Origin of the sequence: Salinicola sp. MIT1003, assembly GCF_001858555.1 — a bacterium.
Taxonomy (GTDB): Bacteria; Pseudomonadota; Gammaproteobacteria; order Pseudomonadales; family Halomonadaceae; genus Salinicola; species Salinicola salarius.
This window is the reverse complement of sequence record NZ_MCAP01000060.1, coordinates 1-57,671: the sequence shown is the minus strand read 5'-3', so window position 1 is coordinate 57,671 and position 57,671 is coordinate 1. Positions and strand designations below refer to the sequence as shown.

Below are 57,671 nucleotides of genomic sequence, written 5' to 3'. Positions count from 1 at the left end.
AAAACCAGGTAGCCGTAGGCCTGGTCGCCAGCGATGCCTTCATCGGCATAGAGCTGGTAGGCGATGATGCCCGGCAGCACCAGATAGAGTGGCCCGAGCAGCTTGAGGAAGCCGGTCAGCAGCACGCCTTTCTGACCCTCGGAAAGGCTCCTTGCCGCAAAGGTGCGCTGGATGATCTGCTGGTTGGTCGACCAGTAGAACAGGTTGATCAGGAAGACCCCGGTGAACAGTGTCGGCCAGGGCACTTGCTGGTCCGGGCGCCCTAGCGAGTTGAGACGCTCGGGCTGGGCCTCCTGGATTGCCTGCCAGCCGGCAGCGATGCCGTTGCCGTCTCCTACGGCATCGAGACCGAGATAGACGATGACGAACCCGCCGACCAGCAGCCCGATGGCGTTGATGCTGTCGGAAACCGCGACCGTGCGCAGCCCGCCGAACAGGGCATAGACAGCGCCGATGATGCCGACGCCCCAGACCGTCAGCCACAGCAGCGTCGTGCTGGAGTCGATGCCTGTCAGTACCGGCAAGTCCAGCATGCCCTGCAGGCCGACGGCGCCGGAGTAGAGGATGATCGGCAGCAGAATGACGGCGTAAGCGACCAGGAAGATGACGTTGCAGATCAATTGCGTCGTCGGGCCGAAGCGTTCCTGCAGCAGTTGCGGAACGGTGGCGATGCCGCTGCGCAGGAAACGCGGCAGGAAGAACAGCGCCAGCAATACCAGGGCGACGACGGCGACGACCTCCCAGGCCATGACGCTCAGCCCGTCCGAGAAGGCCGAGCCGTTCAATCCGACCATCTGCTCCGTCGAGAGGTTGGTCATCAGCAGGGAGCCGGCGATCAGCGGAAAACTGAGACTGCGTCCTGCGAGAAAGTAGCCGCGCGTGTTACTGAGATCGTCACGGTGAGTGATGCGCCAGGTAATCAAGGCGACCAACCCCGTGAAGAACAGAAACGAGATTAAAGTCCACGCATGCATAGGGTATCCTTGTTGAATGCATCCCGAGGGTCGCACCAACGTAATTAACGTTGAGTTGCGCCACGTTACCCTGCGAATTGTTGGTCAACTAGCTGTAAACCGCCATTCGCCATTTGTCTGACATAACCAGCCCAATGTGTAGGTGTTTGTTGAACGCCGGTTCACGAGGCAATGACAGAAAGCGTGGCAGAGCGCGGTCAGCAGCGGGAAGACGCATGCCGGATCGGCTCAGTCATCGATCGGAAGTTCGGTCGTGGTCAATGCGTGATGGCACTTGCGATCGAAAGACACCACGTAATGCCCCTCGAACTGGTAGAGCGTATACCAGGCGCGCTGGGATAGCGGTGTCAGATGGTGGCACTGCGCCTCGAAACGTCGGCGTAGCGGTGGGTCGTCACCGAGTTCGAAGGCCGAGGAAAGCCCGCGACGGTAGAGATCCTGATAGCCCCACCAGTAGCCATTGTCGAGATAGGGATGGATCAGCTCGCCAATCAAGGGATGCACGGCGATCGCGTTACGTGTCGCACGCGTGAAGGGCAGCGTTCCATCGATGACCAACGGCGCGGCTGATGGCTGTGTGGCGAGATCGTCGATCAGTTGTATCGACACCTCATCGGCGAAGAGCGCCTGTTGACGCTGTGCGTTGCCGTAGGCGTAAGCCAAGGTCAGTGGCGTGCCGAGTGCCAAGACGATCAGTGGCCAACCCAGCAGGGACCAGCCCTTGGACTGGCGTGGACGTCCCAGCCAATGAAGAACGCAGAACAGCAGGCCGGCATACAGCGCGCCGAAACCCATCATCACCCTGGGTTGCCAGATCGGATGGGCCAGGGCCGAGAGGAATCCCAGCCCGCCGAAGGGCAAGCAGACCAGCACCAGCACCATTACCGGCAGCCCGGGGACGCTGCGGCGACGACACGCGGCGACCAGCAAGCCTGTCGGTGTCACGATGGCCAGCGCCGTGAATAGCCACCAGGTGGGCGTGTCCACCATCGTTGCCGCGTAATGCCAGAATTGCCCGGTCTGGTCGAGCAGGTGGCCGGGCAACTGCCCGAGCGGCGCCAGCCTGCTGTGCTGCTCGCTGTAGTCGCCCTCGATCAATGCCGCGGAGACGAGCTTCGATATCACCAGTGCCAACACGCCCACCGCCAGTGCCCCCAGGTGCCGGTTCCAGTCCGGGCGGCCATGGTGCGAGATGGTCAAGGCAACATGAAATGCCAGCAGGATGAAGTAGACGTTGGCCGCCGGCTGGTAGAACAGCAGCGAAGCCAGTACGCCGGCCCCGCCTGTCAGCCAGCGAAACCGCGCTTTCCAGAGATGATTTTCGCGCGGGTCCAGGGCGCAGGCGATACCGGCAATGGCGCAGGCCAGGGCGAGCGCCATGGGCAACGCATCGAAGTGATAGGAGAGGTTTTGTAGGAAAAATGGCTGTACGACCAGTATCAGCATCGCGAGCCAGGCATAACCCGTGTCAAATGCAAGCAGGCGACGGCGCCACAGCAGAATCGCCGCGGTGATGGCAGCCAGCCCCAGCCATAGCGGCAGTGGCGCGAGATCGGCAAGACGCGGGCCACCATTGACAAGGAAGGCGATCAGGCTGGAGAGCGGACGCCCGTTGGAGACCCACCCCATTTCGCCATGGAAGCTGCGCCAGATATCGTCACGGTAGAGGTGGTCGGCGTGGACGAGGGGGTAGCTGAAAATGACCAGATACGCCATTATGCCCAGCCAGCGGCGTAATCCGGTTGTCATGTTCACCTGGTTGGGGTGCGAATCGATACGCATTCATCGGCCTCATCCGTCGGTGAACCGGGGCGCGGGCTAATAAAGTGTGTGTGAATAGAACATGAGTCAAATAGCGCGGTCGCAGACCGGTATCGAGGTCTTTCCGTGTCCGCAGTGTAGCGTATGCTAGACTTCGGCCATACGAAGCACGGAGGCTTCGCTATCTCGTCGTCCTTCATCGTGAGTTGCGTCCGCGTCCTGAATACCGGCAGTGCGGCTACCGGCTGAGCTGACCGTTTACGATATGGCTATGTGCGGTCTTGAACATTTCGAGCTCGTTGATATCGGCCAAGATAGTTATGACAGGAGTATGAGTGTGAGTGCATCGATCCGGCGGAGTAACCTTGAAAAACGCAAGGCGCTTCTTCCGGTGGTAGCCCTGACAGGGTTGCTACTCAGCGGTATCGCCCAAAATGTATTGGCTTTTGGTTTCGATGATGTCGCGAAGAAAGCCGAAGACCTCTCGAAGCAGGGTTATAGCGAACCTGAGAAAAATCTGCCGGAAGCGCTGCGTAATCTGGACTACGGCCAGTATGAGCAGATCCAGTACAAGCGTGACCGCGATGTCTGGAGTGGAGACGGGGTGCCTTTCACTCTGAGCTTCTTCCATGAGGGCATGCATTACGACAGTGCCATTCAGCTTCATAGTGTCGATGATCAGGGCGTTCAGGATTTCGCCTACAATCCCGATGACTTTACCTACGGCAATCTCGATTTGCCGGACAGCGCCAAGAACGACGATGACTTGGGCATCGCGGGCTTCAAGGTCAATTACGCCCTCAACCAGGCGGATCGCAAGGACGAGACGATGGTATTCCTCGGCGCGAGCTACTTTCGCGTCGTCGGCAAGAACCAGGTCTATGGCGTTTCCGGTCGCGGCCTCGCCGTGGACACGGGGTTGCCTTCCGGCGAAGAATTCCCTCGTTTCAAGGAGTTCTGGATCGTCAAGCCGAGCAAGACGAGCCAGTATCTGACCATCTTCGCGTTGCTGGATTCTCCCAGCCTGACGGGCGCCTATCGCTTCGTTCTTCGCCCGGGTGCCGACACCGTGGTCGACGTCAAGTCGCGGCTTTTCTTGCGTCGCGCGGTCGAGAAGCTGGGTGTGGCGCCGCTCACCAGCATGTATCTCTATGGTCCGGAGCAGCCCTCATCGACGCTGAACTACCGTCCGGCCATTCATGACTCCAACGGCCTGCTGATCAGCGACTCTCAGAACGGCTGGACCTGGCGGCCGCTGGCCAATCCGGCGAAGCTGATGATCAACGAGCATGCGACACCGCGCCTGCGTGGTTATGGCCTGATGCAGCGTGATCACGAGTTCGACAGCTACCAGGATCTGGACAGCCGTTACGACCTGCGGCCGAGCGCCTGGATCGAACCCCAGAACGAGTGGGGCGCGGGCAAGATCGAGCTGATCCAGATCCCGACCCCCAATGAAACCAACGACAACATCGTGTCGATGTGGCTGCCGGAAACCGCTCCGCAACCGGGCACGCCGCTGGATTACGACTATCGCTTCACCGTGACCAAGGACGAGAGCCGTTACGTCGACCCATCGCTGGCCTGGGTCGAGCAGACCCGCCGCTCGCGTGGCGAAGTGCGTAAGGACAATCTGGTGCGTGAAGCAGACGGCTCGCTTGCCTTCGTGCTGGATTTCGAAGGCCCTTCGCTCTCCGGCCTTGGCGATGATGCCAACCTGAGCGTTCAGGCCAGTGTCGGCGACAATGGCGAACTGGTCGACGCCTCTACCGAGCGTAACCCGGCGACCGGCGGCTGGCGTGTGTTCGTCAAGATCAAGCGCAGCGACAACGCCCAGCCGCTGGATATCCGCGCCTATCTGAATCAGGGCGACAAGCGGGTCTCCGAAACCTGGTACTACCGGCTGCCTGCCAATGGCTGAAGCGACGTCCAGCTCACGGATGACGTCAGCCGAGCAATACCTGGAGCGGTTGGCACTGGAAACCCAGGATCGTGACGAGCGGCGCAAGCTGCTCGCCAGCGATCTGAACACTCACGATATGGCATCGCTGCATGCGGCGTTGGGCGGGCGAGAGGTCGATAGCGATGATCCTGCCGCCACATCGGTGGGGCGTCGCCTGGCGCTGGCTTATGCCGAGCCGCCGCTGGCGCCGCCGGACGTTCTGAGCACCGACGAGCATGGGATCACCCGCCTGCAGACAGCGCCGCCCATGCGGCGGACGCCACTGGCACCGGAGGCGTGGTCCACCAATCCCTTCGTGCGGTTTGGCCAGCGTCTGAAGAACTGGGCAGATCGTGGCTATCGGCGCAGGCAGCGCGAGGCCAAGCCGACCCCGCGCTGGCAGTGGATCGCGAGCGCGCGGCGCTGGGTATTGCTGGTGCTGATTTTCGGCCAGAGCGTCGTAGCCGCCAACCAGATGCGAACGGTATTGCCCTATCAGGGCCAGCAATGGCTGGAAGTTGCCATTCTGGCGCTGTTCGTGCTGCTGTTTGCGTGGGTTTCCGCCGGCTTCTGGACCGCCCTGATGGGCTTCTTCCAGCTGCTGCGAGGCCGGGATCGCTACGCCATCGATTCCGAGGTCGGCGACGAGCCGATACCGGACGACGCGCGCACGGCATTGCTGGTGCCGATCTGCAACGAGGACGTCCCGCGAGTTTTCGCCGGCGTTCGCGCGACGATCGAGTCCCTGCGCCAGAGCGGCAACGGTCGCCATTTCGATGTCTTTATCCTGAGCGATACCTACGATCCCGACATCGCGATCCAGGAGACCCACGCCTGGCTGGCTCTGTGCCGCGATCTCGATGCCTTTGGCCAGGTGTTCTACCGTCGTCGTCAGCGCCGGGTGAAGCGCAAGAGCGGCAACCTCGATGACTTCTGTCGTCGCTGGGGCGCGCTCTATCGCTACATGCTGGTACTGGACGCCGACAGCGTGATGAGCGGGGCCTGTCTCACACGTCTGGTTCAGATGATGGAGGCGCACCCGGATGCCGGTATCGTCCAGACGGCGCCCAGGGCTTCCGGGCGATTGAATCTCTATGCCCGCATGCAGCAGTTCGCTACGCGGGTATATGGGCCGCTGTTTACTGCCGGACTTCACTTCTGGCAGCTGGGCGAATCGCATTACTGGGGGCACAACGCCATCATCCGCATGGCGCCATTCATGCAGCACTGCATGCTGGCACCGTTACCCGGCAAGGGCTCGATGTCCGGCGAGATACTGTCTCATGATTTCGTCGAGGCGGCGCTGATGCGGCGTGCCGGCTGGGGCGTCTGGATCGCCTACGAGCTGGAGGGAAGCTATGAGGAGATGCCGCCCAACCTGCTCGACGAGCTCAACCGGGATCGACGCTGGTGCCACGGCAATCTGATGAATTTCAGGCTGTTTCTCTCCAAGGGGATCCATCCCGTTCACCGCGCGGTGTTCCTGACCGGCCTGATGTCCTATATCTCTGCGCCGTTGTGGTGTCTTTTCCTGGTCCTGTCGACGGCGCTGCTTGCCGTTCATACGCTGAGTACGCCCAACTATTTCCCGGAGCCGGGGATGATGTTCCCGGTATGGCCGCAGTGGAACCCCACGCTTGCCGTCGGGCTGTTCGGTGCCACCGCAACGCTGCTGTTCCTGCCCAAGGTGTTGAGCGTGATTCTGGTGTGGGTTCAGGGAAGTCGCCAGTTCGGCGGGCCGCTCAAGGTACTGGCGAGCATGGTGCTGGAATCGCTGTTCTCGATGGCGCTGGCACCGGTACGGATGCTGTTTCACACGCGTTTCGTGCTGACCTCGATCATGGGCTGGGCCATCCAGTGGCGGTCGCCGTCTCGTGAAAACAGCGACACGACCTGGGGAGATGCGATTCGCAATCACTGGAGTCAAACCGTGATCGGGGCGGTCTGGGCCGTGGGGGTCTATCTCATGGAACCGACCTTCCTGTGGTGGCTGTCGCCGATCGTGGGGGCGATGATGATATCGATACCGGTCTCGACGCTATCCAGTCGGGTATCGCTGGGAAGCGCCTGCTTCCGCGCGCGGCTGTTCCGGATCCCTGAAGAGACTCATCCTCCGCGTGTACTGCGCCGGATGGTGCGTCATCTGGGCAGAATGAATGCCGCTGCGCCCACGCCGACTTTTGTTCAAGTGGTCATGGACCCGATATCGAATGCCTTGGCAACGGCGCTGGGGACGGCTCGCCATGCACATGCCGAGCCGCTGAAACGGAGACGCCATGAGCGCGTCAGCCAAGCCGTCAAGCAGGGGCCGATGTCGATGGGCAATCTCGAGCGCCTGGCGTTTCTGGATGATCCGGTGATGCTTTCCCAGTTGCACTGGCGAGTGTGGGAGGATCCCGAGGCTCACGCTGCCTGGCGTCATTACGGATTGCCGCCAAAAGTATCGCTACGGGTGCCGGCATTCCATTGAATTGCGGCTGCCATGCGCCTGTCGACGCGAAAGCGGTTCCACACATGTGGGCCCGTTTTGGTCTCGAACTTCGAACAATTCGAGAATGCTGTCTATGCTTGGACTAGGCAATGAGAAGTTGCCCGATGAGCTGTTCATGCTGAAGGGAATCAAGGAGTAACACTATGGGCTTCATCCTGTGGCTGATTATTGGTGGCATTGCGGGCTGGATTGCTGGAAAAGTCATGCGAGGCGGTGGGTTCGGTATTCTTGGGAATATCGTCGTCGGCATCGTTGGTGCCGTGATCGGCGGCTTCCTGTTCAGTCTCCTGGGGCTATCGTCGAACGGGCTGATCGGGTCCCTGGTCGTGGCGACCATTGGTGCGATCATCCTGTTGTGGATCGTCGCCAAGGTGAAGAAAGCCTAGGCGGACTCCGTACCGTTGGGTCCAGGAGAGAAAGCCGCGCGTTGCGCGGCTTTCTTGGTTCTGGCTGACCGTCGCGCTCGCGGAAAGCAATTCAGGCCAAGTGTTTGCTGACAGGAATCGGGTACACTAGCGCCTTTGACGGACAGAGATCTGCAAGGATGCCCGATTCAACGACCGGCACGCGTAAAGAGCGCTTCATTGGGCTCGAATGGCTGCGCTTTCTGCTCGGCCTCTACATCGTCATTTTTCATACGCTTCACAACTATCCTTCCATTCGCGATTGGTCGCACTACGTGACCGATATCGGTTTCTTCTCGACCAGCGCCTTTTTCGTGCTATCCGGCTTTCTGTTGACGCACGTCTATCTCGATTCGTCATACCAGATGCGCGAGCCACCCAGAAGCTTCTGGCTCAAGCGCTTCTCGAATCTCTACCCGATCCACATCGGATCACTGCTTCTCGCCATGGCGGTATCGGCATTGGTCGGCTACCTGGCAATCGCACCGGGGGATAGCGATATCTCGCTGCGGTTCGTCGTGTATGACGTCAATAACGATATCGGCCAGCTCGACTGGAAGAGCCTGAACCACACCATGGGGCCGCTGGAAACCGGCATCAATCTGCTGCTCAATTTCACCTTGCTGCATGCCTGGAATCCGCTATATCTGACCTTCAATCCGCCGTCCTGGTCGATCTCGGCGTTGTTCTTCTTTTACCTGACGTTTCCCTGGCTGGCGCCTCGACTGCGCCGCGTTCTGCACCCGCGTCGCGCCATGCTGCTGGTCAATCTGATCTACTTGATTCCGCCTTTGTATGTCATTCTGACGACCGATTACGGCGTGCCCGAAACCGGCATCCTGCACCGCAACCCGCTGATTCGTCTGCCTGAGTTCGCCGCCGGCATCTTGCTTTGCACGTTCTATGCGCAACGCAAGGCGCAGGGGCGGCTGATGACGCTTCCCCAGTGCTGTCTGACGCTGTTGCTCGTTGCCGTCAGCGTGGTCGTCGCAGTGACGCTCCTGGGGCTGGGACATGCCTGGTACTACGCCCTGCATAATGGTCTGCTGCTGCCAGCGCAACTGGCGCTGATCTACGTCGCCGCGCATTGGGGGGAGCCTCGCAATCGCCGTCTGATGCGCTGGGCAACCCGACTGGGCGGTGCATCGTTGCCGATGTTCGCGCTGCATGTGCCGCTTTATGCCGTGTTCTCGCGAGTCGAGCGTGTGCTCTCCGGTGATCCGGGCTTGTGCTTGACGGATTTTCAGGGCTGTCTGGCGGCGGCGGGTGAGTTGCACCTCTGGCTGTACCCGTTGTTTCTCGTTCTGACCGTGCTCTTCTGCGTGCTGTTCCAGGAGCAGTTCGTGGTGCGCGTCAGGAAGTTCCTGTTACGCCACCTGCTCGGCGAGTCCCCGCGCTCTCATACCGAGAAGCTGAACTAGGCCTCTGTCATGTCGTCGTGCGCCATGCCATCGGCGCGCGAGCACCTTTCCGGTATCGAGCACCTTTCCGGTATACTGTGCCGCCGCATGCGCCCTGTCGGAATCCATTCGGCGTCCGGCGCAAGCCGTTTCTCGTAGCATGAGGTCTCTCTTGAGCGAACTTCTCGTCCCATGGTGGGCCCAGCAACTGACGCTTTGCGGTTGGCCCCTTGTCAGCGATCCTCGACTGGCACTCAGCGCCGAGCAGGCGTTCGAGCGCCTGACGTTGCTCGGGATCGATAGTCGGGACGAGTTTGCGTGGCGACTCTGGGAGAACGCGTCCGACACAGGCGAGCTTTCAATCGCACGGCTGGCCGCTCTGGAGTTGCTGGCGCTGGGAAGTACCGTGGGCTGGACCCATCCTCGAACGGATGAGGCTTGGCTGCTTGCCCTGGCGCGCGACATCGTGACCAGCATGCCGACGCTCAAGGCCTGGTTGCAGGCATTGACACATCTGGGTGACCCGGCGCTGGATATGGCGGGGCAAGCGCTAGTGGCCCGGGAACGGCAGCAGCGAGGCGTTTCCTGGCTCAAGGTTCGACACAGCCTGAAATCGATCGATGCGCCAGCTCCGCTTTGGCCCGCCGATCTGTGGCGAGCCAGAGCCGCCATCGCGCCGGTTCTTGCCTGGCCAATCCAGTGCTCCGCGGAAGAACAGCGGCAGCAACAGGCGTTGCTGTGTGAGCAGGGCGAGGTCCGCGGTCCGGATGAGCTCAAGTCCCTGTTGTTCTGGCTTGCGGGTCAGGGGCATCGCTACGGTTGGGAGATGGACGCGGTTCGACTCGCGCGCCAAGGGGCGGAATCTCGCGTCGAGTGGTTATCCGGATTGGGCGACCAGCAGGATTACGGCCGGGTGCTGTTGCGGTTTCTGGCCGAAGAGGAGCCGCTGGACTGGGCCGCGTGGGACTGGCTGCGGCTCGTCGATCAGGCTTACCTTGGCTACTGCGCTGGCTGGCTTTCTGCCTCGGAGGCCGAAGTGTTCGCGGCCCATGCCATCGATCTCCTGCAGCAGCGCTACACCGACTGGGAAGCGGTTGCGCGTGCCTATCAACGAGGGCGCAGCCTGTTCGAAGGTCGGGATTTGCGGGAGACGTTCGACAGCGATTGGAGTGGGCTGCTGGTCGCCAGCCGAAGCCCGTGGGAGACGCCTCTTTCCCGCATTCTGGAAGAGGAACAGCGCCACCTGGCGCGAGCGTTCATCCAGCGCCAGCGTGGAGAAGCCGACAGCTGGGTGCTGGCCATTGCGGCGATACGGGACCCGGATCTGATTCATCGGCGGCATCTCGATGAGCCGCTGGGGCAGGCTCGGATTCAGGATGCCGAGCGCTACCTCGAAGAAGTTCTCGGCCTACGCCGGGAAGAGGGAACCGCTGGGCTGGCGAGGTTCTGGATGCCTGCGCAGGCGCATCATCTCAATCAGCTGGCGGCGGACTCTCGCCATCGCGTTGGTCGAAAATCGTCTCAGAAGGCATCGCGGCGTCTGGCTGCCTGTGCCGATCATGCAGCGACGATCGCCATGGCGGAAAAGTATGCGTTCTATCTGGTGATGGCCGCCGATAGCGGTCGCTATCCGACTTCCGAGATCAAGGCGCTGGCCCAGTCGCTATGTGATGTGTTGAGTCGGTTTTATAGCGACCCCTTGCGCATGCTCTCGGCCTGGCATGCCTGGGAGACCGTCCTGAGTCAGGATGAAGCGCCTGACGAAGTCTCGCTGGCGGATGATATTGCCTGGCATCGGCATGATCCGGGGTCGCCGTTTCACTGGCTGACACCGTCGCGGTCACTGACCTGGCTCGAGCCAGGCGTGCGACCAACATTGACGCGCTTCACGGCGATATCGCTCGCTGGGCCGCTCAATGAAGCACTGTGGCAGGCACCTCAGCCTCTGGCGCCACAGGATCGGCAGGCGTTGGGGGAGTGGATAGAGCACCAATATGCCTTGCAGGGTGCCTCCGGGCTCATCGACTTCCTGGATTTTCTGGTCGAAGCGGGTGACCGCCAGGATTACCAGGTCAATTATGCGCCCTACACGCTCAATCGGACTCGGCTCGAGGCGGAAATCGCGATTCTCGAGTCGGGAGAGTGTGCGGACGAGGAGCGAATTCATCTATTGCGTCTGAAGCACGTGCGGGACAATGCCTGCCATTGCAACGATCAGGACATGACCGCCTGGGATATCGCGCAGCTGGTGGATCTCGCCTTGGCGGGTAGGCAGCTCGATTGGCTCGACGAGGATCGGCTTTCCTACTATCTCGATGCCGCGATGCGCCTGGCAGGGCAGCATTACAGCAGTTGGCACGATTACGCCGAAGGGCTGTACAGCGGCTTCGGATTCTTCATGGACGACACGCCTGAACGCGAGGCCTTTCTGATGCGCTTTCGGGAGGCTCTCAACGCCTGGCTGGAAGCCAGGCCGCTGTTGGCCGGCGCCTGGGCGAGCCTCGATTTCCCCGGTAGCGCCATGACGCACTGGACATCGCTCCATGTCGATATCCTGCCGGGCGAGGCGCATCATCTGCATTGATGCCGTTCGTTGATCCGGAAGACTCGCCAAAGCGTTTTCAATGACATATGATCTCCGCTGTGCTACGCCCACTGGAAAGAGGGCGTGGCTTTTTTCTGTCCGATTGATCGATGATTCGAGCCGAATACAGGCCGTTTTGGCGGTGACACCTCGTCGAGGTGTGTCACCACCACAGCGACTCCATTTCGCCGGGCGACTCCTCACGAGTCGCCTATAGACAGGCGGTGCCCGTGACGGCTCACAGGCGAACGAGGTCGCGCTGAATGCTAAGACGCACAGCCATGGGGCTGGCACTGGTGATGGTCATGTCCGGTTGCTCGGCTCCTGTAAAACAACAACAGGTCAACGCGCAGTATTCACTTCCCCTGGTTAAATCCCCGACCGTTGCTGCCAGCGAAAACCGGAGTGTGGCACCTGCGCCTCGGACAATTCGGGACTTTCGTCCGCAGAATGTCTCTCCGGCAGTTATTCGCAAGGCGCTGCTGGACGAGCATGAGCGTTGGGTGGGAACACCTTACGTGCTCGGCGGGACGACGCGAAACGGTATCGATTGCTCCGCATTGATGCAGCACGTGTTCGTAGAAGCCTTCGCTCTCGAGCTGCCGCGTACGACAGAAGAACAGGTACTGGAAGGGAGTCGAGTGGCGGAGAGTAGCCTCAAGGCGGGGGATCTGGTCTTTTTCCGGCCGCCGGGACCCTACAACCATGTCGGCGTCTACGTGGGCGATGGTTATTTCCTCCACGCCTCGTCATCTCAGGGCGTGAAATTGTCTCGTCTCGATAACGTCTACTGGAAGCGCTACTACTGGCAGGCGCGGCGCCCCGTCGAGCGCACGCAACTGGCCCAGCGGGTCATGCTGGCCAGCGAAGGTTGAGATCGGTCGTGAGTGTCGGCGTCTCGATCGAGCATTCCGCGAGCATTAAAAAGGGCAGCCATGAGGCTGCCCTTTTACGTGGTGGCGGTGACACCGATAGCGGATCCCGTTAGGCGGGATCCGACACGATCAATGCTGGTGACCACCTTCGCCATGGACATGACCATGGGATACTTCTTCTTCGGTCGCTTCGCGAACTTCGGCGATCTCGACATCGAAGTTCAGCTTTTCACCGGCCAGCGGGTGATTGCCATCGACCGTCACGGTATCGCCTTCTACCTTGGTGACGGTGACCATCAGCGGGCCTTCCTGAGTCTGTGCCTGGAACTGCATGCCGGGCTCGACGTTATCGACACCCTGAAAGGCATCGCGCGGAACTTCCTGAACCAGTGCCGGCTGGACTTCGCCATAACCTTCGCTCGGTGCGACGGCGACCTGAAGCTTATCACCGCTGCCGTGACCCTCGAGTTCCTTCTCGAGGCCCGGAATGATGTTGCCCGCACCGTGAAGATAGGTCAGCGGCTCACGACCTTCGGAACTGTCCAGCACCTCTCCCGCATCATTGGTCAGTGTGTAGTGGAACGCGACCACGGAGTTCTGGGCAATCTGCATCTCGAAACCTTTGCGTTTGTGCATGTCTTTCCCATCCTAACGTGCCACGGCCTTTCTGTCAGGTCGCAATGACGTTGGATATTGGTCTAGCCGGCTCGATGCGGCCCTCGGACCACCTCCATAGCAGTTGCGCCGTTTCATGGGTGTGGTTACCCTGATTCGAGGATAAACCACCGTGATCCTGCGGTTGAGGAGAAGTTCGTCATGACCGTTTTCGTCGTTTGGCTCATTGCCTTCGCCGTTTTGCTTTTTCTATTGCTCAAGGCTTGGGATGGTGCGCTTGGAGGGGCGGTCAAGCGCCGGCTGCCGGCACAGCTACAGGGAGACCCCGCCCAGGATCGCTGGATGATGGCGATCGCCCTGGCCGTGCTTGGGGCAACCTTCATCGTGAATCCCGTCTCCATGCTGTTGACGCTGATCCTGCTGGCAATCGGTCTCTGGGTGGGCAAGCGCGTCGTCTGCTGGGGAATGCGTAAAGCCAGATTGCACTGAATGGCCGCTGGCCTGTCATCCGGGCCAAGGTCATCATGTACGACGGGCGATGCTTGAAGCATCGCCCGTCGTGCGTTTGAGATGTAGATGCTTGAGATGCGCTTGCGGTGACAAGCACCGACGACGTTACAACCAGGTCGACAGCGTGATCGAGCCAAACTGATCGCCGCTGTCCTGTGTTTCGAACTCGTGGGTACGCCAGACGGAGCTGTAGGTCAGCTGCCAGCGATTCCAGGAGAGCGCCAAGCCGGCCTGAGCATCGCCGACCCAGGGGCGTCGGTCGACGGAGTGACTGTCCTCGAACGTATTGCCGTCGAGCAGCATGTTATAGGCCATGAACCGACCTTCGACATTGGCAAAGACGTACCAGTTGAAGCCACTGTTGGCTTCGAAAAAGATCTGGCTGCCTTGGGCGGGTGCCACGGCCGGAACGCCGAAACTCTTGTCCAATCCTTGACCCAGGCGCAGCCCGAGCCCCGTTGCGGCATAGGTATAGAGATTGCCGGCCGCGAATCCGACCGAAGGGCCGTATTCGGCTTCCAGTGCGCCCAGTTGGCTTTGCTTCCACCAGGCGGTGTTGTAGGCCACGTTGACGAACGGCTCGTTATGAAGCTGGTTGTGCCAGCCCTTGGGTTCATCGCTATTGATGAGATGGTGGAAATTCTGCTGTACGGTATGGCCGCCGGAGCCTGGTCCGACGAGGCCGACATCGAAATACAGGCCGCTGGTGTGACGCCATCCGACGAGCTGTTCGTCATCGAACAGGGAAAGCCCGGCATAGAGGACGCCAGCATAGGGGCGGTCGTCTTCGATCAAACGTCTCTCGTCGATATCTTCGGGAGTATAGATCTGTTGTCCGAAACGATAAGCGGCTCCATCGAGCGAGGCTGCGCTCCAGCCGGGCAGGGCCTCGGCAAGAGCGCGAGTCCAGTGATCCCGGTCGGGTTTGAAAGACCAGTCGATCTCCAGCCCGTTGGTATAGTGGCCGTCGTCACCACTGGCAAAAATATCGTTTTCCGATTTCAGTGTCAGGATGCCATCAGCCCAAACCGAGCCGGATATTCCAGCCAGGACGATGGCAAAGCCGGTTCTTGTCCACGTGAGTCCCTTCATGAATCGTATTATTCCCTTGAACGAATGTGACCTACACAACATACAACAGTGTAGGTAAAGCGTCGATAATCTTTGGAATTAATACTACGCTAACGAAAACGGCGCCCCAAGGGCGCCGTTGACGTCTGCTATAGACGGCTTTCTACACCGGACACGCTTTTAGCCGTCCTGGTTGCCTGGATCCGTCGTTGCCTGGATCAATAGGGGGCCACGCTTACGCTCGAGCCGCTGGCAACCAGCTTGACGCGCTGACCCACCTGCCAGTTGCGGTCGGCCTTCTGAACGACCACGACGTTCTGACCGCTGTCCTGACGAATTTCGAGCTCGTAACCGTCGACACGGTCCGTTGCCTGCTGAATCTTGCTGCCGGCGACGGTGCCACCGATGGCGCCAGCGGCGGTCGCAATGGTACGCCCAGAGCCGCCACCGACCTGGTTGCCCAGCAGGCCACCGATCACGGCGCCGCCGAGGCTGCCGAGAACGCTTTCGCCGTTGCCGCCCTGGATCTGTACCGGACGAACCGACTGAATGGTGCCGTAGCTGACGGATTGTGCGGTACCCGCCTGATCGCCGCGGTAGACGTCACCTGAATATGTCGAGTTGTTGGTACAGCCAGCCAGGGCTAGCAGGCTCATGACCAGCGCGGGGGCGATGAGTCGTTTCATGATCGATTCTCCTTAACATCCAGATTTGGCTTCGTGCCGGGTACACTGAATCAATACATTAAAACAGTGTTCTAAAATGCGTCCAGTACAGAATGTCTTCCACGACACTACGTCTCTCTACTCGGAGTGTAGGCATCGCTGCCACTGCCTCTGATGATCCTGATCACTGATCATCTTCCTCGGGTACGCTCAAGCTACCGCTATCGACGAGAGCGGCGAGCAAGGATTCGCTGCCCGGAAACTCGAGCACCTTCGCGTCGAGGCGAGGGTTCGCCGACAGATACTGCGCCAGCTCGAGATCGCAGACGATGGCGTCTCCGTCGGCGAACAGCGTGGCTTGGGCGTCATCCAGCCGGCGCCAGGCAAAGCGCGAGCCGAGACTGTGGGCCAACTCGCTGCCGCTCTCCAGGGCGGCTCGAAGATCGTTCGGATCGCTCGGGGACTCGGGCGGGATCAACTGATCCAGGTACTTGGGCTGGGTCATGGCGCGACCGAACCATTGCGCCATCTGTTCCGGCCTGTCGATGGCATCCAGCAGCAAGGCGCGGACACGGGCGATCGCCTGATCGTCCAGTTCGCCGATGGCGGCCGGCGGCTGCAGATCGGAATCGCCATAGCGCTGACTGTCGCCGAGTTGCTCGCCGATATAGTCGGCAAACGAGGTCACGACCTCGTCGCTGGAGGGCGCCCGGAAGCCGATCGAGAAGGTCAGGCAGTCGTCGGCGTCGCTGATGCCATGATGAGCGACGCCGGGGGGCAGATAGAGCATGTCGCCCGGCTCCAGCACCCAGTCCTGGTCGGCTTCGACGGTGAAGTCTTCCAGAATCCGCAGATCGATACCGGGAATCAGCCTGGCGTCGTTACCGGGCGTGCCGCCCAGTTGCCAGCGACGCCGGCCGCTGGCCTGCAGCAGGAAGACATCGTACTGATCGACGTGCGCGCCCACGCTGCCGCCAGGCGGGGCGTAGCTGACCATGATGTCGTCGAGGCGCCAGCGCGGTATGAAGTCGAACGCTTCCAGCAGCTCGGCGACTTCGGGCACATAGTGATCGACAGCCTGCACCAGCAGCGACCAGCCGCTGACCGGCAGGCGCGAGAAAGTCTCCTCGTCGAACGGGCCATGGCTGACCTGCCACGCCTTGTCGGGGCCATGCTCCTCGACCAGCCTGGCTTCGATGCCTTCCTCGCAGGCCAGGCCCGCCAGATCGTCCGGCTCCAGTGGCGAGACGAAGCCGGGCAGTGCGCCGCGGATCAGCAGCGGCGATTTCTGCCAGTGCTGGCTGAGAAACTGGGCGGGCGTGAGGCCGCCGAGCAGGGTGCGGGGCGAGTTGGCCGACGTCATATCGATCTCCAGTTGGGTATCGTTGAGGGCTTAAAGCGCTTTGGCCTGATCGATGGCGTTACCGATGTAGCTTGCCGGTGATAGCGCCTTGAGCTCGATCTTGACTTCGTCCGGCAGGGCGAGCGTGTCGATGAAGGCGGCAAAACCGGCCTGGTCGATGCGCTTGCCGCGGGTCAGTTCCTTGAGTTTCTCGTAGGGCTTTTCGATCCCGTAGCGGCGCATGACAGTCTGGATCGGCTCGGCCAGCACTTCCCAGCTCTGGTCCAGGTCGTCGTCGAGACGCTGCGGATTGGCCTCGAGCTTGCCGATACCCTTGAGCGAGGCTTCGTAGGCAATCAGCCCATAGGCCAGGCCGACGCCGAGATTGCGCAGCACGGTGGAGTCGGTCAGATCACGCTGCCAGCGGGAGATCGGCAACTTGCGGGCCAGGTGATCGAGCAGCGCGTTGGCCAGCCCCAGATTGCCTTCGGAGTTCTCGAAGTCGATCGGGTTGACTTTGTGCGGCATCGTGGAGGAGCCGATCTCCCCGGCAACGGTGCGTTGCTTGAAGTAGCCCAGCGAGATGTAGCCCCACACGTCGCGATCGAAGTCGATCAGGATGGTGTTGAAGCGGCTGATGGCATCGAACAGCTCCGCGATGTAGTCGTGGGGTTCGATCTGGGTGGTATAGGGGTTGAACGTGAGCCCGAGCGATTCGACGAACATGCGGGCGTTGTCGGCCCAGTCGATCTCCGGATAGGTCGCCAGGTGAGCGTTGTAGTTGCCCACGGCGCCGTTGATCTTGCCCAGCAGTTCCACCGACTCGATCTGCTTGAGCTGGCGCTGCAGGCGGTAGGCGACATTGGCCATCTCCTTGCCCAGCGTCGTGGGGCTGGCGGTCTGGCCATGGGTACGCGACAGCATCGGCTGTTCGGCATGCTCGTGCGCCAGCTTGGCGATGGCATCGTGAACCTGATGCATCGTCGGCAGCAGCGTGGCCAGGCCGTCGCGCATCATCAGGGCATAGGAAAGGTTGTTGATGTCCTCGCTGGTACACGCGAAGTGAACGAATTCGGTGATGGCGTGCAGCTCGGGCTGGTCGGCAATCGCTTCCTTGAGGAAGTACTCGACGGCCTTGACGTCGTGGTTGGTCGTGCGTTCGATGGTCTTGATGCGTTCGGCATCGGCGATGGAAAATTCCTTCACCAGCTTGTCCAGAAACGCCTGTGCCCCTGCGGAAAGTGGCGGCACTTCGGCGATACCGGGATGGGCCGCCAATCGTTCGAGCCAGCGCACCTCGACGGTGACGCGAGCCCGGATCAGGCCGAACTCGCTGAAATGTTCGCGTAGCGGCGCGGCTTTGGCTGCGTAGCGGCCATCGACGGGGGAGAGGGCGGTCAATGCGGAAAGTTCGATCATCTTGGGTTCCCGAAGGCTCGCACGAGCTCGAAGCTCGCGGTTAACGAATTCATGGGGCTCGACATCAGTGGGCGTCGAGCTCGCGCAGCGTGCGCCTGATGGCGCCGCGCTGGAAAATCAGACGCCAGCGGCGGCCGCCCTGCTGATGCCATAGCAGGGCGAAGCGCACGCCGGCGAGAAGGGCGGTGCGGATACGTTCCGGCATCATTCGGCTCTGCAGCAGGCTGGGCTCGCCCTGCACCACGATCCGGTAGCGAAAGGTGGAAAGCGTCTCCTGATACAGCTCGCCGAGACTGGCGATGACGTTCTCGTGCGTCTCGCCGAAATGTTCCGCCTGGCCCTGGATTCGGCCGAGACGCTGGCCGAGGGTGCTCATCATGGCATCGTCCTTGCGTAGCCGTTGCATCAGCAACACCATCGAGAAGCCGTAGCGCATCACCGCAGGCTGGGCATGCTGGCGGGACATCACCGCGAGCAGGGTATCGATGCCCAGGCGCAGGTTGTTGTGATGGCCGCCGTAGATCGATTCGAAACTCGGCGGGTTGGTATCCAGCGTCGCGCGGAGCAGCGTGTTCCAGGCGCGTTCGTCGCACTGGCCGGTACGGGCGAGCTGATCGACCACGGAAGCCGCCTGAAAGACACCGGCCAGGGCCAGCGCCTGCCGGCCATTGCTGTCGAGCGGTGCCGATTGAATGGGCGTTGGATTCATGCCGAACGCTGGCTCCCCGTCGTTGCGGTAAGGTTGGTGTCGGGCCGCGCTGCGCCGGTCAATTCGGCGACGGCCGCCGTATCGGCGGTCTCGGTGGCGCGGATGACAGCGCCACCGAGACACACGTCGCCATCGTAGAGCACCAGCGATTGGCCGGGCGTGACCGCCCGCTGAGGCTCATCGAAGCGAACCTCGATCTCGCCATCGGCCAGCAGTGTCACCTCGCAGGCGACGTCCTGCTGGCGATAGCGGGTCTTTGCACTGAGACGCGACTTCGCCGGCGGTTCGCCCGCCACCCAGGCTGCCGGCTCGCAGTACACGACATCGCTGTAAAGCAGCGGATGTTCGCCCTGGACGACGATCAGGACGTTGCGCTCGAGATCCTTGGCGGCGACGAACCACGGTTCTTCACTGTGATCCTTGAGACCACCGATACCCAGGCCGCGTCGCTGCCCCAGGGTGTAATACATCAGCCCCATGTGCTCGCCGACTAGATCGCCTTCCGGCGTCTCGATGCGGCCGGGCTGGGCGGGCAGGTACTGCTTGAGGAAGTCGCTGAAGCGGCGTTCACCGATGAAGCAGATGCCGGTGGAATCCTTCTTGCGCGCCGTGGCCAGGCCGTGACGTTCGGCCAGCGCCCTGACCTCGGGCTTTTCCAGTTCGCCTACGGGGAACAGCGTGCGTGCGATGGCATCGCCGGGAACGGCATGCAGGAAATAGCTCTGGTCCTTGTTGCCATCGAGACCCTTGAGCAGTTGCGCCCGGCCATCGGCATCGTCGGCACCTCGGCGAACGTAGTGGCCGGTGGCGATCAGATCCGCGCCGAGCATCTCGGCGTAGTCGAGGAAGACCTTGAACTTGATCTCGCGGTTGCAAAGGATATCCGGATTCGGCGTGCGGCCTGCCTGATACTCCGCCAGGAAGTGCTCGAAGACGTTATCCCAGTATTCGGCGGCGAAATTGGCCGTGTGCAGCTTGATGCCTAGCGTATCGCTGACCGCCTGTGCATCGGCCAGATCCGCCATCGCCGTACAGTACTCGGTGCCGTCGTCCTCGTCCCAGTTCTTCATGAACAGGCCTTCGACGTGATAGCCCTGCTGGATCAGCAGCAACGCAGTCACGGAGGAATCGACGCCCCCCGACATGCCGACGATGACCTTCTTGGCCTTCTCGTGGGACGGCAAGTCGCCTGCGTTGGGTGAGCGCACGCTATCGCTGGGCAAGCTGTCAGTGGTCATGGCGATTCCCGAGGACAGGTGAAGGCGGGCGATGACATCGGATGCGCCGACGGCTGGGCGCGACGAAACGGGCGCCGCCCTGAATAAATGACCCGGGATTATAGCCGAAAGCGGGTCTGGGCATCGAGCCTGACAGTATTCCCCGCCACGCGAGCGGCTCTCGACCGCACTTGGACGCGGGACCGGTCTCAGCGCTCGCGAATGAGATCGAGCGGGTAGCGGCGGCCGTCACGCGCGTCACGCAATCGCTGCATCACCACCGGGCTGCGCAGGCGGCGGCTGCGATCGAGATCGTCGATTTCGTCGTAGGTCAGCCAGTGAGCGCCGATGATCCCCTTGTCGAGCGGATTGCCCAGATGCGCCAGCGGCAGGCTGATGAAGGCGTGGCTATGGAACGTGAGGCCATCCGAAGTCTGGTGAACGTAGAGTCCCAGGTAATCGGTGATGGCGATCTGCCAGGCGGACTCTTCGCGAACTTCGCGTTCGGCCGCGGCGATCAGGCGCTCGCCGCGCTCCAGATGACCGGCAGGCTGGTTGAACAGACTGAACGGCCCGCCGCGATCCTCTTCCACCATCAGGTAACGACCGGCCCGTTCCACGATCACGGCAACGGTCACGCGGGGTGTCCAGCGATTCATTTCTTCATTCTCCCAACTCGGTGCGCGGCCCTCGACACCGGGCCACGGGGTTCAGCCGATCATACCCGGTCTGGGGCAATTCGAAAGCCCGCGGTCGGAAGAAGGGCTGCGGCGCGAGGGCCGGAACGGGAACGGCATGGCGGTCATCGAGTGCGCCGTGGCTTCGATCGCGGGTTCCGGTCCTGTCGCGGTGAGCGCTTGCGGGGGGCGTTCACGGTCTCGCTGCGCCAGTCTCCGGGCTGCAGATCGCCCAGTCGCCATGGACCGATGGCGGCGCGAATCAGGCGTAGCGTCGGGTGGCCGACATGCGCCGTCATGCGACGTACCTGTCGATTGCGCCCTTCGCGCAGCTCGATTTCCAGCCAGGTCGTGGGGATGGACTCCCGATAGCGAACCGGCGGGACCCGTGGAGCGGGCTCTGGCCGGGTCAATCGTCGAACCCTGGCGGGCCGGGTCGGGCCGTCTTTCAGTGTGACGCCCTGTCGTAACGCCTCGAGCGCAGCGTCGTCAGGCGCTCCCTCGACCTGCACCCAGTACTGCTTCGGTAATTTGTGACGGGGGTCGCTGATATGGTGGATCAGGGCGCCATCGTCGGTCAGCAGCAGCAGGCCTTCGGAGTCGTAATCGAGGCGTCCGGCTGGATAGACGTCGGGAACCTGCAGATAGTCGGCCAGGGTGGAACGCCCTTGATCATCGGTAAACTGACAGAGCACATGATAGGGCTTGTGCAATAGATAGATTCGACTCATGCCGGGTCGCCAACGCTCCTCTTGAATAGCCGCGACGGTGATATCGCGGCCACGATGCCATGGCGGTAGCGGCCTGTCGCGACTATTTTCAGTGAAGGCTTGCATACGGGCTCTATCGGCCGCATCTTCAGGGAACCTCGGGCCTTCGATGGTATCCAATACCTGACCCAGTCCCACTTGATGTACCCGACCCACTTGATGTACCCGAGCCGATGCATCCAGGGACTCATCCAGATCGTGCCAACAACCGTATGTCAGAGATCGTAGATAGAGTGTCGTTGTACCTTTCCAGGGAGCCGGCGCGCATGGGTATGACACGCCCTCCCGACCCTGATCACGAAGAGCAGGGCGATGTCGCCGAGCAGGTGTCCGACCCGCAACTGGCGCCGCCGCCGATGTACAAGGTCGTGCTGTACAACGATGACTACACGCCGATGGAGTTCGTTGTCGAGGTGCTGCAGCGGTTCTTCGCCATGGATAGCGAGAAGGCGGTTCAGATCATGCTGGCCGTCCATACCCAGGGAAAGGCGACCTGCGGCATCTTTACCCGCGATATCGCGGAGACCAAGTGCCATCAGGTCAATGAATATGCAAGAGAGTGCGAGCATCCTCTCATGTGTGACGTGGATGCCGCAGAGTAGGACGCGGACACACATCGTCGACGCTTTTGTCTTCGAAGACTTGCGAAACCGCTGTTTGTGCCCGATTGTGAAAGTGCCGACCGACGCCCTCAGTGGCTAAAAGGGGACTGCCATGTTGAGTAAAGAACTTGAACTCACCCTGAACACGGCCTTCACCGTGGCGCGCTCCAAGCGACACGAGTTTATGACCGTGGAGCACCTGCTGCTGGCGCTTCTCGATAATGCCTCGGCAGCCGATGTGCTGAATGCCTGTGGGGCGAATCTGGAAAAGCTTCGTGCCGATCTGCAGGATTTCATCAATTCCACGACGCCGCTGATTCCCGAAGAGCAGGACGATCGGGAAACGCAGCCGACGCTGGGCTTTCAGCGCGTGCTTCAGCGTGCCGTTTTCCACGTCCAGTCTTCCGGCAAGAGCGAGGTGACCGGCGCCAATGTGCTGGTGGCGATCTTCTCCGAGCAGGAGAGTCAGGCCGTCTATTTCCTCAAGCAGCAGAGCGTGGCCCGGGTCGATGCGGTGAACTACATCGCCCACGGCATTTCCAAGGTGGCCGGTCATGGCCAGGCCCAGCAGCCTTCCCAGGAGTCCGAGGAGGGCGAAGAGGCGGCCACCGAAAACGGCCAGAGCCCGCTGAGCAACTACGCCACCAACCTCAACGATCAGGCCCGTCTGGGCAAGATCGATCCGTTGATCGGACGTGACCACGAACTCGAGCGTGTGGTGCAGATCCTGGCACGCCGACGCAAGAACAACCCGCTGCTGGTGGGTGAAGCGGGTGTCGGCAAGACCGCCATCGCCGAGGGGCTGGCCAAGCGTATCGTCGAGGAGGACGTGCCGGACGTCATTGCGGATGCGGTGGTCTATTCGCTCGACATGGGCGCATTGCTGGCCGGCACCAAGTATCGGGGCGACTTCGAGAAGCGCCTGAAAGGGCTGCTGGCCGAGCTTCGCAAGCAGGACAACTCGATCCTGTTCATCGACGAGATCCATACGGTGATCGGCGCGGGCGCCGCTTCCGGCGGGGTCATGGATGCGTCCAACCTGCTCAAGCCGCTGCTCTCTTCCGGTGAGCTGCGCTGCATCGGTTCGACCACGTTCCAGGAATTCCGCGGCATCTTCGAGAAGGATCGGGCACTGGCGCGTCGTTTCCAGAAGGTAGACGTGCCGGAACCGACCGTCGAGGACACCATCCGCATCCTCAAGGGGCTGCGCGGCCGCTTCGAAGAACATCATCAGTTGAAATACACCGACGGTGCGCTGGAAAGTGCCGCGCGGCTGGCTGACCGGTATATCAACGATCGTCATCTCCCCGACAAGGCGATCGACGTCATCGACGAAGCCGGCGCGCATCAGCGTCTGCTGCCGCCGGAGGCGCGGATTGCCACGATCGATGTCGATCAGGTCGAGGCCGTGGTGGCTTCCATCGCGCGGATTCCGCCCAAGAGCGTGTCCAGCTCGGATCGCAAGCTGCTCTCCAACCTGGAGCGCGATCTGAAGATGCTGGTCTTCGGCCAGGATGAGGCGATCACCAGCCTGTCCGCCGCGATCAAGCTGTCCCGTGCCGGGCTCAAGTCGCCGGACAAACCGGTGGGCAGTTTCCTGTTCGCCGGGCCGACCGGCGTCGGCAAGACCGAAGTGGCACGGCAGCTGTCCCATCTGATGGGCATCGAGCTGGTTCGCTTCGACATGTCGGAGTACATGGAGCGTCACACGGTATCGCGCCTGATCGGCGCCCCGCCGGGATACGTGGGCTACGATCAGGGCGGTCTGTTGACCGAGGCGATCAACAAGCAGCCGCATTGCGTGCTGTTGCTCGACGAGATCGAGAAGGCGCACCCCGAGGTCTTCAATCTGCTGCTGCAGGTCATGGACCACGGTCGCCTGACCGACAACAACGGCCGCGAGGCGGACTTCCGCCATGTGATCATCATCATGACGTCCAACGCCGGAGCCGAGCAGATCTCGCGTCGTTCGATCGGGTTCCAGACGCAGGATCACTCTACCGATGGCATGGAAGTGATTCGCCGAACGTTTACGCCGGAGTTCCGTAACCGTCTCGATGGGATCATTCAGTTCCACGGCCTCGAGCCTTCCATCGTCCGCAACGTGGTCGACAAGTTCCTGGTCGAACTGCAGGCCCAACTGGACGAGAAGCGCGTGCAACTCGACGTCGACGAAGACGCTCGTGTCTGGCTTGCCCAGAAGGGTTACGATCCGGAGATGGGGGCGCGGCCGATGGCGCGCGTCATTCAGGAAAAGCTCAAGAAGCCATTGGCAGAGATGATCCTGTTCGGCGATCTGGCCGACAACGGCGGCATCGTGCACGTGCGGGTCGAAAACGACGAGCTGCAGCTGGAGACCGAGGCCGAAGTCGCCTGACGGCGCAACGTCTCGATCCCGCGGAAACGATAACGCCTCGCCATGGCAACATGGCGAGGCGTTTTTCGATTCGTGTCATCTCATCTCACCCGTCTGACGCAAGACTACGATGTCAGATGTTTTTTCAGGATGACGGGCAAGGCCGCCAAAGCAGGGCGGGAAGCGCGAGATGGGCTCGCGAATTAGCGCGAACGGTAGACGATGCGGCCTTTGGAGAGGTCGTAGGGAGTCAGCTCTACCTTGACCTTGTCACCGGTCAGGATGCGGATGTAGTTCTTGCGCATCTTGCCGGAAATGTGGGCGGTCACGACGTGGCCGTTTTCCAGTTCAACGCGGAACATGGTGTTGGGAAGCGTGTCGACGACCACGCCTTCCATTTCGATATGATCTTCTCGTGCCATATAGGCGATCCCTCTTGAACGTTGTGAGCATGGGCTTGGTATGAGGGCCTGGCATGGCGCCGCACGGTCGTCAATCGACGTGAGATAACGCGAATGGCAGTGTTGCCATCCACGTCGTCATCTATCAGCCGCGCTTGGGCCTCTGAAGTGCGCGATATTATGGGCCATCTCGTCAGGGAAGGCAAAAATCCCGCTTGAAATCGCGCTAAAAGGCCATTCGGGGAATGACGCTGTCGTTCGTCGACATGCAAAGTTGCCCGCGCCGGGTTCCCTGCGCTTCTAGGAAAATGCTGTTGCCGGGATCACGCGTTGCCAGCGGCCGCCGCTGAGATACTCGAGTGGCTGGTAATCCTGCTTGTAACGCATTTTTTGGCACGCCTGGATCCAGTAACCCAGGTAGACGTGGGGGAGGTGGCGCTTACGTGCCAGCTCGATCTGGCTGAGGATGGCAAAGCTGCCCAGCGAGCGCCGCTCGAAAAGCGGATCGGGATCGAAGAAGGTGTAGATCGCCGACAGGCCATGGCTGAGCATGTCCGTGGCAGCGACTGCCATCAGATGATCACCCAGTCGACATTCCAGCAGCTTGGCGAACGGATGGGTCTGGGCCAGAAACATCCGGTACTGCTCCCGGCTCGGCGGGAACATGTCGCCATCCGCATGCCGGGCGCGAATATAACGAGCGTAGAGAGCATAGTGCTGCTCGTCGAATTCGGCCGGTCGCAGCCTGAGTGTCAGATCCTGGTTGCGATTGATCAGCTTGCGCTGCGTCCGCGATGGGGTGAAGTCGTCGACCGGGATTCTGACCGAAGTGCACGCGCTGCAGCTCTCGCAGTGGGGGCGATAAAGGTTGCTGCCGCTGCGCCGAAAGCCCAGTAGCGTGAGCGCATCGTAAACCTCCGGGGCGACCGTCTCCTGAGGATCGAGAAATAGGGTCGTTGCCTCCCGCCCCTCCAGGTAGCTACAGGGGTGGGGAACCGTCAGGAAGAAACGAAGATCGCGTGCCTGACGCTGCGGGTTGCTCGCATTGTCGCTGCTCACGTTGACTCCGTCGGCCAGAGGCTGGCCGGGTTGGGTGCGTTGACGTTCTTCTCAAGGTAGTCGAGGAATGTCTCCCGGGCGATGTCTCTGGCACCCATGCTGGCCAGATGGGGCGTATGCATCTGGCAGTCGATCAACGCGAAGTCGTGACGCTGAAGGTGTCGCGCCAAATGCACCAGCGCTACCTTCGAAGCATCGGCAACCTGGCTGAACATCGATTCGCCGAAAAAGACGCGCCCGATCGACAGCCCGTACAACCCGCCGACCAGCGTCTGCGCCTGCCAGACTTCGACGCTGTGCGCATGCCCCAGGCGGTGAAGATCCACGTAGGCTTTCCGCATGGCGTCGTCGATCCAGGTGCCTTCGGCATCGGCGCGGGTTTCGGCGCAAGCGGCGATGACACGCGGGAAGGCACGGTCGAAGCTGACTTCGAAGCCACCGTTGCGCAGTCGTTTGTCCAGGCTTCGGCGGACGCGTATCTCCTCAGGGAACAGCACCATACGTGGATTTGGCGACCACCACAGAACTGGCTGGCCCTCGGCATACCAGGGGAAGATGCCCTGTCGATAGGCACACAACAGCCAGTCGGAGCTCAGCGCGCCTCCTGCGGCTAGCAGACCGTCGGGTTCATCGAGCGCCTGGGAGACTGGCGGGAAGGCGACGATATGTGGCGATAACCAGGGCAGCATGCGTTTGGCCGGACAAGAGAGCGGCCAACAGCATAGCAAACCTCGAAAGGTGTGATGCCTTTTGCATCTTTCGTCGCGAGTGTCATCAAGATTGTCTTCGCCGCCGCCGATAAGGGCCTTGATTCCTTCAATCTCGGAAACCACCATGGCTGCATTTCGACAGCGCCTTCGCCGTGCCGGCATCGGTACCAAACTGGCCCTTATCGTTGCCTTTCTTCAAGCCGCCGTGCTCATGGGGCTGGCCTTCGCCATGGCCCAGGCGAGTACGACGCAACTGCGCGAAGCCACGACGCATGAATTGAAAACCCAGCAGGATTCCATCGGCGGCATGTTGTCGCTTTTCAATTACAGCCTGCAGCAACAGGCAGATCGGTTCCTGAAGATTCTGTCGGATCAGTATTCGGGGCGCTTCGCATTGAGCCCTGACCAGCTCATCGAGGTCGCGGGGCGTCAGACGCCGACGCTCAAGGATGGTCTCGAAGTTCTCAACGACAACACCTGGAAGCTCGATCGCTTCAACAATCAGACGGGTACGCCAGCGACGATCTTCGCGCGCGACGGGGACGATTTCGTGCGCATTTCCACGTCTCTCAAGAACGAGAACGGCGAGAGAGCGATGGGAACGTTGCTCAGTCGAGACTCTAAGAGCTACGCCAGGCTGATGGCGAATCAGCCTTACACGGGTTTGACCACGCTTTTCGGCACCGACTACATCACCAAGTATCAGCCCATTCAGGATAAAGATGGCAAGGTCGTCGGTGCGATGTTCGTGGGCGTGGATGTCAGTGCCGAGATGGCTCAGGTCCAGGATCGCATTCGTAAAACGGGCATCGGTGATGCTGGCTACACCATGCTGATCTCAGCAGCCGGTGACCAGCAGGGAGAGGTCATCGCCGGTGGGCCCTACGAGGGGCAGAACGTGTTGAATGGCGAGATGGGAGATCTTTTCGCACCGCTGTTCGAGGCGTCATCCGGCGAGGTCGAGTATACCGCCAGTAGTGGCGAAGGGCGGCTAGTGCTCTACTCGCGCTATCCCGAGTGGCAATGGGTCGTGGCCGGTTCGGTCTCGGTCGATGAAATGCAGGCAGGAGTGATGGCGGCGCGGGATCGCTTCCTGCTGATTTCGCTTGCGCTGGCCGCGGCGCTGAGTCTGGCGCTTTACTGGATCGTCAAGCGGCTGGTGACTCGGCCCATGAATCGTGCTGTCGGCCTGGCCCGGGCGCTGGCGGAGGGAGATCTGTCACGGCGTATCGAGACGCGACGGCATGATGAAATCGGACAACTGGTCGCTGCCATGAATGGCATCGGTGATGGACTCGAGCGCATCGTGGGGCAAGTACGTACTGCGGTTGCGCAGACCGAGAGCCATACCCGGGAGCTGACCTCCGGCAACACCGAGCTGGCGTCGCGCACCGAATCCCAGGCGGCGAGCCTCGAGCAGACCGCCGCCAGTACCGAAGAGATCAACGCGACGGTTCGTCAGAATGCGCAACGGGCGCAGGAAGGCGATGAACAGGCACAGCGAACCGTGGCGGCAGCGGGTGAGGCGCAGAGCACCGTCGAGGCAACGGCAGAGGCAATGCAGCGCATCGTCGGCATGGCGACGCAGATATCCGAAGTGGTGGGCGTGATCGATGGCATCGCCTTCCAGACCAACCTGCTGGCGTTGAACGCCTCCGTCGAAGCCGCTCGGGCCGGCGAGCATGGCCGCGGTTTCGCCGTGGTGGCTCAGGAAGTCCGGAGTCTGGCGGAACGCTGCACGACCTCGGCGCAGGAGATCAAGGCGCTGATCGGCAAGACTGTCAGCGAGGTCGACAGTGGCAACCTGCGCGCCGCCGAGGCGGGGCAGCGGGTCACCGAGATCGTGTCCCAGGTCGAGCGCATCAGCACGTTGATTTCGGAGATCCGGCTGGCATCCGAAGAGCAATCCCACGGTATCGAACAGATCAATGTGGCGATTTCGCAGATCGACGAGACCACTCAGAGCAATGCCGCGCTGGTGCGCCAGTCCAGCGTATCGACCCGACAATTGAACGAGCAGAGTCGGCAGTTGGCAGAGACCGTTTCGCTGTTCCGGTTGCGTAGCACACCGCAGAGCCAGACAGAAACGCCTGCGGCTGTCTCGCGTTCGGCCGAGACAGGGCGGCGATTGACGGCCGACGAGCCTCTGCCGAGTTGATCTGGCGCCACGCAGATCATGAGTCCCATGACCTGCGTGCGCCCCCTGTGATGTCGGCGCGGCCCCCGGTATGATGGCGGGTTGAAGAGGTCGGGCCCATCAGCGGTTCGGCCGTTGATCGTCAATGCCGCGAGCGGAATGGAATGCCGCCAGCGGCGTGGCTGCCGATCGTGTTACGCCACGCCGGATCGGGCGCGAGGGGGTTGATCATTTGAGTGCCAAAAGTTCGGCCAAGAGTTCGGCCAAGAAAGGCCGTCGTCCACTAACGCAAGCGCAAGCCAAGGAGCAGGCCCGCCACGTGATCATGCGCCTACAGGGCGTGACTCGCGAAGGTGCCGTGATTCTGTTGCTTGCCATCTGCGTGTTCCTGCTGTTGGCGCTGTTCAGCTACACGCCGACGGACCCGGGCTGGTCCCATAGCGGGCCGGATCAGTCGGTTTCCAACTGGATGGGCAGGATCGGTGCCTGGCTATCCGATGTGCTCTATTCGCTGTTCGGCGCCAGTGCGCTGTGGTGGCCAGGCATGTTTGGCCTGGGCGCCTGGCGACTGATGCGCCAGACCCAGGTGCAGATCGCCTGGGACCCCATGGCGCTCGCCGTTCATACCGGCGGGCTCGTGCTGCTGTTGATGAGCACGACCACGCTGGGCGACCTGCATTTCTACAACGCTGCCAGCGATCTTCCCAACCAGGCGGGCGGCATTCTCGGCCGTGGTATCGCCGGTTCTCTCGGCTCGCTGGTCGGTGTGCGAGGCACCACGCTGATCGCCATCGCGGCATTCATGTGCGGCTTCACGCTGTTTTCCGGCATGTCCTGGTTGACGGTGATGGATGAGCTTGGTAGCTCGCTCAATCGGCTGTTCCATTGGATGAAAGCTCGCGCTGGCGAGCGTCGCGAGGCTCGGGAAACCCGTCGCCTCGACAAGGCCGAGGCACGCAGTGCGGCCGCCGATGATGCGGCAGCGGCGGACGATGCCCTGGACGAAGAAGACGCGCCGCGCCGGAGCGCGTGGTGGGCCAGGGTGCTGCCCTGGAGCTGGCTGCCCTGGAACAGGGCGCCGGATCTGGAACAGTGGGAAGACGAAGACGCGTACGCCGATCGACCAGTCCGGCAGGAGCCTGCCTGGGAAAGCGCCGTTGGGGCGGCCACCGACGGAGGCGAGCGTCGCGACACCTCGATGTGGCGTCATGACGGTCGTACGGATATTCCGTGGGATGTTCCGGCGCGAACGCCGTCTGCCAAACGGCCTGAAGCTTCCTATACCGCTCGCCAGCAGCGTGACGAAGCCCGCGAGCCCACGCTGGGGCGGCTACCGGGCGAGGAGCCCGACGTACCGCAGCGAACGGCGCCGGCCCCTCGCCTTGGAGGCGAGGTCTCGGCACGGCAGCCATCTTTCGCCGAGCCAGGGCCGGGCAGAATATCGGCAACCGATGATTCGACGAGTGCCGTCGCTGCCTCGTCGGCGATCTCGGCCGCCGAGGCTCGGGACAAGCCGGATGCCGGGGAGGAATTCCGGCCGGAAAGCGCGCCGTTCCGTGCCGATGTCACCCGGCGACGCATTCCCGATGCCTTTCAAGCGCCAGCAGGCGAGCCTTCGCCCATGTCTCCGACTCTCCGGGACGACACCGACGAGCGCCAGCACGGTGAGGAATTCCGGCACGGCGAAGCGTTCCGGTACGGAGAAGAGCCCCGAGTTGACGACGAGAGCCGCCAGCCGCAGGAACCCGCGCAGAGCGAGCCTTCGCTCTCCGCAAGCGACGAGGACGCGCCGACCCAGCAGTGGGGAATTCGCGCGGAACGCCAGGAGCCGATGTCGAATTGGGGGTCCGTAACCGCCTCCCAGGTCGACGAACCGGCAATGGATACTGAAGCACCGGTCATCGACACCGAAAAACCGATAACCGATATCGAAGGATCGGCAATGGCATCGGACGAGGCGTTCTCGTCCGAGCCGGCAGACGTTCAGCCCCGACATTCGGGCATCAACTGGCGGGAAGTCGAAGCGGACAGCGGCGAGATACCCTCGGAGCCGATGATCTCTTCATCGCCATCGCCATCGCCATCGCCATCGCCATCGCCATCACCATCATCAGTGCCAGCGCAGGAACCTAGCCGTTCAGTTGCCGAGCGAACACCGCAGCGCCAGGAACCGCGCTTCGATATCGACGACGATCAGGCATCCGTGAGCGGCGGCGACAGGCGCGAGAGCAGAGGCGAGAGAGGCGAAAGCATGGCCGCCGGGCTCTCGGCGGCGCCGCAGCCTTCGCCAGCGCCGACGTCGACGCCCCCGAGCGAGGGGCGGCTGGCGACGGCGGCCCAAGCCAGGGCTGCCGCCGATGACCAGCCGACACTGTGGACCGTCGAGCACCTGCAGAGCCAGCGCCCGGTCATGGACGATCTGCCGGAGCCGAGCGGCGATCTGCCATCGATCCGCCTGACCACGCCCGCCGATCCGGAGCAGCCCAACTATACGCCGGAGCAGCTGGCCGACATGGCCGATCTGCTCGAGATGCGGCTGCGCGAATACGGCGTCAAGGCGGAAGTGGTCGAGACCTGGCCGGGGCCGGTCATCACCCGCTTCGAGATCCGCCCGGCGGCCGGCGTGAAGGTTTCCAAGATCAGCAACCTGGCCAAGGATCTGGCACGCTCGCTGATGGTGAAGAGCGTGCGCGTGGTCGAGATCATTCCCGGCAAGCCGACGGTGGGGATCGAGATTCCCAACCCCAACCGGGCCATGATTCGCATTCGCCAGGTGCTGGATTCCGACGTCTACCAGAACGCTGAGTCGCCGGTCACGCTGGCGCTGGGGCAGGACATCGGCGGCAAGCCGGTAGTCGCCAACCTCAACAAGATGCCTCACCTGCTGGTCGCCGGCACCACCGGCTCCGGTAAATCGGTGGGGATCAATACCATGCTCGTGTCGATGTTGCTCAAGGCAACGCCGGACGAGGTGCGCATGATCATGGTCGATCCCAAGATGCTCGAGCTGTCCGTCTATGACGGTATTCCGCATCTGCTGGCGCCCGTCGTCACCGACATGAAGGAGGCAGCCAACGCCTTGCGCTGGTGCGTTGCCGAAATGGAGCGGCGCTACAAGCTGATGGCGGCCATGGGCGTGCGCAACATCGCCGGCTTCAATGCCAAGCTCGACGAAGCCGAAAGTCACGGCGCCCAGGTGCAGGACCCGTTGTGGGAGCCGCAGCCCTGGGAAATGCACGAGCAGCCGCCGGTGCTCGACAAGCTGCCGTACATCGTGGTGGTAATCGACGAATTCGCCGACATGTTCATGATCGTCGGCAAGAAGGTCGAAGAGTTGATCGCGCGCCTGGCCCAGAAGGCGCGTGCGGCCGGTATCCACCTGATCCTGGCTACACAGCGGCCTTCGGTCGACGTGGTGACGGGGCTGATCAAGGCCAATATCCCGACGCGCATGGCGTTCCAGGTATCGTCCAAGATCGATTCGCGCACCATCCTCGATCAGGGCGGGGCCGAGAATCTGCTGGGCCACGGCGACATGCTCTACCTGCCGGCCGGCGCTGGCATGCCGCAGCGTGTGCATGGCGCCTTCGTCGATGACGACGAGGTGCATCGCATCGTCGAGGACTGGAAACGTCGTGGCGAGCCCGAGTACATCGAGGAGATCCTGTCCGGCGGTGTCTCCGCCGACGCCCTGGCCGGGCTCGAGGCCGATGGCGGCGGCGATGGCGAAGACGCCGAGCAGGATGCGCTCTACGACGAAGCCGTGCAGTTCGTCACCGAGACGCGCCGCGCCTCCATCTCCGCCGTCCAGCGTCGCTTCAAGATCGGCTACAACCGCGCCGCCCGACTGGTGGAAGCGATGGAGCAGGCCGGTGTCGTCTCCTCGATGGGCACCAATGGCTCGCGGGAGGTTCTCGCGCCACCGCCGGTCGGCCATTGATCGAGAGCTGACGGCCACGGGGTGAGGTAAACCCTGTGGCCGTTTTGCTGTCTCAGCAATGACCACGATGTTTTCACGTCATTACCACAATGATTCCACGCCATTGATCCACGATCGTCGATGAGAGTTCGACGATTCACGATAAGGAATGCCCATGCGCAAGATGAAGAGGTTGGCTTTCGCCGGATCGCTGTTGCTGGCGCCGGTGTTGATGACGCAGACCGCGCTGGCGGACCAGGCTTCCGCCGACCGCCTGACCCATCTGCTGGAGCCACTGAAGACCTACTCCGCGGACTTCGAACAGCAGATCCTGGATGCCTCGGGTTCGAGCCTGCAGGACACCAGCGGGCACATGTGGTTGTCGCGTCCCGGGCATTTCCGCTGGGAAGTGAACGAGCCGTACCGCCAGTTGGTGGTCTCCGACGGCAACGAAGTCTCGCTCTACGACCCGGATCTCGAGCAGGTCACCATTCAGCCGCTGGACGATCGCGTCACGCATACGCCTGCGCTGCTGCTCTCCGGAAGTGCCTCGGAGCTCTCCGACAATTATGACGTGTCCCGTCAGCAGCAGGGCGCCAGCGAGACCTTTACCCTGGTCCCGCAGGCCAACGATACCCTGTTCGAACAGCTCAAGCTGACCTTCTACAGCGAGAAGCTCGATGCGTTGCAGATGACCGACAGCACCGGCCAGCGCACGGCCATCGACTTCGACAACGCGCAGACCAATATCGATATCGATCCCGCCCAGTTCCAGTTCCAGGCGCCCGAAGATGCCGACGTGATCCGCGAGCAGGCGCCCGCGACGCCCTGACCCTATCGCTTTTCGGTCGACTCGCCCCCGTCGTGTCCGTCACGGCGGGGGCGAATGCGTTCGGGGAAGCGTCTGATTTGCCAATCAGGACTCGTTGTCCGCCTGCCGATCCAGTTCGGCACGCCATGCCTGCATCTGCTGGAAGCGCTTTTCCTGGCCGTAGTCGCTGGGATCGTAGAAACGCACGCGAGGCAGGTTCGACGGCCAGCAGTCATGTTCGGTGCCGGCGGGGTAACCATTGGGTTCGTTGTGGGCATATCGATAGCCGTCGCCGTAACCGAGCGACGACATCAGTTGGGTAGGCGCATTGCGCAGGTAGACCGGCACTTCCAGGTCGGGATGCTCGGCGACGAACGCCTTGGCCTGGCTCCAGGCCTGGTCGATCCGATTGCTCTTGGGGGCGATCGCCAGGTGGATCGCGGCATGGGCGATGGCGCGCTGCCCTTCGTAGTCGCCCAGTCGCAGATAGGCGTCCCATGCCGCCATGACCAGCGGTAGCGCGCGGGGATCGGCGTTGCCCACATCTTCCGAAGCAATCGCGGCCAGGCGCCGGACGATGTCCAGCGGATCGCCGCCGCCGCTGATGAACTGGGCGATGTACAGCAATGCCGAATCGGGGCGCGAAGAGCGCACCGACTTGTGAACGGCCGAGAGCAGGTCGTAATAGTGCTCCCCCTGCTTGTCGAAGGCCGCGCCCTGATGGCCGATCACTTCGATCACGGCATCCCGATCGAGATGTTCGCCATGCTCGTCGGCCTTGGCGAAATCGCAGGCGGTTTCCAGCAGGCCCAGGGCGCGGCGGGCATCCCCGGACGCTGCGCGGGCGAGAATCGAGAGCGTCTCGTCGCTGGCGCGGATGTTGCGCGCACCCAGGCCCAGCGTCTCGTTGCCGAGTGCGCGCTTCAGGACCGTGATCAGCTCGCTCTCGTCGAGTGTCTTCAACACGTAGACCCGGGCGCGGGAGAGTAGCGCCGAATTGACCTCGAACGACGGATTCTCGGTAGTGGCGCCGATCAGCGTGAGCAGGCCGGATTCGACATGGGGCAGCAGGGCGTCCTGTTGGCTCTTGTTGAGACGGTGGATCTCGTCGAGAAAGAGCAGGGTCTGGCGTTCGCGCATCTGGCCTTCCCGCGCCCGCTCGACCGCTGCACGGATGTCCTTGACGCCGGCCATGACGGCAGACAACTGCTCGAGCCGGGCGCCGGAGGCTTCCGCCAGGATTTCGGCCAGCGTCGTCTTGCCGACGCCCGGCGGCCCCCACAGGATCATCGAGCGCACGCTGGCGGTTTCCGCCATGCGCCGCAGCGGCTTGCCGGGCCCGACCAGGGCCTGCTGCCCGACGTAATCCTCCAGCCGGCGCGGCCGCATGCGGTAGGCGAGAGGGGCGTTGTCGGTGCGGGAGGCACCTCGAGAGGTGTCGTCGGCAAAAAGGTCCATGGCATCTTCCAGGCTGGCTGACGGCAGCGAAACGGTACATTTCGCTACAGCGATTCAGACGTTAGGCGTAGAGCGTTTATCGTAAAAACCGCTAGGGTATGAAATTCTAGCGTGTCGTCGATTGCCGACCCAACCGATCCTTGGCAGGCACAGGCGGCACGCTGACACTTGGACATTGGCACTTGGTGGCGAAGTCCAGGACAGTATGCGTTCCAGCGCAACCATGGCAACAAGCACTACACTAGGCTGACAAGGCGGTGTTAACCGACATCGCGCTTCACGGACAGGAGACACACCATGCCCATGCTGACCCAATTGCGTCAGGACCATGCCAACATGGCGCGCCTGCTGCATGTGTTGCAACTCAAGCACAAGACGCTGGCTGACGGTGATCGCCCCGACTTTCGTCTGATTCGGGAAGTCGTGGATTATATCCTCGACTACATGAACGGCTTCACGATCCCGCTGGAGCGTATCTGCAGCGATCGACTGGTGGCCCGGGAATCCCGGATCAACGAACTGACCGAGCGCCTGGCCAGCGATTATCAGCACCTTCATCAGCAGTTGATGCGGCTCTCCCAGGACATCGACATGATTCTCATGGACGGGGTAATGCCGATGGACAAGTTCGCCGACGATCTCAAGGTCTATCTCGAAGCGCACCGGGCCTACCTGCGGGCCGAACGTGAAGAGCTGTTCCCGCTGATCCGGGAGCATCTCGACGAAGACGACCTGGCACGGCTCGCCGCCGAACTGCCTGCACAGGCCGGCGCCGAACTAGCGCGGTTGCAGGAAGCCTACCCGGAGCTGTACACCGAATTTCGCGAGGCACCTTCGCCACTGTAGCCCCGGCGTGGCTCGATTTCGCCGATTCCCCGTCCTGCCTGCCCTGTCTTGCTCCCGACGACGATCGCCACTGCGCGATCGTCGTCGCTTGCGTAGAATGATCCCCTGAAAACGGTGGCAGGGGGCAGGATGGATCGGCTGCAAGCGATGCAGGTTTTCCGTGCGGTGATCGAGGCCGGCAGCTTCGCTGGCGGTGCCCGGCGCCTGGGTGTTTCCAATGCCATGGTCAGCAAGCAGGTCTCGCGGCTCGAGGAGGCCCTTGGTGTCCGCCTGCTGGTACGGACCACGCGCCGCCTGCAATTGACCGCGGAAGGAGAGCGCTACCTGACGACAGCGACCCGCCTGCTCGACGAGTTGCAGGAGCTGGAGGCGGGAATCGGGGAGCAGCGCGGCGAGGTGCGTGGCCGCTTGCGTCTTTCGGCGCCGGTGGACTTCGGCGCCCGCTCGCTGATGCCGGCGCTGCAGGCTTTCGAGGCGGCGCATCCTGCGGTGTCGCTGGATCTGGTGCTGGAAGACAGGCGCGTCGACCCGCTGGCCGAGGATATCGATCTGGTGGTGCGTATCGGCGAGCTGGAGGATTCCGGTCTGATCGCCCGTCCGCTGATGCGGATGCCGTTGCACCTCTACGCGTCGCCGGCCTATCTCCGCCGTCACGGGACACCGCAGCATCCCCGCGATCTCAAGAATCACCGGTGCCTGCACTACACCTTGTCGCGGCATGGGCTCTACTGGCCGTTCTGGGTCGATGGCGAGATCTATCGCTGGCGATTGCAGCCGGCGTTGTCCTGCAACAACGGGCGGGCGCTGGTGGAAGCCGCGGTGCTGGGCATGGGGCTGACATTGAAGCCGGCCTCCCTGGCGGCGTCGGAAGAGCGTACCGGCCAGCTGGTTCGTGTGCTCGAGGCGTTCGAGATGCCGCCGCTCAATGTCCATCTGCTGTATGCCGAGCGCGACTACATGCCGGCCCGGTTGCGGGCCCTGATCGATGCCTTGCTCGACTACTTCGGAGACGATCGGCAACATGATTGATGCGCTGATTTTCGACTCGGGCGTCGGTGGCCTCTCGGTCAGCGCCGACATTCGGCGGCGGATGCCGTGGCTTTCGCTGGGCTACGTCTGTGACAATGCCGCATTGCCTTACGGCACCAAGGATGACGCCTGGCTGGTGGCTCGAATCGTCGCCGTGTGCGAAAGCGCCTGCCGGCAAGCCCGCCCTCGCGCGCTGGTGATCGCGTGTAATACCGCCAGCACCCTGGCGCTGGAGGCGCTGAGAGCGCGGCTATCGATGCCGGTCATCGGTACGGTCCCGGCGATCAAGCCGGCAGCCGAGACGACGCGAAGCCGCACGATCGGTCTGCTCGCCACCCGCGCCACCGTCCGCCGCCCTTATCTGGATCGACTGATCGACGACCATGCGCGGGGCTGTCGTGTCATACGGGTGGCGGCGGACACGCTGGTCATCGAAGCCGAACATCTGCTCAAGGGGCAGGCGGTCGATCCAGCCAGGGTTCGCGAGGCCATCGCACCGCTCAGGGCGGTGGAGAATATCGACGTCGTCGTGCTGGGCTGTACCCATTTTCCCCTGCTGCGCGATTATCTCGAGCCCTTGCTGCCGTCGGGCGTTCGCTGGATCGATTCCGGGGCAGCCATCGCCAGGCGTCTCGAGTCCGTGCTCTCGGAGGCTCCGGCGCGAGCTGATCGATCGACGCCGGCCGCCGCTGTCGAGGCGGGAAGGGGCGCCACCCCTTCGCCGGATGCCAGCAGCTGGGCGACGGCCGCCTCGGCGCCGGGACTGGCACCGGCGCTGATGCGTTTCGGTCACGCGCCGCCCGCGATGCTCGAGATCGCCTCGCCAGCCGTTGCCGTTCACGTTTCATGAGTCATTGCGCTATTTCTGCCTGAGGATTTCTGGTTTGGTGATTTTCGATATCGACCCTTCCCGCTACGACGCTCAGCTCGAGGCCAAGCGCGAGCGCATCGAGCGCCAGTTCGCCCGCTTCTCGCCACCGCCGCTGGAGGTGTTCGCGTCGCCGCCGTCGCACTACCGCATGCGCGCCGAGTTCCGGGTCTGGCACGAGGGCGACGATCTCTACTACGCGATGTTCGAACCCGATCCGGAGGCGCCGCGTCATCGGGGCCGGGTCGCGCAGCGTGTCGTCCGGGTCGATCGCTTCCCGGTCGCCAGCGAGCGCATCAACGAACTGATGCCGCAGTTGCTGGACGCGATTCGCGACGAGCCATTGATGCGGCGCAAGCTGTTCCAGGTCGAGTTCCTCACCACTCTGAGCGGCGAGGCTCTGGTCACGATGATCTACCACAAGGCGCTGAACGATGACTGGGAGGCACGCGCTCGCGAGCTTCAGGCGCAGCTCGGCGTGTCGTTGATCGGGCGCTCCCGCAAGCAGCGGCTGGTGCTGGATCGCGACCACGTCTGGGAACGGCTCGAAGTGGACGGCCGGGAACTTCGCTATCAGCAGGTCGAGAACAGCTTCACCCAGCCCAATGCCCAAATCTGCCGCTCGATGCTGCACTGGGCGCGCGACGTGACGTCGGACAGCCAGGGGGATCTGGTCGAGCTCTACTGCGGCAACGGCAACTTCACGGTGGCGCTGGCGGAGAACTTCCGCCGCGTGGTGGCCACCGAAATTTCCCGGACATCGGTCGCCTCCGCGCAGGCCAATCTCGAAGCCAACGGCATCGACAACGTGCACGTGGCGCGGATGTCGGCCGAGGAGTTCGCTCAGGCGCTGACCGGGGAAAAGCAGGGCCGTCGCGTCGCCGCCATGCAGCTCGACGAGTGCGAGTTCTCCACCGTGCTGGTGGACCCGCCGCGGGCCGGGCTGGATGCCGAGAGTTGCACGCCGCTGATGCGCTATCCCCGCATCGTCTATATTTCGTGCAACCCCGACACCTTGGCCGTCAACCTGGAACAGCTGAGCCAGACCCATCGCGTGGTTCGCATGGCGCTGTTTGACCAATTCCCCTGGACGGACCACTGTGAGTGCGGGGTTCTGCTGGAGCGTCTGCCGGCAGCGTGATTCGAGCCACCGTTTGCCAGTGATCTGGCTGTAACGGCGAGCGTTGTCAACTGCCGGGGTGCGCATAGTAGTGCCGCCGATGATGCATAACCGACATGCGTCATGACGAAGCTTCACTTGTGTAGGGCGCCATGCGGCACTGGCGTAAGCTTCCAGTCTATTGAATGTGGCCGCCATGTTGACGGTCGATGCCAGCCGAGGTGATAGATGCAACACGTCGCGATCGAGGGAAAAACGGAATTCCTGGAACAGCTGCAGGAAAAGCTTTCCAAGCGTCTCCCCGAGGATAAGGTCAAGCGGATAACGGCGTTCGCCGAAGATCTCTACGCTACCGCGCCGTTCGAAGAGGCCGCGGATCGACAGCTGGACGATATCTATGGCGCGACATTGGCGGCATGGCATTTCATGCGCACCTTCGATCCCGACGAAGCCAAGGTGCGTGTTTTCAACCCCAACTTCGAAACCCACGGCTGGCAGTCTCCGCATACGGTGGTTGCCGTATTGCACGAGGACATGCCGTTTCTGGTCGATTCGGTCCGCATGGAGCTCAACCGCCGGGGGCTGACTCTGCACGCGATCCATAACGCCGTGCTGGCGGTCGAGCGCGATGCTCGCCACCATGCCACGCGAATTACCGGGACGCGCGCCCAGCAGGCGCCGGAAGCGCGCGAGTCGATCATTCTGATCGAGGTGGATCGTCATACCGATGGCGAGACGCTGTCCGACCTCGAGCAGGGGTTGCGCGACGTGCTGCTCGACGTGCGCACCGCCGTGGCCGATTTCGACCCGATGTGCGACAAGGTTCGCGACGTCATCGAGGCGCTGGAGAGCCAGCAGGCGGGCAGCGTCACGGCGGCGGATCGCAAAGAGACCGTGGCCTTTCTCAAGTGGCTGCTGGACGAGCATTTCACGTTTCTCGGCTACGCCGAAAGCCGCTTCGTCGGCAGCGGCAAGAACGTCCACAGCGAGCGGGTGGAAGGCAGTGCCCTCGGCGTGCTGAAGCTGGACCAGCCGCGCTACCAGGAGCCCGTGCGATTCGAGAAGGACGAAGAGTCGGCGCTGCTGCATTTTGCCAAGAGCGCCTACCATGCGCGCGTGCATCGCCCTACCTACCCCGATTACATCGCCATCACGCGCCACGACGGCAAGGGCAAGGCGATCGGTGAATGGCGCTTCTTTGGCCTGTTCACCTCGCTGGTCTACAACGAGTCGCCGCGAACCGTGCCGATCCTGCGGCGCAAGGTTCAGGCGGTGATCGACGCCGCCGGGGTCAATCCGAAAGGGCACAATGGCAAGCTGCTGTTGCAGGTGCTGGAAGTACACCCGCGGGACGATCTCTTCCAGAGCTCCACCGAAGAACTCAGCCGGACCGCGTTCGGCATTCTCAATATCCGCGAGCGTCGCCGGGTGCGCCTGTTCATCCGCGAGGACCGCGCCGGGCAGTTCTACTCCTGCCTGGTGTTCGTGCCGCGGGACATCTTCTCGACGGATCTGCGCCTGCGCATCCAGAAGCTGCTGTGCGAGGAGCTCGACGCGACTTTCGCCGACTTCAACCCGTATCTGTCCGAGTCGATTCTGGCGCGTATCCAGTTCACGCTGCGCTTCAACGGCGACAAGCCGGTGAACTTCGACAGCCGCGCACTGGAGAAAAAGGTCATCAATCTGGCGCGCAACTGGCGCGAGGACCTGCATGCGGCGCTGATCGAAAGTTTCGGAGAGGAAGCGGGCAATCGTCGGGCACAGGCTTTTCGCGATGCCTTCCCCAGCAGCTACCGGGACGACTTCTCGGCGCGTACCGCCGCCAACGACATTCGCCATCTCGAAGCGCTCGATGACGGTGCCCCGATCGGTGTCAGTCTCTATCATCTGGCCGAGAGCGCGGCGGAGAGCGTCAATCTCAAGCTCTACCACCAGGATACGCCGGTTCCGCTCTCCGACATGCTGCCGGTGCTGGAAAATCTGGGCTTGCGTGTCATCAGCGAGCGGCCCTACCGCATCGCGAGCGGGCAGCAGACCTACTGGATCCATGATTTCACCTTCGAATATCACGGCCAGGGCGAAGTCGATCTCGGCAAGATGCGCGACAACTTCATCGATGCCTTCACCAAGATCTGGGTGGGCGATGCGGAGAACGACAGCTACAACCGCCTGATCATCGGTGCCGATCTGGATTGGCGTCAGGTGGCGGTCCTGCGGGCGTATGCGCGCTACATGAAGCAGTTGCGCATCGGGCTTTCCCAGGCTTACATCGCCAACACCCTGGCGGCCCATGCCGATATCACCCGGGGGCTCTCGCGGCTGTTCACGCTGCGTTTCTCGCCGGAGGGCGATAAGCGCGACGAGCAGTGCCAGCAATGCATCGACGAGCTCAATGCGATGCTCGATCAGGTCGCGAGTCTCAACGACGATCTGCTGCTGCGCCGCTATGTCGATCTGATCCAGGCGACCGTTCGCACCAACTATTTCCAGCCGCGCGAGGATGGCAGCGTCAAGGAGTACATCTCGTTCAAGCTGGAGCCCAGCAAGGTGCCGGGCATGCCCAAGCCGCGGCCGATGTTCGAGGTCTTCGTCTATTCGCCGCGGATGGAAGGCGTTCACCTGCGCGGCGGCAAGGTGGCCCGTGGCGGCCTGCGCTGGTCGGACCGCAACGAGGATTTCCGCACCGAGATCCTGGGCTTGATGAAGGCGCAGCAGGTCAAGAACTCGGTCATCGTCCCGGTCGGGGCCAAAGGCGGCTTCATCTGCAAGCGGATGCCGGAAAACGCCGATCGCGATGCGATCCAGGCCGAAGGGATCGAGTGCTACCGTACCCTGATCCGCGGCTTGCTGGACATCACCGACAATCTCGACGGCACCACCGTCGTGCCGCCGCGCTCGGTCGTGCGCCACGATCCGGACGATCCGTACCTGGTGGTCGCCGCCGACAAGGGCACGGCCACCTTCTCCGACTACGCCAACGCGATCTCGATCGAATACGACTTCTGGCTGCGGGATGCCTTCGCCTCCGGCGGTGCCCAGGGCTATGACCACAAGGGCATGGCGATCACCGCCCGTGGTGCCTGGGAATCGGTCAAGCGCCATTTCCGCGAGATGGGGCTGAATACCCAGAAGGACACGTTCAGCGTGCTGGGTATCGGCGACATGGCCGGCGATGTCTTCGGCAACGGTATGCTGCTCTCCGACAGGATTCTGCTGGTGGGCGCGTTCAACCACCGCCATATCTTCGTCGACCCCAGTCCCGATGCCGCGAAGTCGTTTGCCGAGCGGAAGCGTCTGTTCGCGTTGCCGCGTTCGAGCTGGTCGGACTACGACGAGAAGCTGATCTCGGAGGGCGGCGGCGTGTTCTCCCGGGATGCCAAGTCGATACCCATATCCGCAGCGATGAAGAAGGTCTTCGGCATCAAGGCGGACAAGCTCTCGCCCAACGACCTGATCAACGCGATGCTCAAGTCGCAGGTCGATCTGATCTGGAACGGCGGCATCGGCACCTACGTCAAGGCCTCCAGCGAGAGCCACGCGGATGTCGGCGACAAGGCCAACGATGGCCTTCGCATCGATGGCCGCGAACTCAACTGCCGCGTGGTGGGCGAGGGCGGCAACCTGGGGCTCACCCAGCGGGGCCGAATGGAAGCCGCGGAGAAGGGCATCCGGGTCAATACCGATTTCATCGACAATGCCGGCGGGGTCAACTGCTCGGATCACGAGGTCAACATCAAGATCCTGCTGGACGGTATCGTTCAGCGTGGCGACATGACCGAGAAGCAGCGCAATCAGCTGCTGGTCGAGATGACCGAGGAGGTCGGCGAGCTGGTGGTGCGTGACAACTACCGCCAGACCCAGGCGCTGTCGCTCTCCGAGTTGCAGTCGAAGGAGGGGCTCGGCCCGTACCGCCGATTCATCAACGAGCTGGAAGCGGCCGGCAGCCTCGACCGCGAGCTCGAGTTCCTGCCCACCGACGAACAGCTGATCGAACGCAGCAATGCCGACGGCGGCCTGACGCTGCCGGAGCTGAGCGTGTTGATCTCCTACGCCAAGAGCACGCTCAAGAGCGATCTGATCGCGGCCGGTCTGCCGGCGGACGGGCAACTGCAGCAGCATGTGACCAAGGCGTTCCCGACGACGCTGGCCGAACGGTATCCGGACGATCTTCATGAGCACCGTCTCAAGCGGGAGATCGTGGCGACCCAGATCGCCAACGATCTGGTCGACCACATGGGCATCACTTTCGTGCGCCAGTTGCGCGATTCCACCGGTGCTTCGCGAGTCGAGATCGCCCAGGCGTACGTCATCGCCCGTGACAGCTTCGGTCTCAACCCGCTGTGGGAGCAGATCGAGGCACTGGATTATCATGTCGACAGCCAGACGCAGTACGCGATGATGCTGGATCTGATGCGGCTGTTGCGTCGTGCGACGCGCTGGTTCCTGCGTCATCGCGGGTCGCTCGGGGTCAAGGAGTGCGTCGAGCAGTACGCGCCGCAGCTGGCGCAGTTGAAGGAGGATATTGGCAACCGTCTCAGCGGCGACGAGCGCGAGGCATGGAGTGCGCGGCGCGATGAGCTGGTCAAGGCGAAGGTGCCGGAAGCGCTGGCATCGGTCGTTGCGGCGGCCTCGAGCCTCTACGCCGGGCTGGGCATCATCCAGGCGGCGCGAACCAGCGGTGAAAAGATCCAGCGGGTCGCCGAGACCTACTATGCCATCGGTCAGCGTCTGGAACTGCCGCGGATGATGCAGCAGATCAATAGTCTGGAAGTCCGCGACAGCTGGCAGGCGCAGGCGCGGGAAACGTTCCGCGACGATCTCGATCGCCAGCAGCTGGCGCTGACGGTCAAGGTGCTGGGGATGACGGACGCCCCGCGCGAGATCGAGCCCAGAGTGGCGCATTGGCAGGAGCAGCACGCGCCGCTGTTCGAACGCTGGAATGCGCTGCTGGCGGAAATCGGAACGGGAACGCAGATCAGCTTTCCGCTGGTCGCCGTCGCGATCCGCGAACTGGTCGATCTTGCCGAGAGCGAAAGCGAGGGCTAAGGTGGCCTGCAGGCCGGGCGGCAGCCATGTCGCCCATGCCGGATGGAGGCGACCTGTCTGCCCGTAGCACCTTCGAGCGCAGATTCGCGTTCCATCGAGTCATGATTTATCTAGCTCGAGTCATGATTATCTAGCGCAAAGATGCTCTCCGGCAGCCTTTAAGGTGCGTCGGGGGGTGTCTCTGTTATGCTTGGCTCCGATTCGGTCGCAGAACGCAGAGAGGCCCCATGAAGTATCGCGTATTTTCCACCTTGTTCGTGGCATTGAGCCTAGCCGGTGCCAGTACTCAGGTCCTGGCACAGAGCGAGGCGCTGAAGGATGCCCAGGAAGCGGCCAGCAAGGTCGACCTGACCAAGTTCTTCAAGTCCAGTTCGGATGCACATAGCCGCAGCTTCTTCTTCGGCGGTCTCCATCAGCACCCGTTCACCGTCGACGAAGCGGGCCGTTACCAGTTCACCAGCTCGATCCTCCCGGGCGAGTCGGATGACTACAAGATTTCCGCCAAGCTGGTGGACAGCAACGGCAACGTGTTGGCCAGCGGTTCCGGACTGGGTAATACCGGTGGTCTCGAGATGACGGAAACGTTAGAGCCGGGCGATTACTCCCTGCAGGTCTCGGGCCAGAAGTTCGGCACCACCAAGACCGGTGGCAACAGCTTCAATATCGATGTCGCGCGACTCGATGCCAGCGGTAGGGTGGTGGCCAGCGACGCAGGTGGTATGGATGACGGCGGCGGCATCATGTTCGGCGGCCCTGGCGCCAGTGGCCGGACCACGGCCTTCGTCGACGAGAGCGACCAGGTGGCGACGTTGAGCGCACCGGGACGCAAATCCGCCGACGAACTCGCTGTGGCCGGCAACAAGAACGGGGCAGCCAGCGGGCCCGACTTTGGCACCGGCAATACCGGGGAAGCCTCGAGGCCGCCGGCCACTCGCAATGATAACGCCGGTGCGCCCGGCAACGGCGTGGCAATGGCGGCGGCTGCCGTCGACGACGCGACGTCCGATTCGCCGCGCGCAGGTCGCCCGCCGGAGCCGCAGATGCCGGACGCATTCGACGAGATCGTCGCCGATATCAAGGTGCTGCAGGAAGGCGAGGTGCTGAGTTTCGACGTCGCCGAAGCGGGCACGGTCTCGGTCACCAGCTCCACCTTCCCCGGCAACGAAGGCACGTATCGTCTGCAGGCGAAGGTCCTCGACGCCAACGGCAACACGGTCGCCAGCGACGAAGGTTCACTGGCGGTCGGCGATTTCGATATCGAAACCGTGCTGCAGCCCGGTCGTTACCGTGTCTGGGTCAAGGGACAACGGTTCGGTTCCGCCATGAACGCTGCCAACAACTACACGCTTCGGGTTCAGCAACTCGATACCCAGTAATCGCGTGGCAGAGAGAAGCCCGGCGCCAAGGCGCCGGGCTTTTCGTATCCGGCCGGCGTGCATGACCGTTTTCGCGCTCGCGTTCTCGACACGTCGAACCGCCTCGAGGTTTTGAGCCGTTTCGGCGCTTCGAACTGTCCCGGCACTTGAAGCCGTCAAAGGTCGGGTTCGTCCCGAGAGGCGAAGTTGGGATATACTCGCCCGCCGCAAGCGACCCCTTTCGTTACCGACGAGACCTATCCATGTACGCCCTCGTTCGATCCCTGTTGTTCCGGCTGGAACCGGAAGCCGCCCACCGCCTGACATTGACCGCGCTGGACGTCGCACACCGCGCCCATCTTTCCGGCATGCTCGGCGATACTTACGTGGCTTCGGCATCCGTGGATCTCATGGGGCTGACCTTTCCCAATCGGGTCGGGCTGGCGGCGGGGCTCGACAAGAATGCCGATCATCTCGATGCCCTGGGGGCGCTCGGCTTCGGTTTCGTCGAGGTCGGCACGGTGACGCCCAAGCCGCAGCAGGGCAACCCCAAGCCGCGTCTGTTCCGGCTGACCGGGCCGCAGGCGATCATCAATCGGATGGGGTTCAACAACGCGGGGGTCGATCATTTGGTCGCCAACGTGCGCAAAAGCCGCTACAACGGTGTCATCGGCATCAATATCGGCAAGAACCTGACCACGCCGGTCGAGCGCGCGGTGGATGATTACGTCGCCTGTCTGAGCAAGGCGCACAGTGCCGCCCACTACATCACGGTGAACATTTCCTCGCCCAACACGCCGGGGCTGCGCAACCTTCAGTTTGGCGATCATCTCGATGGCCTTTTGAGTGCGCTGAAGGCCGAGGTGGTCAAGCTTGACGCCGAACACGGCCGTCGCGTGCCCTTGGCGGTCAAGATCGCGCCGGACATGACGCGCGAGGAGATTGCGCTGGTCGCGAACACGCTCCAGGCCAATGAGATCGATGGTGTCATCGCGACCAATACCACGGTGTCTCGGGAGCACGTGGCGGGAACGCCTCATGCGCATGAAGCGGGAGGGCTGTCGGGCGCGCCCCTGTTCGCGAGTTCGACCGCCGTGGTGAGGGAGTTGCGGCAACTGATGCCGACGATGCCGATCATTGGCGCGGGCGGTATCGATAGCGGCGTTCGGGCCAGCGAAAAATGCCAGGCTGGCGCCGATCTGGTACAGCTCTACACCGGCTTCATCTATCGCGGGCCGGAGCTGATCGGAGAGTGTGTACGTGCGACTCAGCTCAATAACGGTCAGGCACCCGATTAAGCTGGCGGACGTAGCACGGTGAACTTACCGGACAGCGTGAGGCGACAGAAAAGGGGGCAACGTAATGGGTTGAGTGCGAAGCGGCCCATGCGAGAAAGGTAGGGGATCTGGCGAAATACACGTCATAAAAAGGCCCGCCAGTAGCGAGCCTTGAGTGTACTGAGGTAAGTGTCAACTACGTCATTACCGCCGGGTTCTTGTGAATGCCCGAAACGCCTGTCATTCCGGCCCATTGGTCTCCGCGACCTTCACGCCAACCGCTCATCCAGTTTTCGCGCAGATTCACATCCTGGCTCGGGCACTCGTCGCGTGAGCGACCGCCGACCCCCGCTTTGTAACCGTGGAGAAATGCCCGCTGGTTGCGATCACGTTTCTGTCGTTTCATCGTGTAGTAGCCTCTTGTCAGAACAAGTGCATCTCCTAGGGAAAACCACAGTCTGTCGAGCGACCTTGGGCCAACTCCGACCGACTGCCCGCGAAAACGTCCGGACAGGCAAAACCGCATGCGTTGTTTCGTAGCTACACCTCCTAGCTTTAGTCGAAATGAGAAACGATGTCGATAGTCGTTTCGTCATAAAGTCTCTTTTTCACTGCACTCACGGGAATATGACCGCTTCATAACGGTCGGATGATGCCGCCATGAAAGACGATAACTCACTGTTAAGCCTCTATATTACTTGCCCGTGGGGCATCGAGTCCCTGCTGGCCGAGGAGATCGCCGATCTCGAGGGCAAGGTACAAAAAACTACGGTCGCCGGCCTGCATGCGTCCGCCGACCGTCAAACGGCCTACCGCATCTGTCTCTGGTCTCGCCTGGCCAACCGGGTAATCCTGACCCTCGGCCGGGAAACCGGCTGCGAGGAGCCGGCGGTGATCGTTGCCGCGGTCAAGGCCTTGCCGTGGGGGGAGGTGCTGAAGCCCGGCCAGACGCTGGCGGTGGACTTCCATGGCCAATCCGCAGCCATTCGACATACGCGATTCGGCGCTCAGGTGGTCAAGGATGGCGTGGTCGATGCGCTGCGCGACGCCGGGTGGGAACGACCAGGCATCGATCCGCGCGAGGCCGATGTTCGGCTGTATGCCCACCTGCACAAGGGGCAACTGCTGGTGGGGGTCGACCTGGTGGGGGCGAGTCTGCACCAGCGCGGCTATCGTCGCGATACCGGCCACGCGCCGCTCAAGGAGAACCTGGCGGCGGCGCTGTTGGTGCGTGCGGGCTGGCCGGCGCGGGCCAAGCGCGGTGAACCGCTGGTCGACCCGATGTGTGGTGCCGGCACGTTGTTGATCGAGGCCGCACTGATGGCGGCGGACGTGGCGCCTCAGTTGACCCGTGAGCACTTTGCCTTCGAGGCGCTGGCCGACTTCGATGCCGAGGCCTGGCGAGAGTTGCGTCGCGAGGCGCAGGCACGAGCCGATCTCGGCCGACGCCGGGCCAGGTCGCGCCTGTTCGGTCTGGACCAGAGCCCGCAGGCGATCTCGGCGGCAAGAAGCAACGCCATGCGTGCCGGCATCCCTGCGCTGATTACGCTATCCGGCGGCTCGGTGAAAGCGCTCGACTGCCCGGCCGAGCTTCGCGAGCACGGTGCCGAAGGCAGCGGGATGGTGATCACCAATCCGCCTTATGGCGAGCGGCTGGGGGAACTGCCGGAACTGGTCGCGCTCTACAGCGATCTCGGCGAGCGCATGCGCCGGCAGTTCCCGGGCTGGCAGCTGGCGCTATTCACCGGCAACCCGGACCTGGGCCATCGTCTCGGGCTGCGGGCGCACAAGCAGTATGCGTTCAAGAACGGCCCGCTCGACTGCAAGCTGCTGTTGATCGATATCGCCAGCCGGACAGACTCGGAAGGTGACAGCGAGCCAACTCGATCGGCGCAGAAAGAGACGACGCTGAACGAAGGCGCGCAGATGTTTGCCAATCGTCTGCAGAAAAATCGCAAGCGTCTCGGCAAGTGGCTCAAGAAATCCGGAGAATCCTGCTACCGGCTATACGATGCCGACATGCCGGAGTACGCCCTGGCCATCGATGTCTACGGCCATCAGGTCCACGTGCAGGAGTACGCGGCGCCGAAATCGGTCGACCCGGGCAAGGCGCAGCGTCGGCTGATGGATGCGCTGAGCGCGATTCCCGTCGCGCTGGACGTGCGGCCGGAGCAGATCCACTACAAGCAGCGCGAGCGTCAGAGCGGCAAGTCGCAGTACCGCAAGCAGGCCGACAGCGGCGACCGTTTCGTGGTCGAAGAGGGGAGCGCTAAACTGTGGGTCAATCTCAAGGACTATCTCGATACCGGGCTGTTTCTGGATCATCGCCCGGTAAGACGGCTGCTGGGTGAAATCGCCGGCGGCAAACGCTTTCTCAACCTGTTCTGCTATACCGCTACGGCCACGGTGCATGCCGCCCTGGGCGGGGCGAGCGACAGCGTCAGCGTGGATTTGTCGAATACGTATCTGGAGTGGGCGCGAGACAATTTCACGCTCAACAAGCTCGATCAGAGCCGGCACCGGGTCGTGCGCGACGACTGCCTGCGCTGGCTGGAAACCGCGGGCAGCGAGTTCGATCTGATCTTCATGGATCCGCCGACGTTCTCGAATTCCAAGCGCATGGAGGGCACGCTGGATATCCAGCGCGACCACGCGCGGCTGATCGAGCTGGCAATGGCACGTCTGGCGCCGGCGGGGGAGTTGATCTTCTCGAACAACCAGCAGCGGTTCAGCCTGGACGCTGTGGTGGCGTCCACCTACCAGGTCGAGGAGATCACCGCCCAGACCTACGATCCGGACTTCACCCGGCGCGCCAACCTGCATCACTGTTTCCGCATCCGGCACGCGAGCTAGCCGCTCGAACGGGCCGGACAGGGCCTAGTCCAGCAGCGACAGCTGGGCTACGGCCTGGCGCCCCTCGGGGCTGTCGTCGTCGGCCTCGAGCACCTTGCGGTAGCCGCGGGCCGTCTGGATGTGGGAGAGGTCATCGATCCACATCATGGCCTGATCGTAGCTGTCGGCGACGGCATGTTTCAGGCCGCCGTACTGGGTGCCGATCTGGCCCCAGGCACGGCTGTAGATCCAGTCGCCAAACATGTCCTGGTGCAGATGGACCAGAACATAGTCATGTTCACTTTCCCAACGGACGATCACGGGGACTCCTGCTGCTTGGTGCTCATCGCTTGTTCATCGCGAATGGCCGGCCTAATATGGCTGCGCCGAGCATCGCGGTTCTTCAACTCCGCGGCAAACCCGGCGTCAGGCGCCATTGTAAAGCAAGCCCCGCAGAAATCGACGCCGGTTTTGACGTGCCACGCTCGAAGCCGACGCATCGCCGGGCCCGGCCTGGCGCCGGGATGAACGAGACAAGAGGATAGTCATGCGCATCCTGGTGGATGAGAACATTCCGCTGGCGGAAGAATTCTTTGGTGAACTGGGGGAAGTCACTCGCCAGCCCGGCCGCGAGATGACGGCGGCCAGCCTGCGGGGCCACGACATTCTGGTCGTCCGCTCGATCACCAAGGTGAATGCGGCGCTGCTGGAAGGCGCCGACAAGCTGAGATTCGTCGGCACCTGCACCATCGGCACCGACCATATCGATACGGACCTTTTGACCGAGCGCGGGATCGGCTTTGCCAGCGCCCCCGGCAGCAATGCCGAATCCGTGGTCGACTACGTGCTTTCCAGCCTGCTACTGCTCTCCGAGGAGGAGGGCTTTTCGCTCTCCGGCAAGACGGTGGGTATCGTCGGTGCCGGCAACGTCGGCGGGCGGCTGGCGACCCGGCTCGATAACCTGGACGTCGAATGTCTGATCTGCGATCCGCCGCGCGCCGAGGCCGAGAATCGGGACGATTTCCTGGACCTGGATGTGATGATCGAGCGGGCCGACATCATCTGTCTGCACACGCCGCTGGTGGCCGAAGGCGAACATGCCACACACCATCTCCTGAACCGCGAGCGCATCGAGGCCCTCAAGCCGGGCACGGTGCTGATCAACGCCGGACGCGGCGACTGCCTCGATGGCAACGCCCTGCGTGAACGGCTCGAGCGACAGGCCGATCTGCGCACGGTGCTCGATGTCTGGGAGCACGAGCCGGGAATCGACGAGGCGCTGTTCGAGCTGGTCGACATCGGCACGCCGCACATCGCGGGCTACAGTGTCGACGGCAAGATGCTGGGCACGGAAATGATCTATCAGGCGGCCATGCGGCACTTCGGCTTGCCGGCGCGCAAGAAGCTCGGCCAGCTCAAGCCCGACCCGTGGTTGCGCAAGATCGTCCTGCACAGCTGGACACCGCCGCTGGAGGCGCTGTCGCTATGTGCCCGGGCCTGTTATGACGTGCGCCGGGACATGCTGGCGTTCGATCGCTATCGCCGTCGCCTGGGCATGGCGGCAGGGTTCGATGCCTACCGCCGCGAATATCCGCCCCGGCGTGAATTCCAGACGCTGCGGGTCGAGCTGAAGAAGAACAAGGGCGGCCTTCGTGACGCTCTGGAAGGATTCGGCTTCAGCGTCAAGCTCGGCAAATAGCCGAGCCGAAACGAGAGCGCCGCTCGTGCCAGCGTCTTGCCGGGCTAGGCGCTCTCGGCCTCTTCCCTGTCGGCATCCTCGCGCTTGACCACGCGATGACCGTCTTCGCTGGTACCCAGCTTCCAGTAGCTCGAAATGTACATCTCCCGCTTGCCCACGCCGCGTTCATCGATCAGATGGCGGCGCAGCTTGCGCATGGCGGAAAACTCGCAGGCAACCCAGATCCCCGGGGTGCCCGGGCGCCAGTCGAATTCGCGCAGGGCGTCGACCAGGCGATCGCTGTCACTGCCGGGATGTGGGTTGATCAGCCAGTCGATCTGCACGCCGTCGGGCAGGTCCAGTTCCTGGATATCCGCTTCGCTGGTCACTTCGATGATGGCACGGCCTTGGGCGCTCGGCGGGAGTCTTCCCAGATTGGCGCCGATCGCCGGCAGCGACGTCATGTCGCCAATCAGTAGATACCAGTCGGCGTTTTCCGGCAGGCGTTTGACCGGTCCCGGGCCGCCGATCAGGATCGTGTCGCCAGGCGTTGCCGCTGCCGCCCAGGTCGCGGCAGGGCCGCCGTCTTCATGCAGCACGATATCCACATCGATTTCGCTGTCGCGCTGGTGACGCACGGTGTAGGTTCGCATCACGCTTGGCGGGGTTTCCGGTATCGACTCATGGCCGGTGGGGATGACCAGCTTGATGTAGGCGCTTTCCTGGTCGGCAGGAAAGGCTGCCATGCCTTCACCGCCGAAGGTCAGGCGCAGCATGTGGGGCGTGACCAGTTGGCGGTTCAGCACGGTATAAGATCTGGGGGCGGGTTTGGGCATCGGGACTCCGGTCAATTCAGGTTGGAAATCATCAGCCGCGACAGCCGCAGGAATGCCTCGAGATCGGCCGGTGCCATCCCGCTCGACAACCGCGCATGCACCTGGCGCTCGCAGGTATCGACTCGTGCCAATACGGCTTGGCCATGGGCGGTCAGCGACAGCATCTGGCTGCGCCGGTCATCCGGATGTGGCGTCCTGACAATGATGTCGGCATCGAGCAGGTCGCGAAGCAGCCGGGTAATCTGGGCCTTGTCACGCTGGGTGTGATGCGCGATGTGCTGGGCAGTGCAGGGTGCCTGGCGACGAATGGCCTTGAGCGTCCGAATGTGGGATACGGTGAGTGGCAGCTCGGCCTCGGCATAGGCCTGGCGCAAGGCTCGCTTGTAGGCATGCATGAGCTGATGCAGGGATTCACCCACTGTCGTACCGGACATGTCGCGCCTTATCGGTTGATAATATCAACCAATTAAGCTCTCGCCGAAGCCAAGTGTCAACCATTCTCATTATCGATTGGCGCGGATGCCAAACGATCGGGTGAGTTCGTGATGGCTGAAACGCAACGCCCCGCACGAGGCGGGGCGTTGCGTGAGCCAATGGGGCGGCCGGTAAGTGAACCGGCTTCGATCACGGCTCACTCCCGGTAGGCGGATTCCTTCAGCGCACGGATACGGTCGTCCAGCGGCGGGTGGCTGGCGAACAGCTTCTCCATGATCTTGCGTGTCTGCCCGGTGGTGATGGCGAATGCCGTCAGCGAGTCCGGCATCTGGTCCGGCTGGTTGGTTTCGGCTTTCAGACGGGCCAATGCGTTGATCATGGCGCCGCTTCCGGCATATTTGGCGCCAGCGGCGTCGGCACGATATTCACGGAAGCGCGAGAACCAGGCGACGATGATCGACGCCACCAGCCCGAACACGATCTCGGCGACGATCACCACCACGAAGTAGCCCATGAAGCCCAGGCCGCCCTCGTTGTCACGGCTACGCAGGAAGCTGTCGACGACCTGGGCAACCACGCGCGCGAAGAACATCACGAAGGTGTTCAGCACGCCCTGGATCAGCGCCAGCGTGACCATGTCGCCATTGGCGACGTGACCGATCTCGTGCGCCAGAACGGCGCGAATTTCCTCGGGGCGCATGCGCTCCAGCAGGCCCTGGGATACCGCCACCAGCGCATCGTTCTTGTTCCAGCCGGTGGCGAAGGCATTGGATTGCTGAGCGGGAAAGATCGCGACTTCCGGCATCTGAATATTGGCCTGCTGGGCCAGTTCGCGAACCGTATCGAGCAGCCACTGCTCGGTCGAATTGCTCGGCTGCTCGATCACCCTGGCCCTGGTGCTCATCTTCGCCATCCATTTGGAGATGAACAGCGATACCAGCGAGCCGGCCATGCCGAACACGAAACAGAAGATCAGCAGGCTGTTCATGTTCAGCCCGTTGGCATTGAGATAGGGCTCGACGCCCAGTAATCGCAACGTGACGCTGGCGACGAGCACCACCGCCAGGTTGGTTGCCAGAAACAGGATGATTCGCATCATCGGTCTTTACCCTCAGTCGTGGAAAGCGCTACCACCGCCTTGCGCGATGGCTTTAGTTAGCCTGTTATGCGTTATCATCGGATAATCAGGCGGTTATGAACCGTTAGATACGATTTTCGCGAATAGGTTTCAAGAGGGAGGGAGCGGCCGCGCAGCGATGCGCGGCCCCTGAATCATTGGCGGTAGCGCGACAGGAAGCGGGCGAAGCGGTCGATGGCGTCGCTCAACTGATCTGCCCAAGGCAGGGTCACGATGCGGACATGATCCGGCGTCGGCCAGTTGAAGGCCGTACCCTGCACCAGCAGGATGCGCTCCTGCAGCAGCAGGTCGAGCACCATCTGGGCGTCGTCGTGAATCGGGTAGATCTCCGGGTCGAGCCGCGGGAAGGCGTAGAGCGCGCCCTTGGGCTTGACGCAGGAGACACCGGGAATGGCATTGAGCTTCTCGTAAACGACATCGCGCTGGGCCAGCAGGCGCCCGCCGGGCAGGATCAGGTCGTTGATCGACTGATAGCCGCCAAGCCCGGTCTGGATCGCGTGCTGCGCCGGCACGTTCGCGCACAGGCGCATCGAGGCCAGCATGTTCAGCCCCTGAATGAAGTCCTCGGCATTCTGCTTGCCCTGGCCGCCGGACAGAATCATCCAGCCCGAGCGGAAACCGGCACAGCGGTAGCTCTTGGAAAGGCCGTTCATGGTCACGACCAACTGATCGTCTTCGGCCAGGGCGCCGGTGGAAACGTGCTCGGTGCCATCGTAGAGGATCTTGTCGTAGATCTCGTCGGAGAACACCACCAGGCCATGCTGACGGGCGATCGTCAGGATCTCCTTGACCACGGTCGGCGGATAGACGGCGCCGGTGGGGTTGTTGGGGTTGATCAGCACGATCGCACGGGTACGCGCGGTGATCTTGTCGCGAATATCGGCGATATCCGGCGACCAGTCGGCAGCCTCGTCGCACAGGTAATGAACCGGGTGACCGCCGGACAGATTGGCGGCAGCCGTCCACAGCGGATAGTCGGGGGCGGGAATCAGCACCTCGTCGCCATCGTTCAGCAGAGCCTGCATCGCCATCACGATCAGCTCGGAAACCCCGTTGCCGATGAACACGTCCTCGACACCGACGCCGGCAATCCCCTTGCGCTGGCATTCCTGCATGATCGCCTTGCGCGCCGAGTAAAGCCCCTTGGAGTCGCAGTAACCCTGTGCCGTCGGCAGGTTGCGCATCACGTCCTGAAGAATCTCTTCAGGCGCTTCGAAACCGAAGGGCGCCGGGTTGCCGATGTTCAGTTTGAGAATGCGATGACCTTCGTCCTCGAGCCGTTTGGCATGATCGAGAACGGGCCCGCGAATGTCGTAGCAGACATTGTCGAGCTTGTGCGATTTCCGAATGGGGCTGTTCATGGGGCTTCCGTATGCTGCACAGCCTAAAAAGTCAGGCGGGTGGATAAGGTTAGAGGGTCAGGGAAGTACTGGATGAAGCCTCATGGCCGATGTGAGGGCATTCAGGCAGTACTTCTCGGCGGGCTGCGTCGCCGATGTTCCAGCATAACGCCGCGCGGGCGCGGCGCAAGGGGCAGAAGTGGCAGGATTTCACCCTTTGCAGGGTGGGGATCAGCCTTCGGACTCGTCGAGAGTTTCCTCGATGGGCTCGGGAATGTCTTCGGGCAGTTCCAGGGTGAGCCTGCCCAGCTTGCCGTCGCGCAGCTCGTGCAGCAGCACTTCCGCACCGCGATGCAGGTTGATCACGCCGCCGGCCTTCAGTCCGCCGCGCTTGCGGGCGATCTCGTTCATGATCGCGTGCCCGTCGAAGCCGGCCCTGGCCTGAAGATCGACCAGCCTGGGGCCGTCGGCGTCCACGGCGTCGGCGTTGGTCGGTGGCACGTAAATGGGAAGTTCGCCGAGCTTGTAGCGTTCGCGCAGGCTTTCAGGATAGCGCTTGGCCAGCTCGGCGGCGCACACGATGGCGACATCGACGTACTCGATCGCGGTGTCTCGAATCGCGCCGCTGGCGGCGAGTCGATAGGCGCTGGCCTGGTTCTCGATCTTGGGCCACAGCACGCCTGGCGTGTCTATCAGCGAGACGCGGCCGTCGATTCGAATCTTCTGCTGGCGCTTGGTGACCGCCGGCTCGTTGCCGGTCTTAGCGATCTTGCGACCGGCCAGCCCGTTGATCAGGGTCGATTTTCCGACGTTGGGTATGCCCATCACCATCACGCGGACATCGCGGTCGGCGCGCACCTGGCCTGCCAGTTCATGGCAAAGCGCCGGGATCTGCTTGAGCTCGCGAGCCTGGGTGGTGGTGACGGCAATGGCGCGGCTGTCCGGCTGCGCGTCGAAGAACGTGATCCATTGTTTCGTGGCTTCGGGATCTGCCAGATCGGCGCGGGAAAGAATCTTGAGGACCGGCTTGTGCTCGGTGAGCTCGGCCAGCATCGGGTTGCCGCTGGAGTAGGGCAGGCGGGCGTCGAGCACTTCGATCACCACGTCGATTTCCGGCAGCGCCTCGGTGATCTGGCGCCGCGCCTTGTTCATGTGTCCGGGATACCAGCCGAGCATACCTGTCTCCTGCCTACTTTAATGCCTGCAATGACTGCGTCGTGCCTGTCGGGCGAGCCCAACGAAAAGCGGGCAGCCATTCTACCAGAATGGCTGCCCGCTCGGCGTGGACCGACGGCGCGGATTATTCGCCGGCGTGGAACGTGATCGCCACGGAATTGATGCAGTACCGCTGGCCGGTGGTTTCCGCCGGGCCGTCGGGGAAGACGTGACCTAGATGCGCGTCACAACGGCGGCAGGTCACTTCGATCCGGCGCATGCCGTGGCTGTCGTCCTGATGCTCCTCGACTGCTGCCGCCGCCAAGGGGCGGTCGAAGCTCGGCCAGCCGCAGTGGGCCTCGAACTTGTGCTCGTTCTCGAACAGTGGGGCGCCGCAGCAGACACAGTGATAGATGCCCTGGACCGGCTCAACCTGATAGTCGCCAGTGAAAGGCCGCTCGGTGCCTTTCTCGCGGGTGACGTGGTACTGCTCGGGAGTCAGCTGCTCGCGCCACTCGGCTTCTGTCTTCTGTACCTTGCTCATGTTCGCTCTCCTCATCGCTTTGGCACTATTCGCTTCGGCTGCTTGCCCTGCATTACAGGCCATTTGTCGGCCGCTGACCAGCCTTGATTGGGTTGTGGCGAAAATCGGTGAAATCAATCGCTTGACACCTCAAAACCGGCTCAGTAACATACGCGCCACTTCGACGGAGCCGAGACATTACGTCCCATTCGTCTAGTGGTCCAGGACACCGCCCTTTCACGGCGGTAACAGGGGTTCGAACCCCCTATGGGACGCCACTCGGTTCAAGCGAAGTACGGTGCGGGAATAGCTCAGTGGTAGAGCATCGCCTTGCCAAGGCGAGGGTCGGGAGTTCGAATCTCCTTTCCCGCTCCAATTTTTTGGTAGCGCAAGATAGGCAGTTTGGGTCGTGAGCTGGAACGCCAGCCCGGTCGATCTCCTTTTCCGCTCCAAATTTGAAGTACCGGAACGGTCTAGGCCGCTCCAATATGCGTCCCATTCGTCTAGTGGTCCAGGACACCGCCCTTTCACGGCGGTAACAGGGGTTCGAACCCCCTATGGGACGCCACTTCATGATCGCCAGGTCATGACGTCGCCGCCGAAGGTGTCGACATCGATAAGCGGGAATAGCTCAGTGGTAGAGCATCGCCTTGCCAAGGCGAGGGTCGGGAGTTCGAATCTCCTTTCCCGCTCCATATCGCATCTCTTCTTTTGCGTCCCATTCGTCTAGTGGTCTAGGACACCGCCCTTTCACGGCGGTAACAGGGGTTCGAACCCCCTATGGGACGCCACTTCATGATCGCCAGGTCATGACGTCGCCGCCGAAGGTGTCGACATCGATAAGCGGGAATAGCTCAGTGGTAGAGCATCGCCTTGCCAAGGCGAGGGTCGGGAGTTCGAATCTCCTTTCCCGCTCCATATCGCATCTCTTCTTTTGCGTCCCATTCGTCTAGTGGTCTAGGACACCGCCCTTTCACGGCGGTAACAGGGGTTCGAACCCCCTATGGGACGCCACTTCATGATCGCCAGGTCATGACGTCGCCGCCGAAGGTGTCGACATCGATAAGCGGGAATAGCTCAGTGGTAGAGCATCGCCTTGCCAAGGCGAGGGTCGGGAGTTCGAATCTCCTTTCCCGCTCCATATCGTAAGCGTAGGAACGGTAGGCGAGGGTCGTGAGTTGGAACGCCAGCCCGGTCAATCTCCTTTCCCGCTCCATATCGCATTTCTTCTTTTGCGTCCCATTCGTCTAGTGGTCCAGGACACCGCCCTTTCACGGCGGTAACAGGGGTTCGAACCCCCTATGGGACGCCACT

44 protein-coding genes and 9 tRNA genes (1 of these 53 running past the window's edge) are annotated in these 57,671 nt (G+C 62.4%); 30 read left to right on the top strand and 23 right to left on the bottom strand.

The window, feature by feature from the left end:
• Nucleotides 1-974, bottom strand: the 5' portion of a protein-coding gene (locus BC443_RS17695) for a solute:sodium symporter family transporter (protein ID WP_071233202.1). The gene continues 622 nt to the left of window position 1, outside the view; 974 of the gene's 1,596 nt are visible here — the first part of the coding sequence; its start codon is at nt 972-974; its stop codon lies off the left edge, out of view.
• Between the two features lie 228 nt (nt 975-1,202).
• Nucleotides 1,203-2,756, bottom strand: a complete 1,554-nt coding sequence (locus tag BC443_RS17690) for a glucosyltransferase domain-containing protein (RefSeq protein ID WP_071233201.1) — start codon at nt 2,754-2,756, stop codon at nt 1,203-1,205.
• A gap of 316 nt (nt 2,757-3,072) precedes the next feature.
• Here BC443_RS17690 and BC443_RS17685 point away from each other — a divergent pair, with 316 nt between their 5' ends.
• The 6 genes from BC443_RS17685 to BC443_RS17660 all read left to right on the top strand — a co-directional run bounded on the left by BC443_RS17685 (nt 3,073) and on the right by BC443_RS17660 (nt 12,431).
• Nucleotides 3,073-4,656 (top strand): glucan biosynthesis protein G, encoded by a 1,584-nt coding sequence (locus BC443_RS17685; RefSeq protein ID WP_244179904.1) that lies wholly within the window; start codon nt 3,073-3,075, stop codon nt 4,654-4,656.
• A gap of 19 nt (nt 4,657-4,675) precedes the next feature.
• Complete coding sequence (gene mdoH, locus BC443_RS17680) at nt 4,676-7,147, top strand: glucans biosynthesis glucosyltransferase MdoH (RefSeq protein ID WP_110634759.1); 2,472 nt, start codon at nt 4,676-4,678, stop codon at nt 7,145-7,147.
• 164 nt (nt 7,148-7,311) lie between these two features.
• Nucleotides 7,312-7,554: a GlsB/YeaQ/YmgE family stress response membrane protein gene (locus BC443_RS17675; protein WP_071233199.1), complete on the top strand. Its 243-nt coding sequence runs from the start codon at nt 7,312-7,314 to the stop codon at nt 7,552-7,554.
• A gap of 158 nt (nt 7,555-7,712) precedes the next feature.
• Nucleotides 7,713-8,993, top strand: coding sequence for an acyltransferase (locus BC443_RS17670; protein WP_071233198.1), 1,281 nt, complete (start codon nt 7,713-7,715; stop codon nt 8,991-8,993).
• Nucleotides 8,994-9,144: 151 nt separating this feature from the next.
• Nucleotides 9,145-11,556: a DUF1266 domain-containing protein gene (locus BC443_RS17665; RefSeq protein WP_071233197.1), complete on the top strand. Its 2,412-nt coding sequence runs from the start codon at nt 9,145-9,147 to the stop codon at nt 11,554-11,556.
• 263 nt (nt 11,557-11,819) lie between these two features.
• Nucleotides 11,820-12,431, top strand: a complete 612-nt coding sequence (locus BC443_RS17660) for an NlpC/P60 family protein (RefSeq protein WP_071233196.1) — start codon at nt 11,820-11,822, stop codon at nt 12,429-12,431.
• A gap of 129 nt (nt 12,432-12,560) precedes the next feature.
• On the opposite strand, the gene slyD is transcribed toward BC443_RS17660, so the two are convergent.
• Nucleotides 12,561-13,043, bottom strand: a complete 483-nt coding sequence (gene slyD, locus BC443_RS17655; protein WP_071233268.1) for a peptidylprolyl isomerase — start codon at nt 13,041-13,043, stop codon at nt 12,561-12,563.
• Between the two features lie 204 nt (nt 13,044-13,247).
• Between slyD and BC443_RS17650 the strand changes: the two genes are divergently transcribed.
• Nucleotides 13,248-13,535 (top strand): hypothetical protein, encoded by a 288-nt coding sequence (locus tag BC443_RS17650; protein WP_071233195.1) that lies wholly within the window; start codon nt 13,248-13,250, stop codon nt 13,533-13,535.
• Nucleotides 13,536-13,661: 126 nt separating this feature from the next.
• On the opposite strand, the gene BC443_RS17645 is transcribed toward BC443_RS17650, so the two are convergent.
• The 8 genes from BC443_RS17645 to BC443_RS17610 all read right to left on the bottom strand — a co-directional run bounded on the left by BC443_RS17645 (nt 13,662) and on the right by BC443_RS17610 (nt 21,387).
• Nucleotides 13,662-14,648: a lipid A deacylase LpxR family protein gene (locus BC443_RS17645; RefSeq protein ID WP_071233194.1), complete on the bottom strand. Its 987-nt coding sequence runs from the start codon at nt 14,646-14,648 to the stop codon at nt 13,662-13,664.
• A 197-nt stretch (nt 14,649-14,845) separates the two neighbouring features.
• Entirely contained in the window at nt 14,846-15,313 is a 468-nt protein-coding gene (locus BC443_RS17640) for a glycine zipper 2TM domain-containing protein (protein WP_071233193.1), read from the bottom strand.
• Between the two features lie 163 nt (nt 15,314-15,476).
• Nucleotides 15,477-16,655: a cupin domain-containing protein gene (locus tag BC443_RS17635; protein WP_071233192.1), complete on the bottom strand. Its 1,179-nt coding sequence runs from the start codon at nt 16,653-16,655 to the stop codon at nt 15,477-15,479.
• 30 nt (nt 16,656-16,685) lie between these two features.
• Nucleotides 16,686-18,050 carry an adenylosuccinate lyase gene (gene purB, locus BC443_RS17630; protein WP_071233267.1) on the bottom strand — a complete coding sequence of 455 codons (1,365 nt, stop codon included), beginning with the start codon at nt 18,048-18,050 and terminating at the stop codon, nt 16,686-16,688.
• Nucleotides 18,051-18,117: 67 nt separating this feature from the next.
• Complete coding sequence (gene hflD, locus BC443_RS17625) at nt 18,118-18,762, bottom strand: high frequency lysogenization protein HflD (RefSeq protein ID WP_071233191.1); 645 nt, start codon at nt 18,760-18,762, stop codon at nt 18,118-18,120.
• On the bottom strand, nt 18,759-20,000 hold the full coding sequence (mnmA, locus tag BC443_RS17620) for a tRNA 2-thiouridine(34) synthase MnmA (protein ID WP_083387500.1): 1,242 nt from the start codon (nt 19,998-20,000) through the stop codon (nt 18,759-18,761). The genes hflD and mnmA overlap by 4 nt, the downstream gene beginning before the upstream one ends.
• A gap of 188 nt (nt 20,001-20,188) precedes the next feature.
• Entirely contained in the window at nt 20,189-20,638 is a 450-nt protein-coding gene (locus tag BC443_RS17615; RefSeq protein ID WP_071233190.1) for an NUDIX hydrolase, read from the bottom strand.
• Nucleotides 20,639-20,781: 143 nt separating this feature from the next.
• Complete coding sequence (locus BC443_RS17610; protein ID WP_071233189.1) at nt 20,782-21,387, bottom strand: pseudouridine synthase; 606 nt, start codon at nt 21,385-21,387, stop codon at nt 20,782-20,784.
• 305 nt (nt 21,388-21,692) lie between these two features.
• Between BC443_RS17610 and clpS the strand changes: the two genes are divergently transcribed.
• Together clpS and clpA are read left to right on the top strand one after the other, a co-directional pair.
• Nucleotides 21,693-22,028: an ATP-dependent Clp protease adapter ClpS gene (clpS, locus tag BC443_RS17600; RefSeq protein ID WP_247643325.1), complete on the top strand. Its 336-nt coding sequence runs from the start codon at nt 21,693-21,695 to the stop codon at nt 22,026-22,028.
• Between the two features lie 112 nt (nt 22,029-22,140).
• Nucleotides 22,141-24,405 (top strand): ATP-dependent Clp protease ATP-binding subunit ClpA, encoded by a 2,265-nt coding sequence (gene clpA / locus BC443_RS17595; protein WP_071233187.1) that lies wholly within the window; start codon nt 22,141-22,143, stop codon nt 24,403-24,405.
• Between the two features lie 182 nt (nt 24,406-24,587).
• Here the strand turns inward: clpA and infA are convergent, their stop codons facing one another.
• From infA to aat, 3 genes are all read right to left on the bottom strand, one after another.
• Nucleotides 24,588-24,806, bottom strand: coding sequence for a translation initiation factor IF-1 (gene infA / locus BC443_RS17590; protein WP_013332816.1), 219 nt, complete (start codon nt 24,804-24,806; stop codon nt 24,588-24,590).
• Nucleotides 24,807-25,085: 279 nt separating this feature from the next.
• Nucleotides 25,086-25,844, bottom strand: a complete 759-nt coding sequence (locus tag BC443_RS17585) for an arginyltransferase (RefSeq protein WP_071233186.1) — start codon at nt 25,842-25,844, stop codon at nt 25,086-25,088.
• Nucleotides 25,841-26,533, bottom strand: a complete 693-nt coding sequence (aat, locus tag BC443_RS17580; protein WP_071233265.1) for a leucyl/phenylalanyl-tRNA--protein transferase — start codon at nt 26,531-26,533, stop codon at nt 25,841-25,843. Before aat ends, BC443_RS17585 begins: the two co-directional genes overlap by 4 nt.
• Nucleotides 26,534-26,678: 145 nt before the next feature.
• On the opposite strand from aat, the gene BC443_RS17575 reads away from it, so the two are divergent.
• The 3 genes from BC443_RS17575 to lolA all read left to right on the top strand — a co-directional run bounded on the left by BC443_RS17575 (nt 26,679) and on the right by lolA (nt 33,442).
• Entirely contained in the window at nt 26,679-28,712 is a 2,034-nt protein-coding gene (locus BC443_RS17575) for a methyl-accepting chemotaxis protein (RefSeq protein ID WP_071233185.1), read from the top strand.
• 304 nt (nt 28,713-29,016) lie between these two features.
• Nucleotides 29,017-32,631, top strand: coding sequence for a DNA translocase FtsK 4TM domain-containing protein (locus BC443_RS17570; RefSeq protein WP_071233264.1), 3,615 nt, complete (start codon nt 29,017-29,019; stop codon nt 32,629-32,631).
• Nucleotides 32,632-32,785: 154 nt separating this feature from the next.
• Nucleotides 32,786-33,442, top strand: a complete 657-nt coding sequence (lolA, locus tag BC443_RS17565) for an outer membrane lipoprotein chaperone LolA (protein WP_071233184.1) — start codon at nt 32,786-32,788, stop codon at nt 33,440-33,442.
• 84 nt (nt 33,443-33,526) lie between these two features.
• Here lolA and BC443_RS17560 read toward each other — a convergent pair whose 3' ends face one another.
• Nucleotides 33,527-34,879 carry a replication-associated recombination protein A gene (locus tag BC443_RS17560; protein ID WP_071233183.1) on the bottom strand — a complete coding sequence of 451 codons (1,353 nt, stop codon included), beginning with the start codon at nt 34,877-34,879 and terminating at the stop codon, nt 33,527-33,529.
• Nucleotides 34,880-35,182: 303 nt separating this feature from the next.
• Between BC443_RS17560 and BC443_RS17555 the strand changes: the two genes are divergently transcribed.
• The 7 genes from BC443_RS17555 to BC443_RS17525 all read left to right on the top strand — a co-directional run bounded on the left by BC443_RS17555 (nt 35,183) and on the right by BC443_RS17525 (nt 46,441).
• Nucleotides 35,183-35,725, top strand: a complete 543-nt coding sequence (locus BC443_RS17555) for a hemerythrin domain-containing protein (RefSeq protein ID WP_071233263.1) — start codon at nt 35,183-35,185, stop codon at nt 35,723-35,725.
• A 129-nt stretch (nt 35,726-35,854) separates the two neighbouring features.
• Complete coding sequence (locus BC443_RS17550) at nt 35,855-36,754, top strand: LysR family transcriptional regulator (RefSeq protein ID WP_071233182.1); 900 nt, start codon at nt 35,855-35,857, stop codon at nt 36,752-36,754.
• Entirely contained in the window at nt 36,747-37,604 is an 858-nt protein-coding gene (gene murI / locus BC443_RS17545) for a glutamate racemase (protein WP_071233181.1), read from the top strand. The genes BC443_RS17550 and murI overlap by 8 nt, the downstream gene beginning before the upstream one ends.
• A gap of 34 nt (nt 37,605-37,638) precedes the next feature.
• The gene (gene trmA, locus BC443_RS17540; protein ID WP_071233180.1) at nt 37,639-38,763 is read left to right on the top strand and encodes a tRNA (uridine(54)-C5)-methyltransferase TrmA; all 1,125 of its coding nucleotides are present in this window, start codon (nt 37,639-37,641) and stop codon (nt 38,761-38,763) included.
• Between the two features lie 207 nt (nt 38,764-38,970).
• A complete protein-coding gene (locus BC443_RS17535) occupies nt 38,971-43,788 on the top strand; it encodes an NAD-glutamate dehydrogenase (protein WP_071233179.1) in 4,818 nt (1,605 codons plus the stop codon).
• 227 nt (nt 43,789-44,015) lie between these two features.
• The gene (locus BC443_RS17530; protein WP_071233178.1) at nt 44,016-45,164 is read left to right on the top strand and encodes a hypothetical protein; all 1,149 of its coding nucleotides are present in this window, start codon (nt 44,016-44,018) and stop codon (nt 45,162-45,164) included.
• Nucleotides 45,165-45,406: 242 nt separating this feature from the next.
• Nucleotides 45,407-46,441 (top strand): quinone-dependent dihydroorotate dehydrogenase, encoded by a 1,035-nt coding sequence (locus tag BC443_RS17525; protein ID WP_071233177.1) that lies wholly within the window; start codon nt 45,407-45,409, stop codon nt 46,439-46,441.
• Nucleotides 46,442-46,616: 175 nt separating this feature from the next.
• On the opposite strand, the gene rmf is transcribed toward BC443_RS17525, so the two are convergent.
• Nucleotides 46,617-46,826 (bottom strand): ribosome modulation factor, encoded by a 210-nt coding sequence (rmf, locus tag BC443_RS18395; protein ID WP_083387499.1) that lies wholly within the window; start codon nt 46,824-46,826, stop codon nt 46,617-46,619.
• 254 nt (nt 46,827-47,080) lie between these two features.
• Between rmf and rlmKL the strand changes: the two genes are divergently transcribed.
• On the top strand, nt 47,081-49,273 hold the full coding sequence (gene rlmKL / locus BC443_RS17520) for a bifunctional 23S rRNA (guanine(2069)-N(7))-methyltransferase RlmK/23S rRNA (guanine(2445)-N(2))-methyltransferase RlmL (protein WP_071233176.1): 2,193 nt from the start codon (nt 47,081-47,083) through the stop codon (nt 49,271-49,273).
• Between the two features lie 24 nt (nt 49,274-49,297).
• Here rlmKL and BC443_RS17515 read toward each other — a convergent pair whose 3' ends face one another.
• Nucleotides 49,298-49,573 (bottom strand): WGR domain-containing protein, encoded by a 276-nt coding sequence (locus tag BC443_RS17515; protein WP_071233175.1) that lies wholly within the window; start codon nt 49,571-49,573, stop codon nt 49,298-49,300.
• 226 nt (nt 49,574-49,799) lie between these two features.
• On the opposite strand from BC443_RS17515, the gene pdxB reads away from it, so the two are divergent.
• Nucleotides 49,800-50,951: a 4-phosphoerythronate dehydrogenase PdxB gene (gene pdxB, locus BC443_RS17510; protein ID WP_071233174.1), complete on the top strand. Its 1,152-nt coding sequence runs from the start codon at nt 49,800-49,802 to the stop codon at nt 50,949-50,951.
• 44 nt (nt 50,952-50,995) lie between these two features.
• Here pdxB and BC443_RS17505 read toward each other — a convergent pair whose 3' ends face one another.
• The 6 genes from BC443_RS17505 to msrB all read right to left on the bottom strand — a co-directional run bounded on the left by BC443_RS17505 (nt 50,996) and on the right by msrB (nt 56,378).
• The gene (locus BC443_RS17505; RefSeq protein ID WP_071233173.1) at nt 50,996-51,766 is read right to left on the bottom strand and encodes a siderophore-interacting protein; all 771 of its coding nucleotides are present in this window, start codon (nt 51,764-51,766) and stop codon (nt 50,996-50,998) included.
• An 11-nt stretch (nt 51,767-51,777) separates the two neighbouring features.
• A complete protein-coding gene (locus BC443_RS17500) occupies nt 51,778-52,200 on the bottom strand; it encodes a MarR family winged helix-turn-helix transcriptional regulator (RefSeq protein ID WP_071233172.1) in 423 nt (140 codons plus the stop codon).
• Between the two features lie 197 nt (nt 52,201-52,397).
• Nucleotides 52,398-53,300 (bottom strand): protease HtpX, encoded by a 903-nt coding sequence (gene htpX / locus BC443_RS17495; protein WP_071233171.1) that lies wholly within the window; start codon nt 53,298-53,300, stop codon nt 52,398-52,400.
• Between the two features lie 173 nt (nt 53,301-53,473).
• Nucleotides 53,474-54,700: a pyridoxal phosphate-dependent aminotransferase gene (locus BC443_RS17490; RefSeq protein ID WP_071233170.1), complete on the bottom strand. Its 1,227-nt coding sequence runs from the start codon at nt 54,698-54,700 to the stop codon at nt 53,474-53,476.
• A gap of 210 nt (nt 54,701-54,910) precedes the next feature.
• Nucleotides 54,911-55,855: a ribosome biogenesis GTPase YlqF gene (gene ylqF, locus BC443_RS17485; RefSeq protein WP_071233169.1), complete on the bottom strand. Its 945-nt coding sequence runs from the start codon at nt 55,853-55,855 to the stop codon at nt 54,911-54,913.
• Nucleotides 55,856-55,979: 124 nt separating this feature from the next.
• Nucleotides 55,980-56,378, bottom strand: coding sequence for a peptide-methionine (R)-S-oxide reductase MsrB (gene msrB, locus BC443_RS17480; protein ID WP_071233168.1), 399 nt, complete (start codon nt 56,376-56,378; stop codon nt 55,980-55,982).
• A gap of 181 nt (nt 56,379-56,559) precedes the next feature.
• Here msrB and BC443_RS17475 point away from each other — a divergent pair.
• The 9 genes from BC443_RS17475 (at nt 56,560) to BC443_RS17435 (ending at nt 57,669) form a co-directional block, all read left to right on the top strand.
• Nucleotides 56,560-56,635: transfer RNA gene (locus tag BC443_RS17475), tRNA-Glu, on the top strand.
• Between the two features lie 22 nt (nt 56,636-56,657).
• Nucleotides 56,658-56,732 (top strand) — tRNA-Gly (locus BC443_RS17470).
• A 117-nt stretch (nt 56,733-56,849) separates the two neighbouring features.
• Nucleotides 56,850-56,925, top strand: a tRNA-Glu gene (locus tag BC443_RS17465).
• A gap of 52 nt (nt 56,926-56,977) precedes the next feature.
• Nucleotides 56,978-57,052, top strand: a tRNA-Gly gene (locus BC443_RS17460).
• Nucleotides 57,053-57,072: 20 nt separating this feature from the next.
• A tRNA-Glu gene (locus tag BC443_RS17455) sits at nt 57,073-57,148 on the top strand.
• 52 nt (nt 57,149-57,200) lie between these two features.
• Nucleotides 57,201-57,275, top strand: a tRNA-Gly gene (locus BC443_RS17450).
• Between the two features lie 20 nt (nt 57,276-57,295).
• Nucleotides 57,296-57,371, top strand: a tRNA-Glu gene (locus BC443_RS17445).
• A 52-nt stretch (nt 57,372-57,423) separates the two neighbouring features.
• Nucleotides 57,424-57,498 (top strand) — tRNA-Gly (locus BC443_RS17440).
• 95 nt (nt 57,499-57,593) lie between these two features.
• Nucleotides 57,594-57,669: transfer RNA gene (locus BC443_RS17435), tRNA-Glu, on the top strand.
• Nucleotides 57,670-57,671 lie beyond the last annotated feature (2 nt).

What these genes read in the sequence shown, in the direction of transcription:
- BC443_RS17690 (WP_071233201.1), bottom strand. Translation starts at nt 2,756, where the DNA reads ATGCGTATCGATTCGCACCCCAACCAGGTGAACATGACAACCGGATTA.
- mdoH (WP_110634759.1), top strand. Translation starts at nt 4,676, where the DNA reads ATGACGTCAGCCGAGCAATACCTGGAGCGGTTGGCACTGGAAACCCAG.
- BC443_RS17675 (WP_071233199.1), top strand. Translation starts at nt 7,312, where the DNA reads ATGGGCTTCATCCTGTGGCTGATTATTGGTGGCATTGCGGGCTGGATT.
- BC443_RS17670 (WP_071233198.1), top strand. Translation starts at nt 7,713, where the DNA reads ATGCCCGATTCAACGACCGGCACGCGTAAAGAGCGCTTCATTGGGCTC.
- BC443_RS17660 (WP_071233196.1), top strand. Translation starts at nt 11,820, where the DNA reads ATGCTAAGACGCACAGCCATGGGGCTGGCACTGGTGATGGTCATGTCC.
- slyD (WP_071233268.1), bottom strand. Translation starts at nt 13,043, where the DNA reads ATGCAGATTGCCCAGAACTCCGTGGTCGCGTTCCACTACACACTGACC.
- BC443_RS17650 (WP_071233195.1), top strand. Translation starts at nt 13,248, where the DNA reads ATGACCGTTTTCGTCGTTTGGCTCATTGCCTTCGCCGTTTTGCTTTTT.
- BC443_RS17645 (WP_071233194.1), bottom strand. Translation starts at nt 14,648, where the DNA reads ATGAAGGGACTCACGTGGACAAGAACCGGCTTTGCCATCGTCCTGGCT.
- BC443_RS17640 (WP_071233193.1), bottom strand. Translation starts at nt 15,313, where the DNA reads ATGAAACGACTCATCGCCCCCGCGCTGGTCATGAGCCTGCTAGCCCTG.
- BC443_RS17635 (WP_071233192.1), bottom strand. Translation starts at nt 16,655, where the DNA reads ATGACGTCGGCCAACTCGCCCCGCACCCTGCTCGGCGGCCTCACGCCC.
- hflD (WP_071233191.1), bottom strand. Translation starts at nt 18,762, where the DNA reads ATGAATCCAACGCCCATTCAATCGGCACCGCTCGACAGCAATGGCCGG.
- mnmA (WP_083387500.1), bottom strand. Translation starts at nt 20,000, where the DNA reads ATGACCACTGACAGCTTGCCCAGCGATAGCGTGCGCTCACCCAACGCA.
- BC443_RS17615 (WP_071233190.1), bottom strand. Translation starts at nt 20,638, where the DNA reads ATGAATCGCTGGACACCCCGCGTGACCGTTGCCGTGATCGTGGAACGG.
- BC443_RS17610 (WP_071233189.1), bottom strand. Translation starts at nt 21,387, where the DNA reads ATGAGTCGAATCTATCTATTGCACAAGCCCTATCATGTGCTCTGTCAG.
- clpS (WP_247643325.1), top strand. Translation starts at nt 21,693, where the DNA reads ATGGGTATGACACGCCCTCCCGACCCTGATCACGAAGAGCAGGGCGAT.
- clpA (WP_071233187.1), top strand. Translation starts at nt 22,141, where the DNA reads ATGTTGAGTAAAGAACTTGAACTCACCCTGAACACGGCCTTCACCGTG.
- infA (WP_013332816.1), bottom strand. Translation starts at nt 24,806, where the DNA reads ATGGCACGAGAAGATCATATCGAAATGGAAGGCGTGGTCGTCGACACG.
- aat (WP_071233265.1), bottom strand. Translation starts at nt 26,533, where the DNA reads ATGCTGCCCTGGTTATCGCCACATATCGTCGCCTTCCCGCCAGTCTCC.
- BC443_RS17575 (WP_071233185.1), top strand. Translation starts at nt 26,679, where the DNA reads ATGGCTGCATTTCGACAGCGCCTTCGCCGTGCCGGCATCGGTACCAAA.
- BC443_RS17570 (WP_071233264.1), top strand. Translation starts at nt 29,017, where the DNA reads ATGCGCCTACAGGGCGTGACTCGCGAAGGTGCCGTGATTCTGTTGCTT.
- lolA (WP_071233184.1), top strand. Translation starts at nt 32,786, where the DNA reads ATGCGCAAGATGAAGAGGTTGGCTTTCGCCGGATCGCTGTTGCTGGCG.
- BC443_RS17560 (WP_071233183.1), bottom strand. Translation starts at nt 34,879, where the DNA reads ATGGACCTTTTTGCCGACGACACCTCTCGAGGTGCCTCCCGCACCGAC.
- BC443_RS17555 (WP_071233263.1), top strand. Translation starts at nt 35,183, where the DNA reads ATGCTGACCCAATTGCGTCAGGACCATGCCAACATGGCGCGCCTGCTG.
- BC443_RS17550 (WP_071233182.1), top strand. Translation starts at nt 35,855, where the DNA reads ATGGATCGGCTGCAAGCGATGCAGGTTTTCCGTGCGGTGATCGAGGCC.
- murI (WP_071233181.1), top strand. Translation starts at nt 36,747, where the DNA reads ATGATTGATGCGCTGATTTTCGACTCGGGCGTCGGTGGCCTCTCGGTC.
- BC443_RS17535 (WP_071233179.1), top strand. Translation starts at nt 38,971, where the DNA reads ATGCAACACGTCGCGATCGAGGGAAAAACGGAATTCCTGGAACAGCTG.
- BC443_RS17530 (WP_071233178.1), top strand. Translation starts at nt 44,016, where the DNA reads ATGAAGTATCGCGTATTTTCCACCTTGTTCGTGGCATTGAGCCTAGCC.
- BC443_RS17525 (WP_071233177.1), top strand. Translation starts at nt 45,407, where the DNA reads ATGTACGCCCTCGTTCGATCCCTGTTGTTCCGGCTGGAACCGGAAGCC.
- rmf (WP_083387499.1), bottom strand. Translation starts at nt 46,826, where the DNA reads ATGAAACGACAGAAACGTGATCGCAACCAGCGGGCATTTCTCCACGGT.
- rlmKL (WP_071233176.1), top strand. Translation starts at nt 47,081, where the DNA reads ATGAAAGACGATAACTCACTGTTAAGCCTCTATATTACTTGCCCGTGG.
- pdxB (WP_071233174.1), top strand. Translation starts at nt 49,800, where the DNA reads ATGCGCATCCTGGTGGATGAGAACATTCCGCTGGCGGAAGAATTCTTT.
- BC443_RS17505 (WP_071233173.1), bottom strand. Translation starts at nt 51,766, where the DNA reads ATGCCCAAACCCGCCCCCAGATCTTATACCGTGCTGAACCGCCAACTG.
- BC443_RS17500 (WP_071233172.1), bottom strand. Translation starts at nt 52,200, where the DNA reads ATGTCCGGTACGACAGTGGGTGAATCCCTGCATCAGCTCATGCATGCC.
- htpX (WP_071233171.1), bottom strand. Translation starts at nt 53,300, where the DNA reads ATGATGCGAATCATCCTGTTTCTGGCAACCAACCTGGCGGTGGTGCTC.
- BC443_RS17490 (WP_071233170.1), bottom strand. Translation starts at nt 54,700, where the DNA reads ATGAACAGCCCCATTCGGAAATCGCACAAGCTCGACAATGTCTGCTAC.
- ylqF (WP_071233169.1), bottom strand. Translation starts at nt 55,855, where the DNA reads ATGCTCGGCTGGTATCCCGGACACATGAACAAGGCGCGGCGCCAGATC.
- msrB (WP_071233168.1), bottom strand. Translation starts at nt 56,378, where the DNA reads ATGAGCAAGGTACAGAAGACAGAAGCCGAGTGGCGCGAGCAGCTGACT.